General features: G+C 53.6%; 55 protein-coding genes and 2 tRNA genes (2 of these 57 running past the window's edge). 44 read left to right on the plus strand and 13 right to left on the minus strand.

From position 1 onward, the window contains the following. From FHT67_RS08340 to FHT67_RS08380, 9 genes are all read left to right on the plus strand, one after another. Window positions 1-500 carry the 3' portion of a cyclase family protein gene (locus tag FHT67_RS08340; protein WP_132306697.1) on the plus strand. 40 nt of this gene lie to the left of the window's left edge, so 500 of the gene's 540 nt are visible here — the last part of the coding sequence; its start codon lies beyond the left edge, outside the window; the stop codon is at window positions 498-500. 592 nt (window positions 501-1,092) lie between these two features. Beyond that, window positions 1,093-2,025 carry a carbohydrate ABC transporter permease gene (locus tag FHT67_RS08345; protein WP_132306695.1) on the plus strand — a complete coding sequence of 311 codons (933 nt, stop codon included), beginning with the start codon at window positions 1,093-1,095 and terminating at the stop codon, window positions 2,023-2,025. Window positions 2,026-2,043: 18 nt separating this feature from the next. Then, a complete protein-coding gene (locus FHT67_RS08350; protein WP_167197357.1) occupies window positions 2,044-2,886 on the plus strand; it encodes a carbohydrate ABC transporter permease in 843 nt (280 codons plus the stop codon). A 140-nt stretch (window positions 2,887-3,026) separates the two neighbouring features. Further along, window positions 3,027-4,448 carry an ABC transporter substrate-binding protein gene (locus FHT67_RS08355; RefSeq protein WP_167197360.1) on the plus strand — a complete coding sequence of 474 codons (1,422 nt, stop codon included), beginning with the start codon at window positions 3,027-3,029 and terminating at the stop codon, window positions 4,446-4,448. A gap of 72 nt (window positions 4,449-4,520) precedes the next feature. Continuing rightward, window positions 4,521-6,338 (plus strand): sensor histidine kinase, encoded by a 1,818-nt coding sequence (locus FHT67_RS08360; protein WP_132306689.1) that lies wholly within the window; start codon window positions 4,521-4,523, stop codon window positions 6,336-6,338. Further along, window positions 6,331-7,932, plus strand: a complete 1,602-nt coding sequence (locus tag FHT67_RS08365) for a response regulator transcription factor (protein WP_132306687.1) — start codon at window positions 6,331-6,333, stop codon at window positions 7,930-7,932. Before FHT67_RS08360 ends, FHT67_RS08365 begins: the two co-directional genes overlap by 8 nt. Before the next feature lie 12 nt (window positions 7,933-7,944). Beyond that, a complete protein-coding gene (locus tag FHT67_RS08370; protein ID WP_132306685.1) occupies window positions 7,945-9,786 on the plus strand; it encodes a hypothetical protein in 1,842 nt (613 codons plus the stop codon). After that, window positions 9,787-10,947, plus strand: coding sequence for a glycoside hydrolase family 88 protein (locus tag FHT67_RS08375; RefSeq protein WP_167197365.1), 1,161 nt, complete (start codon window positions 9,787-9,789; stop codon window positions 10,945-10,947). It abuts the gene before it with no gap. Beyond that, entirely contained in the window at window positions 10,938-12,785 is a 1,848-nt protein-coding gene (locus FHT67_RS08380) for a DUF2264 domain-containing protein (RefSeq protein WP_167197368.1), read from the plus strand. Before FHT67_RS08375 ends, FHT67_RS08380 begins: the two co-directional genes overlap by 10 nt. Window positions 12,786-13,009: 224 nt before the next feature. Here the strand turns inward: FHT67_RS08380 and FHT67_RS08385 are convergent, their stop codons facing one another. Continuing rightward, window positions 13,010-13,216 carry a DUF1657 domain-containing protein gene (locus FHT67_RS08385; RefSeq protein WP_127497128.1) on the minus strand — a complete coding sequence of 69 codons (207 nt, stop codon included), beginning with the start codon at window positions 13,214-13,216 and terminating at the stop codon, window positions 13,010-13,012. A gap of 187 nt (window positions 13,217-13,403) precedes the next feature. On the opposite strand from FHT67_RS08385, the gene FHT67_RS08390 reads away from it, so the two are divergent. From FHT67_RS08390 to spoVAE (FHT67_RS08420), 7 genes are all read left to right on the plus strand, one after another. Next, window positions 13,404-14,264, plus strand: a complete 861-nt coding sequence (locus tag FHT67_RS08390; RefSeq protein WP_132306679.1) for a DUF421 domain-containing protein — start codon at window positions 13,404-13,406, stop codon at window positions 14,262-14,264. 24 nt (window positions 14,265-14,288) lie between these two features. Next, on the plus strand, window positions 14,289-14,774 hold the full coding sequence (gene spoVAC, locus FHT67_RS08395; protein ID WP_132306677.1) for a stage V sporulation protein AC: 486 nt from the start codon (window positions 14,289-14,291) through the stop codon (window positions 14,772-14,774). A gap of 2 nt (window positions 14,775-14,776) precedes the next feature. After that, a complete protein-coding gene (spoVAD, locus tag FHT67_RS08400) occupies window positions 14,777-15,796 on the plus strand; it encodes a stage V sporulation protein AD (RefSeq protein WP_132306675.1) in 1,020 nt (339 codons plus the stop codon). Further along, window positions 15,793-16,143, plus strand: coding sequence for a stage V sporulation protein AE (gene spoVAE, locus FHT67_RS08405; protein ID WP_132306673.1), 351 nt, complete (start codon window positions 15,793-15,795; stop codon window positions 16,141-16,143). Before spoVAD (FHT67_RS08400) ends, spoVAE (FHT67_RS08405) begins: the two co-directional genes overlap by 4 nt. A gap of 147 nt (window positions 16,144-16,290) precedes the next feature. Beyond that, window positions 16,291-16,785 (plus strand): stage V sporulation protein AC, encoded by a 495-nt coding sequence (gene spoVAC, locus FHT67_RS08410; protein WP_132306671.1) that lies wholly within the window; start codon window positions 16,291-16,293, stop codon window positions 16,783-16,785. A 1-nt stretch (window position 16,786) separates the two neighbouring features. Next, complete coding sequence (gene spoVAD, locus FHT67_RS08415) at window positions 16,787-17,800, plus strand: stage V sporulation protein AD (RefSeq protein WP_132306669.1); 1,014 nt, start codon at window positions 16,787-16,789, stop codon at window positions 17,798-17,800. Between the two features lie 6 nt (window positions 17,801-17,806). Then, window positions 17,807-18,157 carry a stage V sporulation protein AE gene (gene spoVAE, locus FHT67_RS08420; RefSeq protein ID WP_015845598.1) on the plus strand — a complete coding sequence of 117 codons (351 nt, stop codon included), beginning with the start codon at window positions 17,807-17,809 and terminating at the stop codon, window positions 18,155-18,157. A gap of 58 nt (window positions 18,158-18,215) precedes the next feature. On the opposite strand, the gene mprF is transcribed toward spoVAE (FHT67_RS08420), so the two are convergent. After that, the gene (gene mprF, locus FHT67_RS08425) at window positions 18,216-20,855 is read right to left on the minus strand and encodes a bifunctional lysylphosphatidylglycerol flippase/synthetase MprF (protein WP_165930650.1); all 2,640 of its coding nucleotides are present in this window, start codon (window positions 20,853-20,855) and stop codon (window positions 18,216-18,218) included. Between the two features lie 266 nt (window positions 20,856-21,121). Between mprF and FHT67_RS08430 the strand changes: the two genes are divergently transcribed. The 12 genes from FHT67_RS08430 (at window position 21,122) to FHT67_RS08485 (ending at window position 31,875) form a co-directional block, all read left to right on the plus strand. Next, window positions 21,122-22,078, plus strand: a complete 957-nt coding sequence (locus FHT67_RS08430; RefSeq protein ID WP_132306665.1) for an AAA family ATPase — start codon at window positions 21,122-21,124, stop codon at window positions 22,076-22,078. Window positions 22,079-22,082: 4 nt separating this feature from the next. Next, entirely contained in the window at window positions 22,083-23,327 is a 1,245-nt protein-coding gene (locus tag FHT67_RS08435; protein WP_167197371.1) for a DUF58 domain-containing protein, read from the plus strand. After that, window positions 23,324-25,585 (plus strand): transglutaminase TgpA family protein, encoded by a 2,262-nt coding sequence (locus FHT67_RS08440; RefSeq protein ID WP_167197374.1) that lies wholly within the window; start codon window positions 23,324-23,326, stop codon window positions 25,583-25,585. Before FHT67_RS08435 ends, FHT67_RS08440 begins: the two co-directional genes overlap by 4 nt. 138 nt (window positions 25,586-25,723) lie before the next feature. After that, a complete protein-coding gene (locus tag FHT67_RS08445) occupies window positions 25,724-26,248 on the plus strand; it encodes a YqeG family HAD IIIA-type phosphatase (RefSeq protein WP_015845593.1) in 525 nt (174 codons plus the stop codon). After that, entirely contained in the window at window positions 26,245-27,369 is a 1,125-nt protein-coding gene (gene yqeH, locus FHT67_RS08450) for a ribosome biogenesis GTPase YqeH (protein ID WP_132306659.1), read from the plus strand. Before FHT67_RS08445 ends, yqeH begins: the two co-directional genes overlap by 4 nt. A gap of 20 nt (window positions 27,370-27,389) precedes the next feature. Beyond that, entirely contained in the window at window positions 27,390-28,271 is an 882-nt protein-coding gene (gene aroE / locus FHT67_RS08455; RefSeq protein WP_132306657.1) for a shikimate dehydrogenase, read from the plus strand. Between the two features lie 49 nt (window positions 28,272-28,320). Further along, window positions 28,321-28,632 carry a ribosome assembly RNA-binding protein YhbY gene (gene yhbY, locus FHT67_RS08460; protein WP_132306655.1) on the plus strand — a complete coding sequence of 104 codons (312 nt, stop codon included), beginning with the start codon at window positions 28,321-28,323 and terminating at the stop codon, window positions 28,630-28,632. Window positions 28,633-28,664: 32 nt separating this feature from the next. Then, window positions 28,665-29,255 (plus strand): nicotinate-nucleotide adenylyltransferase, encoded by a 591-nt coding sequence (gene nadD, locus FHT67_RS08465; RefSeq protein ID WP_132306653.1) that lies wholly within the window; start codon window positions 28,665-28,667, stop codon window positions 29,253-29,255. Further along, window positions 29,245-29,817, plus strand: coding sequence for a bis(5'-nucleosyl)-tetraphosphatase (symmetrical) YqeK (gene yqeK, locus FHT67_RS08470; RefSeq protein WP_132306651.1), 573 nt, complete (start codon window positions 29,245-29,247; stop codon window positions 29,815-29,817). The genes nadD and yqeK overlap by 11 nt, the downstream gene beginning before the upstream one ends. Before the next feature lie 3 nt (window positions 29,818-29,820). Then, window positions 29,821-30,168, plus strand: a complete 348-nt coding sequence (gene rsfS, locus FHT67_RS08475; RefSeq protein WP_127497094.1) for a ribosome silencing factor — start codon at window positions 29,821-29,823, stop codon at window positions 30,166-30,168. Then, window positions 30,165-31,109, plus strand: a complete 945-nt coding sequence (locus FHT67_RS08480) for a CvfB family protein (protein WP_167197377.1) — start codon at window positions 30,165-30,167, stop codon at window positions 31,107-31,109. Before rsfS ends, FHT67_RS08480 begins: the two co-directional genes overlap by 4 nt. Before the next feature lie 4 nt (window positions 31,110-31,113). Next, a complete protein-coding gene (locus tag FHT67_RS08485; RefSeq protein WP_167197380.1) occupies window positions 31,114-31,875 on the plus strand; it encodes a class I SAM-dependent DNA methyltransferase in 762 nt (253 codons plus the stop codon). A gap of 108 nt (window positions 31,876-31,983) precedes the next feature. On the opposite strand, the gene FHT67_RS08490 is transcribed toward FHT67_RS08485, so the two are convergent. Both FHT67_RS08490 and FHT67_RS08495 read right to left on the minus strand, forming a co-directional pair. After that, window positions 31,984-32,622: a thymidine kinase gene (locus FHT67_RS08490; RefSeq protein WP_167197383.1), complete on the minus strand. Its 639-nt coding sequence runs from the start codon at window positions 32,620-32,622 to the stop codon at window positions 31,984-31,986. Window positions 32,623-32,772: 150 nt separating this feature from the next. Beyond that, window positions 32,773-32,994, minus strand: a complete 222-nt coding sequence (locus tag FHT67_RS08495) for a hypothetical protein (protein WP_167197386.1) — start codon at window positions 32,992-32,994, stop codon at window positions 32,773-32,775. Between the two features lie 318 nt (window positions 32,995-33,312). On the opposite strand from FHT67_RS08495, the gene nrdI reads away from it, so the two are divergent. From nrdI to FHT67_RS08530, 7 genes are all read left to right on the plus strand, one after another. Continuing rightward, on the plus strand, window positions 33,313-33,726 hold the full coding sequence (gene nrdI / locus FHT67_RS08500) for a class Ib ribonucleoside-diphosphate reductase assembly flavoprotein NrdI (RefSeq protein ID WP_015845582.1): 414 nt from the start codon (window positions 33,313-33,315) through the stop codon (window positions 33,724-33,726). Beyond that, on the plus strand, window positions 33,659-35,743 hold the full coding sequence (gene nrdE, locus FHT67_RS08505; RefSeq protein ID WP_132306640.1) for a class 1b ribonucleoside-diphosphate reductase subunit alpha: 2,085 nt from the start codon (window positions 33,659-33,661) through the stop codon (window positions 35,741-35,743). The genes nrdI and nrdE overlap by 68 nt, the downstream gene beginning before the upstream one ends. Before the next feature lie 70 nt (window positions 35,744-35,813). Further along, window positions 35,814-36,770 (plus strand): class 1b ribonucleoside-diphosphate reductase subunit beta, encoded by a 957-nt coding sequence (gene nrdF, locus FHT67_RS08510; protein WP_132306638.1) that lies wholly within the window; start codon window positions 35,814-35,816, stop codon window positions 36,768-36,770. Window positions 36,771-37,009: 239 nt separating this feature from the next. Beyond that, a complete protein-coding gene (locus tag FHT67_RS08515; protein WP_132306636.1) occupies window positions 37,010-37,465 on the plus strand; it encodes a GyrI-like domain-containing protein in 456 nt (151 codons plus the stop codon). Between the two features lie 120 nt (window positions 37,466-37,585). After that, the gene (locus FHT67_RS08520; RefSeq protein WP_167197389.1) at window positions 37,586-38,383 is read left to right on the plus strand and encodes a PhzF family phenazine biosynthesis protein; all 798 of its coding nucleotides are present in this window, start codon (window positions 37,586-37,588) and stop codon (window positions 38,381-38,383) included. 31 nt (window positions 38,384-38,414) lie between these two features. Beyond that, window positions 38,415-39,098 carry a YjjG family noncanonical pyrimidine nucleotidase gene (locus FHT67_RS08525; RefSeq protein WP_167197392.1) on the plus strand — a complete coding sequence of 228 codons (684 nt, stop codon included), beginning with the start codon at window positions 38,415-38,417 and terminating at the stop codon, window positions 39,096-39,098. Continuing rightward, the gene (locus FHT67_RS08530) at window positions 39,095-39,760 is read left to right on the plus strand and encodes an HAD family hydrolase (RefSeq protein ID WP_167197395.1); all 666 of its coding nucleotides are present in this window, start codon (window positions 39,095-39,097) and stop codon (window positions 39,758-39,760) included. Before FHT67_RS08525 ends, FHT67_RS08530 begins: the two co-directional genes overlap by 4 nt. 236 nt (window positions 39,761-39,996) lie before the next feature. Here FHT67_RS08530 and FHT67_RS08535 read toward each other — a convergent pair whose 3' ends face one another. Then, the gene (locus FHT67_RS08535; protein ID WP_132306628.1) at window positions 39,997-41,172 is read right to left on the minus strand and encodes a GGDEF domain-containing protein; all 1,176 of its coding nucleotides are present in this window, start codon (window positions 41,170-41,172) and stop codon (window positions 39,997-39,999) included. A 312-nt stretch (window positions 41,173-41,484) separates the two neighbouring features. Here FHT67_RS08535 and FHT67_RS08540 point away from each other — a divergent pair, with 312 nt between their 5' ends. The 3 genes from FHT67_RS08540 to FHT67_RS08550 are packed head-to-tail and all read left to right on the plus strand — an operon-like array spanning window position 41,485 to window position 47,089. Then, the gene (locus FHT67_RS08540; protein ID WP_132306626.1) at window positions 41,485-42,615 is read left to right on the plus strand and encodes a glycosyltransferase family 4 protein; all 1,131 of its coding nucleotides are present in this window, start codon (window positions 41,485-41,487) and stop codon (window positions 42,613-42,615) included. Window positions 42,616-42,617: 2 nt separating this feature from the next. Continuing rightward, window positions 42,618-43,886 carry a metallophosphoesterase gene (locus FHT67_RS08545; RefSeq protein WP_167197398.1) on the plus strand — a complete coding sequence of 423 codons (1,269 nt, stop codon included), beginning with the start codon at window positions 42,618-42,620 and terminating at the stop codon, window positions 43,884-43,886. After that, window positions 43,883-47,089, plus strand: coding sequence for an ATP-binding protein (locus FHT67_RS08550; RefSeq protein WP_167197400.1), 3,207 nt, complete (start codon window positions 43,883-43,885; stop codon window positions 47,087-47,089). The genes FHT67_RS08545 and FHT67_RS08550 overlap by 4 nt, the downstream gene beginning before the upstream one ends. Here the strand turns inward: FHT67_RS08550 and FHT67_RS08555 are convergent. Beyond that, window positions 47,064-48,101 (minus strand): YkvI family membrane protein, encoded by a 1,038-nt coding sequence (locus tag FHT67_RS08555; RefSeq protein ID WP_167197403.1) that lies wholly within the window; start codon window positions 48,099-48,101, stop codon window positions 47,064-47,066. The two genes, FHT67_RS08550 and FHT67_RS08555, sit on opposite strands and share 26 nt — an antisense overlap. A gap of 88 nt (window positions 48,102-48,189) precedes the next feature. Next, window positions 48,190-48,894, minus strand: a complete 705-nt coding sequence (locus tag FHT67_RS08560) for a hypothetical protein (RefSeq protein ID WP_167197406.1) — start codon at window positions 48,892-48,894, stop codon at window positions 48,190-48,192. A 209-nt stretch (window positions 48,895-49,103) separates the two neighbouring features. On the opposite strand from FHT67_RS08560, the gene FHT67_RS08565 reads away from it, so the two are divergent. From FHT67_RS08565 to FHT67_RS08575, 3 genes are read left to right on the plus strand one after another with little or no spacing between them, the layout of a single operon-like run. Continuing rightward, window positions 49,104-49,673 carry a xanthine phosphoribosyltransferase gene (locus FHT67_RS08565; protein ID WP_167197408.1) on the plus strand — a complete coding sequence of 190 codons (570 nt, stop codon included), beginning with the start codon at window positions 49,104-49,106 and terminating at the stop codon, window positions 49,671-49,673. Between the two features lie 40 nt (window positions 49,674-49,713). Next, window positions 49,714-50,028, plus strand: coding sequence for a hypothetical protein (locus FHT67_RS08570; protein WP_127497648.1), 315 nt, complete (start codon window positions 49,714-49,716; stop codon window positions 50,026-50,028). A 20-nt stretch (window positions 50,029-50,048) separates the two neighbouring features. Beyond that, window positions 50,049-50,261, plus strand: a complete 213-nt coding sequence (locus FHT67_RS08575; RefSeq protein ID WP_132306614.1) for a hypothetical protein — start codon at window positions 50,049-50,051, stop codon at window positions 50,259-50,261. Between the two features lie 116 nt (window positions 50,262-50,377). Here FHT67_RS08575 and FHT67_RS08580 read toward each other — a convergent pair. Next, window positions 50,378-50,464 (minus strand) — tRNA-Leu (locus tag FHT67_RS08580). Window positions 50,465-50,586: 122 nt separating this feature from the next. Further along, a tRNA-Leu gene (locus FHT67_RS08585) sits at window positions 50,587-50,673 on the minus strand. A 125-nt stretch (window positions 50,674-50,798) separates the two neighbouring features. On the opposite strand from FHT67_RS08585, the gene FHT67_RS08590 reads away from it, so the two are divergent. Beyond that, a complete protein-coding gene (locus FHT67_RS08590) occupies window positions 50,799-51,626 on the plus strand; it encodes a divergent polysaccharide deacetylase family protein (RefSeq protein ID WP_167197411.1) in 828 nt (275 codons plus the stop codon). Here the strand turns inward: FHT67_RS08590 and FHT67_RS08595 are convergent. Beyond that, window positions 51,591-52,283 carry an N-acetylmuramoyl-L-alanine amidase family protein gene (locus FHT67_RS08595; RefSeq protein ID WP_481856698.1) on the minus strand — a complete coding sequence of 231 codons (693 nt, stop codon included), beginning with the start codon at window positions 52,281-52,283 and terminating at the stop codon, window positions 51,591-51,593. The genes FHT67_RS08590 and FHT67_RS08595 overlap by 36 nt on opposite strands. Window positions 52,284-52,446: 163 nt before the next feature. Between FHT67_RS08595 and FHT67_RS08600 the strand changes: the two genes are divergently transcribed. After that, the gene (locus FHT67_RS08600) at window positions 52,447-52,635 is read left to right on the plus strand and encodes a YqzE family protein (RefSeq protein WP_132306608.1); all 189 of its coding nucleotides are present in this window, start codon (window positions 52,447-52,449) and stop codon (window positions 52,633-52,635) included. On the opposite strand, the gene FHT67_RS08605 is transcribed toward FHT67_RS08600, so the two are convergent. The 3 genes from FHT67_RS08605 to FHT67_RS08615 all read right to left on the minus strand — a co-directional run bounded on the left by FHT67_RS08605 (window position 52,632) and on the right by FHT67_RS08615 (window position 56,424). Further along, complete coding sequence (locus FHT67_RS08605) at window positions 52,632-53,522, minus strand: hypothetical protein (protein WP_132306606.1); 891 nt, start codon at window positions 53,520-53,522, stop codon at window positions 52,632-52,634. The two genes, FHT67_RS08600 and FHT67_RS08605, sit on opposite strands and share 4 nt — an antisense overlap. A gap of 152 nt (window positions 53,523-53,674) precedes the next feature. Continuing rightward, window positions 53,675-54,613 carry a YqhG family protein gene (locus FHT67_RS08610; RefSeq protein WP_167197417.1) on the minus strand — a complete coding sequence of 313 codons (939 nt, stop codon included), beginning with the start codon at window positions 54,611-54,613 and terminating at the stop codon, window positions 53,675-53,677. Beyond that, entirely contained in the window at window positions 54,610-56,424 is a 1,815-nt protein-coding gene (locus FHT67_RS08615) for a DEAD/DEAH box helicase (protein WP_132307169.1), read from the minus strand. The genes FHT67_RS08610 and FHT67_RS08615 overlap by 4 nt, the downstream gene beginning before the upstream one ends. Window positions 56,425-56,710: 286 nt before the next feature. Here FHT67_RS08615 and FHT67_RS08620 point away from each other — a divergent pair, with 286 nt between their 5' ends. Then, window positions 56,711-57,671: the 5' portion of an adenosylcobalamin-dependent ribonucleoside-diphosphate reductase gene (locus FHT67_RS08620; protein ID WP_167197420.1), read on the plus strand. Its footprint extends 1,634 nt past the window's final position; the window shows 961 of its 2,595 coding nt (coding positions 1-961); the start codon lies at window positions 56,711-56,713; its stop codon lies off the right edge, out of view.

Raw genomic sequence — 57,671 nt, forward strand, 5'->3', positions numbered from 1 at the left:
TGGCCGTATATCCCGGCGATCCGGAGGTTAAGGTCAAGGTAGCGCATACATACGAAAGTCATACCTGGGAGCTGCGGAAGCTTGCCATGGGCAGCCATACCGGAACGCATGTGGATGCTCCATCTCATATGCATGCCGGTGCGGCAACCTTGGATGAGCTGCCGGCGGAACGATTTTTTGGACCTTCGCGTATAGTTCGCATTGGAGAATCGGCATGGCCGGAAGGGCGAGGACTATTTTTCATCGAGTCGGCCGGGCTGGAATGCTATGAACGACTTGCCGCTTTACGGCCATCGTTTGTAGGCGGAGAATTGACGGAAGAATTGGAGCGTGCCTTGCTCGGAATCAATATCCTAACGTATACGGGGCTGCAGGGCTTGGATCGCCTTCCCACCAATAGGGATTTTATATTTTACGGATTTCCGCTGCGGATTGCTGGTGGTGACGGTTCACCGGTCCGGGCAGTTGCTGTAATAGAAACGGAAGAGGAAGAGGAGTGAAATATCGGCTACGCAGACCAAATTGGCAATCCGTTTGTCATCCTGATTCAAATCGTTGTCCCGCTGGCGTTGATCTTTCTGTTAACCGTTTGCGGTTATAAAGGCAGAATGCCCATTGTAACGGACTGCTGCTAGATTATTTAGCGAGATATTAATCGTTCTCATCTATAAAAACGACTCGAGGCTGCCCCATCATGGGGCAGTCTCTTTTTCTAACGAAACTACGTACCGCCATTCGCCCAAAATGGGAGACTTTCTATTTCCAACGAAACTACGCATCGTTATTCCAGGCTTTTGCCCCGTTTTTAGCCACGAAATACACCGATAGCGATACGTAGTTTCGTTAGATTTAAAAAACCGCTGTTTTCCGCCAAATAACCACGTTTCGTTAGATCGATTCCCGATCCCTCGATCCCCGATCCCTCGATCCCCGATCCCCCCATAACGCACCTTTCAACGAGCCCCCAGCCAAGAAGTCAATTCTAACGAGAAAAAAGTAAAAATAACGGCATAGGTCGCGCTTTCCCATTCTCTATAATAAAAACAACTTCACTACTTCCTACTATATTCTAAGAAATTCGAGGTGCTTAAGATGGAGACTTCACCGCAAGTAATAGGCAAGCTGGAGAAGCCGAAAAAAGTACGCTCGCTGCAAAGCGGAGAGACGCTGGCCGGTTGGCTGTTCGTGAGCCCGATGCTCATTGGCGTATGTATTCTCGTTCTTCTTCCGATTGTCGCGACAATCGTGCTCAGCTTCGCCGACTGGAACTTTGTTCAGGGCTGGAAAGGGATTGATTGGGTGGGCTTCGGCAACTTCAAGAAGCTGTTCCATGACGATCAGTTCATCCGCTCGGTGCGCAACAACTTTGTATTCCTGCTCGCCGTACCAATCTATATGATTATTTCCATGGTGCTCGCCGTCATCATCGACCGCCATGTTTACTTGAAAAGCTACTTCAAGGTTGCTTACTTTATGCCTTACATCTCCAATATCGTTGCCGTAGCGATCGTGTGGCAGGTCTTATTCCAGCCGTCTTTCGGCCCGATCAACCAGATTCTGCACACGCTTGGCGTAAGCAATCCGCCGAAGTGGATCGCGGATCCGCATTTCGCGCTTGCCTCCATTATGATGATCGTCGTATGGACATCGATTGGCTTCAACATGATTATTTACATTGCCGGATTGCAGTCGATCCCGAAGGATCTGTACGAAGCGGCCGATATCGACGGGGCGAACGGCTGGATCAAATTTGCCCGCATAACGTTCCCGCTGCTGTCGCCAACTTCCTTCTTCCTGCTTGTAACCGGCATTATCTCAACCTTTAAGGTGTTTGATATCATCGCGGTTATGACGCAAGGCGGGCCAATCGGCTCCACGTCGCTGATGGTATGGTACCTGTACGATACGGCTTTCGTGAACTTGAAGGTCGGTTACGCATCGTCGATCGCGGCCATGCTGTTTATTTTCGTCCTTCTCATTACCTTCGGACAATGGCTTGCGCAGAAAAAATGGGTTAACTACTAACGGAAGGAGACCAACCTTATGGAGACATCTAACACAGCTTTCAACTGGCGCAAAGGCGTTCTAACCGTCCTCATGTTTGCCGTCAGCATCTTGTTCCTGCTTCCGTTCATCTGGATGCTGGTCACTTCGTTCAAGATCGAGAAGGACGTCTTTGTCTACCCGATCGAATGGATTCCCCGCCACTGGCACGCTATCGAGAACTACAAGGAAGTATGGGTAGGGGACTATCCCTTCTGGAAATATTATTTGAATTCCATCAAAATCGCAGTCATTACGACCTGTATCTCTGCGCTGTTCTCGTCCCTTGCCGCATACGGCTTCTCGAAGATCAAGTTCAAGGGCAGCAATTTCGTGTTCCTGATCGTGCTTGCGACTTACATGGTGCCAAGCCAGGCGATTCTGATTCCTCAATTTATCCTGTACCGTCAAATCGGCTTGTTCGACAGCCACTGGGGCTTGATTATCCTTAGCAGCTTCAGCGTATTGGGAACTTTTATGCTGCGGCAGTTCTTTATGGGGATTCACCAGGAGTTTATCGAATCTGCTAAAATAGACGGGGCCAACCATTTCCGGATCTACTGGAGCATCGCCTTCCCGCTGGTGAAACCGGCAGTCGCGACCTACGCGATTCTGCGTTTTATCTGGACCTGGAACGATTACCAGAATCCGCTGATCTTCCTTCGCACGGACTCGCTGTTCACGATTCCGCTGGCCATGCAGAAGTTCACGTCGCTCAGCGGTGAGTTCTACTCGCTTATTATGGCAGCTGCCGTATCGGCGATCCTGCCGCTCTTTATCATCTTTATCATTGGTCAAAAAAGCGTTATCGAGGGTATTGCATTAGGCGGCGTAAAAGGGTAACGAACATGAAAGCGTTAGCAAGAAAGTCGAATTTGTTGCAATTTAGGTAAAGATAGTTTCATCCTTACCCGATTGCCGCTCACTATAATGAAAACTATCAACATCCTATAACCTTGCATTTCAGAGAGGGGCATTTAGAAATGAAAAAGAGATGGGCATCGGGACTCGCGATTAGTTTACTGCTTACCGGAGTATTGGCAGGCTGCGGAAACTCCAACAACAACAGTGATTCGGGCAACAAGAACGCAAGCGCGGCTCCTTCCACGGAGGCAAGCTCGAACGCAGGAGGCAGCAGCGCGGCAAGCGGAGATCCGGTAAAACTCCGCCTCTACACGTACGGAACGGAGCAAGCTTACAACTGGAAAGCAACGCTGGACGCTTACCACGAGAAAAACCCGAACGTAACCGTTGAGCTTGTGCAGCTCAGCGAAAAAGGCGACACGCAGGAATCGATGAAAAAGCTCGATCTTGCCGTAGCCTCCGGCGAACAAATCGACGTGATGATGTTCAGCGACGCGGCAGGTTACGCACAACGCGTAGCGCTTGGCATGGCTGCTCCTCTTGACGATTTCCTTGCGAAGGACGGCTACAAGGTAGAAGAGGATTACAAGGTTGATACGCATCTGAACGGCAAAGTGTACGCGCTGCCAGGCAAATTCAATCCTTGGTACGTGCTTCTGAACAAGGACAATCTGGACGAAGCCGGACTTGCGGTTCCGACGGACTGGACTTGGGATGAATACGCGGACTACGCGAAAAAGCTCACCAAAGGCGAAGGCGCGACAAAACGTTACGGCACCTACTTCCACGGTCCGCAAAACGGCGGCTGGATGGAATATCTGAAGCTGATGATGGAGAACCAGCCAACCGGTTCCGAATTCCTGAAGGCGGACGGCACGTCCAATCTGGATGATCCGAACTTCAAGAAGACGCTTGAGCTTCGCGTGAAAATGGAAAAAGAGGATAAGTCCTCCGTTCCTTACTCGGATATGATCTCGCAAAAGCTGGCTTACCGTAACCAATTCTTTAACCAATCGGCAAGCATGCTGACAATCGGCTCCTGGATGAACACGGAAATCGGCGGTACGGATACGTTGCCTCTGACGTTCCATGTAGCGGTTGCGCCATTCCCGAAAAACAATGCCAGCGACCAATCCGGCATCACCCCGGTTACGACGGACTATGTGGCGGTATCGGAAAGCTCCAAGAACAAGGAAGAAGCTTATAAATTCGTTCGCTGGTACACAACGGAAGGCCAAGTCGTGCAAGGCAAGAACATTCCGGCTTGGAACGGCGTAAGCAACGATCAGGTAGCAGGCATTATCGATACGATTCTTGCGGGCACGAAGAACCCTGAGCTTGTTGACAAAGAAAGCCTCGTAAATACGCTCGTGAATTCGAAAGCAACCGAAATTATCGCTCCTGCTTCTTATCAAGCCGAAGTATACAAAGCGATCAACGAAGAGTACGAGAAGCTGATTCTTGGCAACCAAGACATCGATACGACCGTTGCAAATTCCAAGAAACGCGTGGACGAAATTATTGCGGCGAACAAAAAATAATAAGGTATAATAAATAGCCAAAGGGGACGGGAGTTACTGTCCCCCTTTTCTATCTAAGGGGGACTTCGCGCGATGTACCGCATCAGGTCTTATTTTCATTCCATCCGAGGCAAGCTTTCTCTTGTAGCGGTTATTTGCATTCTTATACCGGCCGTCTTAACGATGCTGATCTATAACTCGCTTACCCGTGAAGCCGTAGAACGGCAGGCGAAGGAGAATGCGACCGATTCCATGCAGCTCGTTAACGGCTCGATCAATAATCTTTTTCAAGGCATGCTGAACACGGCGAATTATTTGCAGGCCAACGCGGATATGAAAGCAAGCTTTATCAAGATGCTGAATGCGGATCTGGATCCTTACGAGAAGTTTACGGCAACGAGCCGGATTATGCAGCAGCTTGAGACGCTCACTTATATAGGGGAGAAGAGCTACATCACGATTATACTCACCAACGGAGAGACCTTTACGAACTACTCCAAGGATGAGATGGATCCGCTTACTTTCCAGAAGGAGCCCTGGTTCAACAACCTGAAACAGCTGACGGGCCTGCAGTCTTATTGGGTGAGCACTTCGCCGACGATTTTTCCTTATGACCGCATAAGCAGTCCTTATCAAATCTCGGTCGCAAGAACGCTTCGGTTCGACAGCACCCGGATTTACGGATACGTCATCGTGACGATGATGGAAAACAAATTCAGTAAGATTCTGGGCAGCTTGACGGGCAGCCAGGAAGTTGTGCTGGTAGACGGCGGCGGCAAGATCCTGTCATCGCCACAGCTTAAGCAAGTGAACGGGCAGTTCGAATACAGCAAGCAGATGGCGGAGAGGGATCCTCGCGTCGCTTCTTCCATTATTAAGGATGAAGACAAGAAGCTGCTGCTCACAACGGCTGATCTTTCCTTTAATGACTGGCATCTGGTGGCAACGGAGCCTTATCAGGATGCGATCGTAAACATCAGCTCGATTTTTAACCGGGTCTTTTTATTCCAGATCGCATCGTTTATCGCCTTTCTCGTGGTGCTTCTCCTCTTGATGAGACAGCTGACAAAGCCGCTGATCAAGCTTGGGAAGGTAGCTTCAAGCGTCCAGCGGGGCAATCTGGAGGTGCGGTCCAGTATCCGCGGCGCCGACGAGATCGGAAGATTGGGTTTTCTGTTCGACCAAATGCTCGACCGCATTAAAGAGATGATTACCGAGGTATCGCTCACGCAAGCGCGTAAACGCAAAGCGGAGCTGGCGATGCTGCAGGCCCAGATTAATCCGCATTTTCTGTTTAACGTGCTGAATTCGATCCGGATGAAGGTCATGCGGAGCGGCGACCAGGATAGCGCCAAGATGATTGCCTCTTTGTCCAAGCTGCTGCGAATGACGATCAGCCGGGATGAAGACGCCATTATGCTGCATGAAGAAATCGAACTGCTGACGCATTATGTCGAGCTGATGAATCTGCGGCAGAAGGAAGAAGCAAGGCTGGTGGTGGACGTAGATGTAACCTCCTTTGATATTCGTGTTCCCCGGTTTATTTTGCAGCCGCTGGTGGAGAACGCTTTGATCCATGGCTTTAACCAAAGTGCCGGCACGATCCGGATAACGGCAGCTAGAAACGAGCACTTCCTCGAGCTGTCGGTGGCAGATGACGGAATCGGCATGGACGCGGAGCAATTGGAACGGTTGAGAGCGCGTCTTACGGCCGCGGGAACAGGGGCGGAAGAGATTCAAGAAACCGGGCGTTCCAAAGGCCCCGGAATGTCCGGAATTGGCGTGGCGAATGTCGCGGAGCGCATGCGGATTATGTTTGGCGATGCCTTTCATATTACCGTCGACATCGATCAAGGAACACGCATTATGATGCATATCCCTATTCGAGAGGAGGGGCGTCCTCATGTATAAAGTGATGCTCGTGGACGATGATTATCCGGTAATCGAGCTGTTATCGGAAGTAGTGGATTGGGAGAAGCTTGGTCTTGTTTTGTCCGGCAAGCATGAGAACGGACTCGCGGCATGGGAGCATGTGCAGGAGGAAATACCGGATATTCTCGTGACCGATATCGGGATGCCGAAGATGGACGGTCTGGAGCTGGCTCAAAGGGTCAAAAAATTAAATCCTTCGGTAAGGATTGTCATCCTCTCTTGCCATAGCGAATTCCAATACGCCCAACAGGCGATGCGGCTGGATGTTCAGGATTATTTGCTTAAGGATCAGCTGGATCCGGAGGAATTGATCGGACTGCTGCAGAAATTTAAGGAAGGCTTTGACGGCGAACGCCAGATGTTATCCGAGCAAAACAAGATGAAGCGGATGGTCAGCGAAACCCAGGATTTGCGCAAGGAGAAGCTGTTCCGCGAATTTGTCCAGCAGCCGCTGATTTCCGCGGAGCAATGGCAGCGCGATTTCGGCTCTTACGGGTTGTTCCAGCCCGGTGAGCTATGTCTTCCCGCAGCCGGCTTTATCGAAAACTATAACCTGATCAAAAATCGGTTCGATTCGGATCAGACGCTGCATTTCGCGATCAGCAACGTGATGGAGGAATTGCTGGCCGAGCTGCCGTTGCGCGTGGTGCATATCGGTTACAGCAGCAGGCAGTCCTTGCTGCTCTTCGCTTTTAAACCGGGCCTTAAGCAAAATGTTTATGATCAGGTGCAGTCCAGCCTTCAAACCGTGCAGCGGACGCTTGGTCAAGTGCTGAAGATTCAGATGGCTTTTCTCATTGGGACGGGCTGCGACAATCCGCAGCTGCTGAAGCAGGCATTGTGCAATCTGCTCAAAGCCGACGAACAGCGGTTCTATTTGTCCAAAGGGGAAACCGCCAAGTGGCAGAAAGGCGCCCAGTCCGGCTCCGGGCTTCTTGCCCTGTACGACCAGGCTGCCGCGGAAATTCGCGAAGCGATTATGGCGAAGGACGGCGATAAGGTCAGAACGCTGGCCGGCAAATGGGAAACGCATATCCGCAAGGAGCGATACGCTTCCGAGGAAGTGAGGGATTGGGTGCTGAAGCTGCTTATCGATATGCGGCTCAAGCTTCATGCCATGCTGTTTGCCTCCCAGACCTTAACGGCCGAGAAGCTGCATAAGGAAATCGTTTATTTCGATTCGTTATGGGGGCTGTTCGAATGGTTCCACACGCAGCTTCAGTCTTACATCGCAGCCAGAGAAGAGGCCTTGCCGGTGAGCAAACGCCGCGAGGTATCGGAAGCCTGCAAGTATGTGTCGATGAATCTGGGCAAACGGATTTCGCTCGAGGAAGTTGCCGCTCATCTGCATATGAATCCAAGCTATTTCAGCCGATTTTTCAAGAAGGAGACCGGCCTGACCTTTATTGAGTATGTCACCGACCAGAAGATCGAGCGGGCCAAGGAATTGCTCGATCAGACGAATTATTACGTAAGCGAGATTTGCGAGATGCTCGGCTACGACAACCAGAGCTATTTCATCAAGACATTCAAGGCGCAGACGGGCTTAACGCCAACCGAATATCGCGGTTAGGAGGAGAGAAACTTGCGGACGAATTATGATTGGCCGAAGGAATCGCTGGTAGAGTGGCTCACGGAGCAGCCGGCGGCGCTTAGCGATGTATATACGTACTCCGGGAACAAAGCGGACTGGAGTGGGATAGCGGAATCCCCGGCCTACTCCGACATGATCGGGGAGATCCGGGCAGAGGGAGAACGCCTGCTTAAGCGTCCGATTCCCGTTTTGACCCGGGAGATTTACGATCTGTTCGAGAAGAGCGGGAACCGCCTCATTTACGAAGGGCTGTATTTCGAACGCAGGAGCCGGCTTACTTCTTTTGCGCTGCTGCATTGCCTTTTCCCGGATTTGCCGGCATATCGTCAGGCGCTTACGGATACGATTGAGGCGATTCTGGAAGAGATGACCTGGTGCTTGCCGGCTCATATGAGAGGGAACCCGGTTGATCGCCATATTGATCTATTTGCCTCCGAAACGGGATTTGCGTTGGCCGAGATTCTGACGATTACGGAACAATCGCTTCCTTCGGCGCTTCGGGAAGAAATTCGAGCACAGATCGAGCGAAGAATAGTTACCCCATATCTGGATAATCAATATCCTCCTTATCATTGGGAAACCGCCGATCATAACTGGGCGGCGGTTTGTGCCGGTTCGATTGGAGCAACCGCCATTTTGCTAGGTATTGAGAAGGAACGAGCAGCAGCCGTCCTCTACCGGGCCATCGGAACGATGAACCATTATTTATCCGGCTTTGGGGAAGACGGAGCTTGCGCGGAGGGGCCGGGCTACTGGAATTACGGCTTTGGTTATTTCGTTTACTTCGCAGATCTGCTGAAGCGCGCCACCGGCGGCCATGCGGATTTGCTTGATTCCCATCACGTACGGTCTATCGCCGGATTCCAGCAAAAAGCGTATCTCGCCGGCAACAGACCCGCCAACTTCTCGGATGCCTCTTCCCATGTAAGCGTAAACATCGGCTTGTCCGATTATCTCGCTTCTCGCGTGGAAGGCGTTGACTACGCACCATTGGGGATAAGGGCAGGCTTTACGGACGATCATTGCAGCCGGTTTGCCCATGCTTTGCGCAATTTGCTCTGGTTCAGGCCGGAGGCTCCAAGACAATCGGATTGGCCAAGCGGAAGCTGGTATTTGGCGGATGTCCAGTGGCTGATCTCCCGGGTGAGCAATGCTTCCGGCAGCTTTGGCTTTGCAGCCAAAGGCGGGCATAACGATGAACCGCACAATCATAATGACGTAGGCCATTTTATTCTCATTGCCGATGATGATCCGGCGTTTGCCGCGGATCTCGGAAGCGGGGAATATACGGCCCAATACTTTGGCGAAGGCCGGTACGAATACGACTGTACGGGAGCGCAAGGACATTCATTGCCGATTGTGAACGGTCAGCTTCAGGCCGTTGGCGCGGGGAGCAAGGCTTCCGTTGACTGGGCGGAACGGGGAGAGCTTGCGGACCGGCTTAAGCTGGAGCTTGCAGCCTGTTACCCGGGCAGCGGACTTGCAGCGCTTGAGCGCGAATTTGTCTGGCGTAAAACCGGTCTTCCGGAGCTTGAGTTGACGGACACTTTCCGATTCGGCAAGGAAGGCGGGGCCGTCACGGAGGTTATCGTCAGTAAATGCCCGCCGTTTGTGCGATCGGAAGGCCAGATTATGCTGAAGGGAAGCCGGCATTCGGTTTTATTATGCTATGAACCGCAAAGCCTGGACGTCTCCATCGCAGAATGCGTTTATTCCAATCATTCGGGCCAGGAAGAAGGCTATTATCGCATTTCTCTTATTTCGAAAGACGAAGCATCCCTTGAAAAGACGTTTAAACTCAACTTCAAATTTCAGGAACAGGTGGAATCGTAAATGACAAATACAACTGCTGCCAGCCAGACCGACACCGCATCGTGGGTCAATGAAGCATGGGAACAAACGGTGCGCAAGGTGCTCCGGACAAGCGCCCGTATCGGCGCGGAATTCCCGCATGCAAGCCAAGGCGGCCAATATGTTCTGGAAGCTCCGCATTGGTGGACGGCGGGCTTCTGGCCGGGTTTGTTGTGGTTATTGCATGAAGGTGAAGAGAACGACGGCCTTCCTTTCCGGCAGATTGCGGAAGAATGCGAGCGGAAGCTGGACGAGGTGCTGGACGGTTATGACCGGCTCGATCACGATATCGGCTTTATGTGGATTTTGACCAGCGTAATCAATTATAAACTGAATGGCGGGGAACAGTCCCGCCGCAGAGCGCTTAAGGCAGCCAATTATTTGATGGGTCGCTTTAACCTGAAGGGCAGCTTCATCCGCGCTTGGAACCCTTGGAGCGAAGGAGAGGACAACAGCGGCTGGGCGATAATCGACTGCGCAATGAACGTTCCGCTCCTGCAATGGGCATCCCGCGAGACAGGCGACCCTAGATACAGCCATGTGGCGGAAGCCCATATGGGCACCGTATTGAACCACTTTATCCGTACCGACGGCTCGGTCCGCCATATTGTCCGGTTTGACTCGCGGACCGGCGAGGTTGCCGAGTTTATCGGCGGCCAGGGCTATGGACCGGAGTCCGCCTGGTCCCGCGGCACAGCTTGGGCGGTCTATGGACTGACTTTGGCCGCAAAGCATACGGGCCGTAAGGACCTTCTGGACGCCGCCAAGCAGGTATCGCATTTCTTCCTGTCGCAGCTGCCCGAGGACAGCGTGCCGGTATGGGATTTCCGTGCGCCGGAGGAGACGAAGGGGCTTCGCGATTCTTCCGCAGGTGCCTGCGCGGCCTGCGGCTTGCTGCTGCTGGCTGAGCTGGTGCCTTCGGCGGAGGCATCCAGCTATCGCAGCGCCGGAGAGCGTATTCTGAAGTCCTTGTACGAAAACTACGGTTCGTTTGGCGAGGAAGAGGAAGAAGGGCTTATCCTGCATGGAACCAGCCACTATCCGGAACGCAAAAATATGGATGTGCCGCTTATTTACGGCGATTATTTCTTTGTGGAGGGTCTCGCGCGTCTTAAAGGAGGCGTTACGATTCCATGGGAGTAAGCGCACCGACCGCTTCGAATCCGCTCCGCGGCAAAGAAGATCTTGCGCTGGCGTTCAGCCAGCTGACCAAGCCGCTCCTGCCGTATTATTCAGCCGGAGGAGCTCGTCTATCTCTAAACGGATCCGGAGCCGGCCAGTCGCCGGACGTTGCCGGTATGGAAGGCTTTTCCCGTATTGTGTGGGGACTTGCGCCGCTAGCGGCAGGCTCTGCCGAGGTTAACGAAGAACTGCTGCAGCTTGTGCTGAAGGGAATAACAAACGGTACGAATCCCGCGCATGAGGAGTTTTGGGGCGAAGTTGCCGATTACGATCAGCGCCTGGTGGAGATGGCTTCGCTAGGCCTAGCTTTAGCCATTGCCCCGCACCGCCTGTGGGAGCCGCTTAGCGCCGAAGCGAAGCAGCATTTATATGATTGGCTGAATCAGATTAACCGCCGCCGGGCTCACGATTGCAACTGGCTTTTCTTTCATGTGTTAGTTAATGTAGGCTTCTATAAGCTTGGTCTGCCGTACGCGAAGGATCAGCTTGAAGCGAACCTGAACCGGCTGGAGCAGTTTTATATGGAGGATGGCTGGTACGAAGACGGCGTTAACGGGCATAGCGATTATTACGTGCCGCTGGCCTTTCATTACTGCGGGCTTATCTATGCGGCGCTGATGAAGGAAGAGGATCCGCAGCGGGCAGCACGCTTCGAAGAACGCAGTGTCTTATTCGCCGGGCAGTTCGTGAACTGGTTCGCCGGGGATGGAAGGGGCCTTCCGTACGGACGCAGCTTGACCTACCGTTTCGCGCAGGGGGCTTTGTGGGGAGCGTATGCTTTTGCCAACGTGCAGCCGCTTGAGCTCGGGGTCGTCAAGGGCTTGTATTTGCGCCATCTGCGATGGTGGCTACGCCAGCCGATATTCACGTCCGACGGCATATTAACGGTGGGCTACAGCTATCCCAATCTGATTATGGCCGAAAATTATAATGCGCCGGGCTCCGTTTATTGGGCATTTAAAGCTTTTTTGCCGCTGGCTTTGCCGGACGATCATCCGTTCTGGCAGGCAGAGGAGCTTCCGCTGCCGGAGCTGCCGGCCATCTCGGTGCAGCAGGCTCCTCATCTTGTCGTTTGCAGGCAAAGCGAGCGAGATCATGTTGCAGCCTTTAACGCGGGCCATCTCGGAACCAACGAGCATACTCATACCTCGGCGAAATACGAGAAGTTTGTTTATTCCGCTTCCTTCGGCTTTAGCGTGCCGCGTGCGGAATGGGGGTTGTCCCAAGGCGCTTACGACTCCATGCTGGCCTTGAGCGAAGGAGATAACCTGTATCGCGTCCGCCGGGCAAACGCAGAGACCAATATCGATGGCGATATCCTCACGTCCGTCTGGAAGCCGTGGCGGGATGTAACGGTGACGACTTATTTGATTGCCGGACTGCCATGGCATCTCAGGATTCACCGGATCGAGACGGCAAGAGAGCTGGATGCGGCCGAAGGCGGCTTTGCTCTCCCGCTTGACGCAACGCTTGCCGTCAGCCGGCAAGCCTGCGGCGTATTCGGCCGTACCGGCTTTGGCGGAAGCGGAATTTCCGGCATTCGGGGATATGAGCGGGCAGAGCTTATTCAAGCCCAGTCCAATACCAACCTGATGCATCCAAGGACGTCGATTCCCGCGCTTCTGGCGAAGCTTCAGCCAGGCAAGCATATTTTGATCGCCGCGGTTTACGGAGAGCCTGGCGCTCCCGAAGAAATGCGGCCTGAGCAATGGCGTCAGTGTATCGGGCTGTCCATACAGGATGATCATCATATCCGCGCGGTTAGTCCTTCCGGCAAAGAAATCATGATTAGCCTGTAAGGAGATGAACCAGCGGCGCCCAAGCTGCATACGATAATGGCAGAAGCCTACTGGGGGAATGCCAATGAAAAGCGTTGCAGCACCGGCATCAAGCGGCCGCCGGCCGTCGATAACGACCTTTGTTCTTGTCCTTTACGTGCTTCTCGTCATTTTATTGTTCTTTTGCTTCTAACTTAAATATCGAAAAATGGCCGTGCGTTCTTATCGCACGGCCATTTATTTTTCTAGAAGCCTACATACTGAGGCTCTTCGTTTTCCAGCTCTTTTACCCGGCTGGCCACTTGATCGACGATGGTTTGCGTTTGTTGCGCCGCCTGCTCGAACATCTGCTTTGCCGCTTTGTTTTCAGTGGAAAGGGCGAATTGCTCCAGGCTTGCCTGCGCGCTCTTCAAAGAGGCAACGCAAGTTTTTACATCGGATGCTACGGTCATGTCCAACACCTCCTTAAGAACTTCACAACAAAACTAATATGTCAGCCTTTCACTTCTGGCATTCATGGAAATTAACGCCATGCCCGCCTGAACCTTTTTCCTGCTGTGGAAAATGGTTTTTCGAGTTGCCATCTGCATTTTGACAAATAATCTAAACGTAGAAACAAGCGACAGGGGGAAAAGAATTGTGCAGCAATGGTTAGAGGTTACTCTACGCACCTTTCTGGCGATATTTGTCCTGTTCCTGCTGACGAAATTAGTGGGCAAGCGGCAAATATCCCAGCTTTCTTTCTTTGAATACATTACCGGAATTTCGATCGGGAACCTTGCGGCTTACGTATCGCTTGATCTTGAGGCAAACTGGTATTTGGGTCTAATCTCGCTTGGTGTATGGGTGCTTGTTTCAATCGGAATAGAGTTCCTGCAGCTTAAGAGCAAGAAAGGACGCGACCTAATTGACAGTAAGGCAACTGTTCTGATTAAAGGCGGCAAAGTGCTTGAGGACAATTTGAAGAAGGAACGGCTGACATCCGACGAGCTGCTGGAGCAGCTTCGCAAGAAGGATGTATTCCGGGTAGCGGATGTCGAGTTTGCGATTATGGAGCCAAGCGGTGATATCAGCGTGCTTCTTACGAGGGAGAACCAGCCGCTTACCGCTGCGCATCTCGGTATTAAGGTTGCCCCCGAGCATGAGCCCCAAACGGTTATTATGGACGGCAAAATCATGGATGAGCCGCTCTCTACCGTTGGCCTAAACCGAAGATGGCTTACAACCGAACTCGAGAAAATCGGCGTATCGCTCGACAATGTCTTTATCGGACAGGTTGATGCGTATCGTCAGCTGTATGTGGACCTGTACGATGACCATATTAAGGTCCCCCAGCCCCAGCTTAAGGCCGAGCTGTATGCCTTATTGAAGAAGATCGAAGCCGATTTGGAGCTGTTCGGACTCTCGACCAAAAATAAGGAAGCGAAGCACATGTATGAACGTTGCGCGCAAGAAATGCGGCAGGTCATAACCAGGATGAAACCATTACTGCATCATTGACTTGAATAGCCAGGAGGTTAGGAGATGTCGAGCAATAAAAAGAAGTTCACCCCGGTACAGCAGGAGTATCAGGAGCTTGCGAAAAAGCATGAGCCTAAACGCCCCATTTTCATTAACTGTCTCAAGGCTTTTCTGGTGGGCGGTTTGATTTGCATTATCGGCCAAGCCGTCCAGGAAATGTTTGTCCATTGGGCCGGCTTCGACGAGAAGAAGGCCAGCAATCCCACGGTAGCGGTGATGATCTTCCTGTCCGTCGTGCTAACCAGCTTGGGAATCTACGATAAAATCGCGCAATGGGCAGGAGCCGGCTCCGCCGTTCCCGTTACCGGGTTCGCCAATACGATGTCTTCGGCGGCTATCGAGCACCGGAGTGAAGGACTTGTGCTTGGCGTAGGCGGGAAAATGTTCAAAATCTCCGGTCCGGTTATCGTTTTTGGCGTAGTTGCGGCTTTCGTCGTAGGCATTGTTCACCTGATCTTTAATCCTCATGCCGTTGGAGGAGGACATTAATCATGCTGAAAGGCCATCAAAGCTGGCTCTTTGAGAATCATCCCGTCATTGCAGGGACGGCTGCTATTGTTGGTCCGTTCGAAGGGCAAGGCCCGTTAGCCCATGACTTCGATATTGTCCACGGCGATCTCCGGCTTGGTCAGGACAGCTGGGAAAAAGCCGAACGGACCTTATTGGAGGAAGCCGCGAATCTGGCCATCGAGAAGGCCAAGATAACGAAGGAGTCCATCAACTTTCTGGTGGGAGGGGACCTGATGAACCAGATCATCAGCTCCACCTTTGCGGCAAGAACGCTGCAAATTCCGTATATCGGCGTTTTTGGAGCCTGCTCCACCTCCATGGAAAGTCTGGCAATCGCGGCTAATTTGGTTAACTCGCGCTCGGCCAAATATGTCATGTCGAGCGCTTGCAGCCATAACGCTACCGCGGAGAAGCAGTTCCGTTATCCGACCGAATACGGCTCCCAGAAGCCGCCAACCGCTCAGTTTTCCGTAACGGGAGCGGGAGTCAGCGTTTTATCGCAGCAGGGCGACGGCCCTTATGTCACCTCGGCTACGCTGGGACGCGTCGTGGACATGGGCATCAGCGACCCGTTTAATATGGGGGCGGCAATGGCGCCGGCGGCGGTTGATACGATACAAGCTCATTTTCGCGATTTTCGCATAGAGCCCGGTTATTATGATCTGATTGTAACGGGAGATTTATCCAAGGTTGGCTATGCAATCGCGAACGAATTGTTCGAAAAAAATAAATTTCCTATTCATCAGACCGTGTACAAGGACTGCGGCATGATGATGTATAACTATGAGAAGCAGCAGGTGCAGGCAGGCGCCAGCGGCGCGGGCTGTTCGGCAACCGTTACGTACGGGCATTTGCTGCGGCGGATGCGCGAGAAGGAGCTGAACCGCATTCTTGTCGTTGCGACGGGCGCGCTCTTATCGCCAATCTCCTTCCAACAGGGGGAGACGATTCCATGCATTGCGCATGCGGTTTCCATCGAGAATGAGGTGAGGGAGCTATGATTTTCTTATGGGCTTTTCTGGTTGGCGGAGCGATTTGCGTCATCGGCCAAATCTGTTTTGACGTCTTTAAGCTGACGCCTGCCCACACGATGACCTTGCTTGTCGTGCTTGGCGCGATCGGAGACGGTGTCGGCATTTACGACCCGTTGATCAAATTTGCCGGCGCTGGCGCATCCATTCCGATTACCAGCTTCGGCAACGCGCTTGTTCACGGGGCGCTGGACGAGATGAAGAAGACCGGCTGGATCGGCATCATCACGGGTATTTTCAAGGTGACGAGCGCCGGCGTGTCCGCCGCGATTATTTTCTCCTTCATCGCCGCTTTGTTCGTCAAGCCTAAAGGCTGAACGAATCATCTAACCCTATGAACCTTCGCAGTCAGCTGCGGAGGTTTTTTTATGGTCGCTGGAGCTTTTCACCCTCCCATACATATCCTTTCTTCCGTTGACAAATAATGTACTTACCATGTGTACATAAAAAAGGAGTGTAACGTTATGGCAGTAAAAAGCGCCGGAGGCGGAAAATACCGCAAAATGTCCATGTCGCCAAAGGAATACCAAGCCTTTGCGAAAACTCGCGAGCCTTCGCGTTCGATATTTGGCAATTGTATTCGCGCGTTTATTATAGGCGGCGCCATCTGCGTCCTGGGGCAGGCGATTCAGCAGCTCTTTATCCATCTGGCCCACATGAAGGCCGAGGATGCAAGCAATCCAACCGTTGCCGTGCTGATTATTATTTCCGTCATCCTGACGAGCATCGGCGTTTACGACAAAATCGCCCAGTTTGCCGGCGCCGGCTCTGCGGTGCCGGTAACCGGGTTTGCCAACTCCATGTGCTCCGCCGCTCTCGAGCACCGCAGCGAGGGGCTGGTGCTTGGCGTGGGAGGAAATATGTTCAAGCTGGCCGGCTCCGTTATCGTGTACGGTACCGTTGCGGCGTTTTTCGTCGGCATCGCCCATCTGATTTTTGGGACGGGTGGTGCACATTAAGATGCTGCAAGGAAAACAAACATGGAAGTTTGAGAACCGCCCGGTCATTATCGGGGCGGCTGCCGTTGTCGGTCCCGACGAAGGCGACGGACCGCTCGCAGCTGATTTCGACCTCGTGCATCCGGAGCTCGACATGCAGCAGAAAAGCTGGGAGAAAGCGGAACGGCTGCTGCTGGAGCAGGCATCGGAATTTGCGCTCAACAATGCGAAGATCGCCAAGGATCAGCTGCAGTTCTATGTCGGCGGCGATCTAATGAATCAGATTATCAGCAACAGCTTTGCGGCCAGAACGCTAGGCGTGCCCAATCTCGGCGTATTTGGCGCTTGCTCGACCTCGATGGAGTCGCTGGCGATTGCCTCTTTAATGGTAGATTCGGGTGCGGGGCAATACGTGCTGGCCGGGACCTGCAGCCACAACTGCACGGCGGAGAAGCAGTTCCGCTATCCGACGGAATACGGCTCGCAGAAGCCGCCGACCGCGCAGTATACCGTAACCGGTGCCGGCGCCGTTGTCGTTGCCGCGGCGGGCGAGGGTCCCGTGGTTGAATATGCCACAATCGGCAAGGTTGTGGATTTGGGCATCAAGGATCCGTTTAATATGGGAGCAGCAATGGCGCCTGCAGCGGTGGATACCATTCAAGCACATTTTAACGATACGGGACGGACGCCCAAGGATTACGATCTGATCGTGACCGGAGATCTCGCCAGCGTCGGGCATCCGCTTGCCAAGGAGCTGCTTATCCGTGACGGGGTTCCGATGGATGAGACGACTTTCAAAGATTGCGGACTGATGGTCTATGACGTGGAGCGGCAGAAGGTACAGGCCGGAGGAAGCGGCTGCGGCTGCTCGGCCGTTGTAACCTATGGGCATATTCTCAAAAAAATCGCCAGCGGAGAACTGAAGCGCGTCCTTGTCGTTGCGACAGGCGCTTTATTATCCCCGCTTTCCTTCCAGCAAGGGGAAAGCATCCCTTGCATTGCGCATGCCGTTGCGATAAGCGGCGGAAAGGAGTAGATCATCATGCAATTTCTATGGGCATTTGTTGTAGGAGGGGCGATCTGCGTCGTTGGCCAGCTGCTGTTTGATGTCGTGAAGCTGACCCCGGCTCACACGATGGCCACGCTTGTCGTCGCAGGGGCGATCATCGACGGTCTCGGCTGGTACGAACCGCTCGTCAGCTTTGCGGGGGCTGGCGCAACCGTGCCGATTACCAGCTTTGGCAATGCGCTTGTTCACGGCGCTTTGACCGAGCTGCAAAATTCCGGCTGGATCGGCGTTATCTCCGGCATATTCAAAGTAACCAGCGCCGGTATTTCCGCGGCGATTATATTCTCCTTCCTGGCGGCCCTCGTTGTCCGTCCGAAGGGATAAACGAAAAAGCAGGTTTGCCGCATAGGGGCAAACCTGCTTTTTCTTCGCAAGGCATGATTTATCTGCCGCTTCCGGTCCCGCGGGAGATCAATCTCGTTACCTGAATGATAAGCCTCGGGAAGAGGCTGTTCTGAGGAAACGCCAGATAACGCGGTTCCCATTCCGGGTCGAACTTGTCCTTGAAGCGCCGGATGCCCTGGAAGCCGTAGAAGTGGCCTCCTTTCAAGAACACCCATCTTGCGAGCTTCTCCCCGCGGTAGGCGTAGACCGATTCTCCGACGCTGGAGAGAGGCGCCATCCCCAGATTAAAGACTTCGTAACCTTCCGATTTAGCCCATTGCAGCAATTGAACGAACAGAACATCCATGACGCCGCTAAGGCCGTCCCGGTGGCGCATCAAATCTATGGAGACGGATTTGTTGCGATCGTACACCGGCATAAGGCTGGCGAATGCCGCGACATGGTTGTCGTTATCCCGCAGGATGGCAATCGGAGCCAGCTCCAGGTAAGCTTCGGAGAAGGTTCCGAGCGAGAAGCCCTTTTCTTTATCGTCACCCAGCCATTCATCGGACACCGCCTTAAGCTCGGACAGCAGCATGGTACTGAATGGCGGCTTCACCATTTCAAACGTATAACGGTTGCGCTCGTACCGATTGCAAGCGGCCCGCAAATCCGCTTTGCGCCTGCCGGATAACTGGAACCGATCCAATGGAACAATCGCTTCTTCTCCCAGCTTGAAGAACCGGTAGCCGTACTCGTGATAGAGCGGCAGGTTTTCGGCTTTCACCTGGTAAAAGACGGCCGTCGCCGCGTAATGATCGGCGTAATCGCGGAATTGTCGCACGAGCAGCCGGACGGAAGCCGGGTCGCCGATCGGATCGCCAAGCGCTGCTAAGGTTTTGCCGATGCGGCCGTAAGCGAGTACCGCTTGATTGTCCGGCGACCACATGAAGCTCTTGTCGCCCATATACAGCAGATGAGTCAGAAAATTGCCGGGATGCTTGGCGAGCAGCAGCTCCAGCTTCTCCCAATCCTGTGTCACCGGCTTAGGGGCGGGCGGGAGGCTTGGGACGAATATTCTGCGGACCGTAAGCAGAATCCAGCTGATCGCAAGCGCAATGATCCCCTCGCGCAGCAGCTCTTCATCCTTCAGCGAGTAACGGGCATGCCACTTGGCATGATGGAGCATGCCGGGCGGAAGCTCGTTGGTCGATATTCCGACAGACAGGTACAGCAGCATCACGATAAGCGAGATGACTGCCCAGCCAATCGTTTTGCGCAAGGTGAAGATCGCTTCCTTCCGGTTGAACCGGTCCTTGGACAGCCATAAGAGCAGGCATACAAACAGAAGAAAGATGGCTTCTTCGAATTCGAAGCCCTTCAGAATCAAAGCGAGCGTACCGCCGATCAGCAGGATCATGGCCAGGAAGTACGCTCTTTTGACGCGGAAACGGATTCCCTCGGATACCATCAGCATAAGCAGTCCGATGAGAACGGCCAGCTGGTGGGAGCCCTTCATCGTAAAAGGCGTGACGAACTGCTCGAGCAGCTGCATCCGGTGCCAGCTGCCGGGCGTAGCGGACGAGACCAGCAGCAGGATGCCGCTTATAAAGACAAGAGCCGAAAGCGCCCAAGTGCTTATATCGCTTAGGACAGCCGTTTGGCTAGGCCAATTCCAGACCGTATGCCAACGTTTGATGGCGGGCTTCAGTACCTGCTCCTGCGTTTGAGTCCAGCGTTTCTTATTCGGAATCCATTCGGTTGTCGCAAGCGCAAGTCCGATCGCCCACGGAAGGAAGCAATAAAAAATCCGGTAAAGCACAAGCACGGCCAGACCTTGATCGGGCGATAAGCCGAGATGCTGGAATGCCAGCAGGACAATCGCGTCAAAGGATCCCAGTCCGCTCGGCACAAAGCTCGCAACGCCGGCAACGGCAGCCACGACGTAGATGCTCATGGCTTCCCGGAATCCGATTGGCAGATGCATCAAGTGGATAATCAGCCAGAAGCAGAGGCCGGCCATCAGCCATTCCGCCAAAGAGGCCGTTATCATGCGAAGCGCCGGCGGCTTCGATAAGGAAACGTCATCTTCCTGTTCCTTATCGGTCAGCCCAAGCAGATTGCGAAGCCGGGGCAATCTGCCGAGTAAGGCGAACAGCACCGCATACGCGGCAATCAGAATGACGGCCAGATACAGCCAGAGATGATGCGCAAGAAGGCTGCGGTCATTCCAGACGCCAACAAGCAGCAAGATGGAGAGAATAGACAAGCCGGAAAGGGCGGATAAGGACTGGTACACCAGCGACCGCAGCCATGCCGGGCCTTGAATGCCCCATTTGCGGTACAGCGTAACGCGCAGTCCCGCTCCCGTTAATCCGGCAAAGCCCATGGCATTGTTGAAGGAATTGGCGATCCAGCTTATTTTGAACACGGCAGTCCAGGGCATGCGCGCCTGGTTCCATCTGACTAACGCGAAGTCATAAGCCGACATGACCGCAACCGCCAGGAAACAGACGGCAGCCAGCTGAATATGGTCGCTCCAGTGAAGATGCTTCAGCAGGTGGAGAGCCGCCGCCGGCTTGATCTCCTTGATGAAGCCGCTCGTTTGCGTGTACAGGAAGAGCAGGATGGCAACGGGGAACAGCAGTTTGAATACGTTTTTGAACCGGTTAGTAAAACGCGATAGATGAGTCAGCAAACTGTGGCACCTTCTTAAGGGAATGTTAATGGCGAACAGAACCTTTTCGTTCTTTCGTTCGTCTAAAAGTGAAGATATTGCCAATATATCATATGAGAATACCGATTCCCACTTTTACAGCAACAAGGCGATTCGTTGCAGGCGTTATGTGGAATCCTCCAATTTTTTTCGGCAGTTCGTTCATTTGTTCTACCCGAAGGAACTGCTGTAAAATGGTACTAAATCCCCTTATTTTTTGCATCCACTATTTCGCAGGAGGTATGTCCATGGAAACACGCCTTGCCGATATGCAATTATGCTCCTTAATTCTAAATAGCTTGAATGAATGCATTCTCGGAAAACAGAACGAAATCGAACGTTTAATGATAGCCGTCCTTGCAGGTGGCCACGTATTGCTTGAGGATGTGCCCGGAACGGGAAAAACCCAGCTGGTGAAAGCGCTTGCGAGAACAATCGGCGGCCAATTCCGGCGGATTCAATGCAACCCCGATCTTCTCCCGACCGATATTACCGGCGTGTCGATTTATCACCCGAAGCAGGAGCGGTTTATATTCCGTCCGGGACCGGTCATGACAAACGTCCTGCTCGCCGACGAGATTAACCGCGCCACAACGAAGACGCAATCCGCCCTGCTTGAAGCGATGGAAGAGGGGCATGTCACCGTTGACGGCGATACGTATATGCTCCCGGCTCCCTTTATCCTGCTTGCTACGCAAAACCCGATCGACTTCGAGGGCACTTATTCCCTGCCGGAAGCCCAGCTCGACCGTTTTATGATGAAGCTGACGCTTGGCTACCCGAACGAAGCGGACGAGCAGCGGATGATTCTGGCAAGAGAGTCCGGCCATCCGTCGGACCGCATGGAGCAGATCACTTCCATAGAAGATATCGCAAGAATCCAAGAACAGGTACAAGCCGTTCATATCGATGATGCCGTCGGCAATTATTTGATTCAGCTTGTGCGGGCTACCCGTGCGCATCCGTTTGTCCTGCTGGGCGCTAGCCCGCGTGCCGCGATTGCGTTATCGCGCGCGGCGAAAGCCAGCGCCTTCCTTGCCCAGCGTACGTTTGTCACTCCCGACGATATCAAGCAATTGGCGCCGTATGTACTTTCCCACCGTCTGCTGCTTCAAACGGACGCAAGGATGAACGGTCTGCGGAGCGAGGATATTATTGCCGAGGTTCTGGAGAAGACAAAGGTTCCCGTCAGACTGGAGCGGTGATCCCATGAACGCCGTGAAAGAGACGAAGAACCGTAAACGCTGGAGACTTATCGCAATCCTTTATGGCGCCTCGTTGCTTTATTTATTGTTTCAGGGCGGCAAAACGGCATTAATGCTGTTTATGATTTTGAACGTGCTGCTGCTTTATTTGGCTTTAGGCCGCTGGAGCGGGATCAGCCGCGTGTCCGGCATCCGAAGCTACCGACAGACCGGGGCAGCCGCGGGCGGCGACCATTCGCTCACGGCAGGCAGCACGCTGGATGTCCAATTATCGGTAAAGGTACCTGGCGTCTATCCGATTCCTTATGTACTGGTCAGAGACCGGCTGCAGCGCCATAATGGCCAGCAGCTGCATTTCGAAGCCTCTTTCGTCCCTAACTTCAAGCGATCCGGCGATGTGCTGTATCAAACGCCGCCGCTTCAGCGAGGGGAGTACCGCTTTATCACAACCGAATGCATTGCCCATGACATATTCGGCTTGTTTGAGCATTCCGGCCGATTCGGCTCCGAGACAGCCTTCAGCGTATTGCCGCAGATTGTTCCTCTGCGCCAATGGCATAGCATTCAGAGCGGCTTCCGGGGACCTTACTCCCACGCAGCCGCCCCTCGGGCAGCCAAGGAAACGACGCAAATCAACGGCGTGCGGGAATATTTGTACGGCGATCGTTTGTCGAGGATTCACTGGAACGCAACGGCCAAGACGGGAGATTGGAAGTCGAAGGCGTTCGAGAGGGAATCGCTGCCGCGCACGCTCCTTATTCTTGACCGATATGCCGCGGATTACCCCATTCCGGGGGCGGAAAGCTTCGAGCTGGCGGTCTCTACCGCGGCTTCGCTTATAGACAGCGGTCTGAAGGGCGATACGGCAATCGGTCTAATGTCATCCGGCAAGAAGCTGACGATTCTCCCGCCGAAGTCCGGCGTGGAACAGCGCAACGCGCTAATGAAGCATTTAACCTTTGTGGACGCCGACGCCGAGCAAGGGCTGTTCAAGTCTCTAGCGGCAGCAGACTCTCGTCTGGAGCCCGGATCCTTTGCAATCGTGATTAGCGGAACCTCCGGCAGGGAAGCCGTTCGCTCGATGGAATGGCTTTCCCGCAAAGGATTGACGCCATGCCTGATGCATATCGGCGGCGACAGGCGGCTGGAGGAACAATGGCGCCTGATGATCCGCAGCAAGGGCTGGGCGTTATTCGAATTGAAGCAGCTGCAGGAGCTTCCTGCCGTGCTGGAAGGAGGCCGGGCATGAGCCTCTTGCTTACTTTATGCCGTACGGCGATTATCAAGGTTACGCCGAACTGGTATACGAAGCTCTCGCAATTGTTTATTGCTCTTATGCTTATTCATACGATCCGGATCTTTGAGGGCTTCTGGTGGAGCGAGACCTTCTACGCGGTCAGCTTCACGCTGCTCTTCGCCGTCGCTGCCGATTGGCTGCTGCCGCGCAGCATGCAGGCACTTCGGATTGGAGTTCAATTGTTGCTTGCCTTAGGCGCGACGGCTTATTTTGCCGATTTGAAAAAGGTCATCCTGACCGTTCCCGATCAAGAGAACCGGCTTGGCGATTTGTTCCGTACGCTGTGGGGGTATGCCGAGCAGCTGCAACCCTTCATATGGATCAGCGGTGCCCTGCTCGTTGTGTATATCCTGTTTGACAGGTGGATTACAACAAGGACGCGGTTATTCGGCTTTATTAGCGTCAATATTCTCGTTCTGACCATTGCGGATTCTTTTACTCCGATCTGGTTGTGGGATGAGGTGGCATGGATTGTCTTTTTGGGCTTGCTCTGGCTGGTAGCCAACCATCTGCACAAGCTGGCAAGCCATCATCCGAACAGCTGGAAGGAGCTTACGGAATATCCGCTGCAGCTGCTGATGCCAATCGTCATCGTGTTGTCCGTGCTGATGACAGCCGGTATTCTGATGCCGACCGTTTCGCCGATCATTCAGGATCCTTATACGATGTGGAAGGAATCCAAGGGCGAGACGGTTAACGTGTTCCTCGGAGACAAAGGCATCGCGGCTCCCGTTGACGTGAGCAGCAGCAATACCAAGTCCGGCTATGGACGCGATGATTCCGAGCTTGGCGGCGGGTTTGATTTCGACTACTCGCCGGTTATGACGATTACGACCAACCATCGGAGCTACTGGAGAGGCGAGACAAAGACCGAATACACCGGAGCAGGCTGGACGGTGAACGACGAGTCGGAGCGGAATCGGTTAGCCTCGGTGGGTAAAGACTGGGAGCTCCCGTTAATCGAAGGGCGCGAGAAGGCGGAGACGATGAAGGTGGACCAGCAGGTCCGGATGGCGAACAATAATATTTATCCGGTCTTGTTTGGCGCTTCTCCCATAACGGCTGTTCATTGGGTAGACGATCCGGATGCTTCCGTCTTGCCGAAAAGCCTGAAATGGGCGGTTAACGAGCAGGAGCTGATCTGGTCCGACAAGCCGCTGCGCAGATATCCGCAGAGCTATGCGGTAACCTCCGAGGTAACCGTATTAGATGAAGAAGGACTTCGCAACGCGGAGGCGGAATTGCCGGATCCGGCAGAGACCAAGCAATATTTGCAGCTTCCGTCCTCCTTGCCCGGCCGCGTAAGGTCGCTTGCCGTATCGTTAACGGCTTCGGCAGTGAACGATTACGATAAGGCCAAGCTGATAGAAACTTATCTCCGCCAGAACTTCATTTATACGAATGAACCGGACAAATCAAGGCTGACCGGAGACAGCAAGGATTTTGTCGACCAGTTTCTCTTTGAACTGAAGGAAGGCTATTGCGATTATTTCTCGACGGCTATGGCGGTCATGTCCCGTTCGATCGGATTGCCTGCCCGCTGGGTAAAAGGCTTTGCCCCGGGCGTGCTTCCTGCTTCGGAATACGTGCCGTCCGCCGGAGGCATTCCGAGCGAAGCGGAACTAAATCCGGACGGGGCAGGCACGTATACCGTCCGCAACTCGGATGCGCATTCCTGGGTAGAGATCTACTTCGACGGTTATGGCTGGATTCCGTTCGAGCCTACGGCAGGCTTCACCTTCCCTTACTCGGTGACGGAGGTGCAGCAGGAAGCATTGCCGACGCCTACCGCAGCCCCCGATACCGATCCGGTGCAGGAGGAAGTAACCGAAAGCACGGGAGGCAGTCATCCGGCTCTCCTCTGGGGCACGGTATCCGCATCCGTCCTTGCGTTGATCGTGCTCGTTCTGATCCTGCTGCGTACGCCATGGTTCCGTTCCAAATACCGCGCGTATTCCGGCAATGACCGGATTGTATGGGAAACGGAAAAGCTGCTGCGTCTTTGCCGGCGCAAAGGCTATGAACGAGAGGAGCATGAGACGCTGCGCGAAGCGATCCAGAGATGGTCGCCAAGCCACCACCGGCTGAACAAGCTGCTTCGCGAGGTGCTTGACGAGTTCGAGCGCGCGAAGTACAGCTCCGTCCAGGCGTCAAGCTTCGAGACGGACGGGTTTATTCTAAAGATCAAAGCGATTAAAGAGGAATTATAAAAATTGGCGTATATTATATAGAAGGAAAGTTTGCCGCTCGCTTTGCCGGGCGGTATTTCTTTTGCAACAAAATCCGAATATATGGTATAGTTTCGTAAGATAGCAGGAGATGAGCGAAGTTCGAGGGGGCAAGGCAGCATGTTCGAAAGATTATTGCCGCATTTACGGGTAAATTCGGTGTACGATATCCAGCTGGACGAGCTATACAAAAAAGGTGTCCGCGGAATCATCACCGACCTTGATAATACGCTCGTTGGAGCGCGTGAGCCGCTTGCAACGCCGCAGCTCACGACATGGCTGGAACAGGTTCGGGATTATGGCTTTAAAGTTGTCATTGTGTCGAATAATAACAGGACGAGAGTGTCCAAATTCGCCGATCCGCTGGGCATTCCGTTTATTCATGCCGCGCGCAAGCCGGCGAATAAAGCGTTCCACAAAGCATTAAGCGTGCTGGGGCTGCCCGTAGAGCAGACCGTAGTGCTGGGCGACCAGATGCTTACCGACGTGCTTGGCGGGAAACGCATGGGCTTGTATACGATTCTGGTCACGCCGATTGCTCCTGCTGACGAAGGAATAATGACCCGCGTGAACAGGAGAATCGAGCGGTTTGTTCTTTCCCGTTTGCGCAAAAAAGGGACATGGTATGAGGGGGAGACGAAGTGAGAGAAGAGCAGCAAAGTCAGTCGCATGCATGCGCAGGCTGCGGAGTAAAGCTCCAGACGGAGCATCCGGAACAGTCGGGCTACCTGCCCGAAGCGGCGTTAAACCGTGAGCCGGTTATTTGCCAAAGATGCTTCCGTATTCGCAATTATAATGAAGCTTCATCGATAACGGTCGATCAGGATGATTTCTTGCGCCTGCTCGGCAGCATCGGGTCGACGGACAGCCTGGTTGTCCATATTGTCGACTTATTTGATTTTGAGGGCAGCCTGATTTCAGGCCTGCAGCGTTTCGTAGGCAATAATCCGGTTGTGCTGGTAGTCAATAAAGTCGATCTGCTGCCACGTTCGGTTAATTTGAACCGTCTTCGGAACTGGGTTCAGAAGCAGGCGAAGGCAGAAGGACTCCGGACGGTGGATATCGTGCTCTGCAGCGCGAAACGGAACATCGGCTTCGAGCATGTCATTGAAGCGATCGAGCATCACCGGAAGGGCAGGGATGTCTACGTCGTTGGCGCAACCAATGTCGGCAAATCAACCTTGATTAACCGTCTTATCCATGATTACAGCGATATGGAACGCGAGCTGACGACCTCCCGTTACCCGGGAACGACGCTTGACGCGGTTCATATTCCACTCGATGACGGCAAATCGATTATCGATACGCCGGGGATCGTGTATCCTACCCGGATGACGGAAATCGTTCCGCGCGGCTTCCTTCAGGCTTTGCTGCCGGATAAGCCGATCAAGCCGCTGGTGTACCAGCTAAACGATAAACAGTCGTTGTTCATCAACAGCTTGGTCCGGTTCGACTTCGTTGAAGGGGAACGTCAATCGTTTACCTTCTATATCTCCAATGCCCTCAGCGTGCACCGCACAAAGCTGGAGCGGGCGGAACAGCTGTACGTTGACCACCGCGGAGAGCTGCTGGGCGGCCCGTCGCGCGAAGAATTGGATGAGATGCCGGCTTGGACCCGCCATTCGATTCGTATTCCGCGGGGAGCGAAGAAGGATATTTTCGTATCCGGCATGGGCTGGATACAGGCGAACGGTACTTCCGGCGCGGTCGTGGACGTTTATGCGCCTAAGGGCATTAAGGTGCTGCTTCGCGATTCGCTTGTATAGAAGAGAGGAGAACGGGAACATTGACGGTATCCGCGCTTGACAATGGGATTACGGGAAACCGGATTGACAGCCAAACGGTGCTGTATGGCGTAATCGGAGATCCGATTCGCCATTCGAAATCCCCGATTATGATGAATCGCGCTTTTCGCGAGACGGGAATCAACGGAGCATACATGGCCTTTCATATTACGCAGGGCAAGCTTGGCGAATTTGTTGCCGGCATTCGGGCGATGGGCATTCGGGGAGTCAACGTGACGATTCCCCACAAGCTGGATATTATGAAATATATGGATGAGATTGACGCGGGTGCGCAGGCAATCGGAGCAGTCAACACGATTGTGAACGATAACGGCCGGTTAACCGGTTATAATACGGACGGAATCGGTTATGTCCGGTCCTTGAAGGAAGAAGCGGAGCCTGAGCTTGCGGGCAAGCGGATTCTCGTTGTTGGAGCAGGAGGCGCATCCCGCGGCATTGTCTACGCGCTTGCCGGGGAACAGCCTTCCGGCATTACGATCGCCAACCGTTCGGTGGAGAGGGCCGAGGAGCTTGCGCAATCGTTCCGGTCACTGGCGGATATCCGTGCCATTGCTAACGACGAGCTGCAGGCTGCCTGCAGGGAAGCGGATATCGTCATTAACACGACCTCGGTTGGCATGCATCCCCATACCGATGCTACCCCGATCGATGCATCATGGCTGAAGCCAGGGGCAGTCGCGAGCGATCTGATCTACAACCCGCTCCGCACGAAGTTCCTGTTGGACGCCGAGCAGCATGGCTGCCGCGTGCATGGCGGACTCGGCATGTTTATTTACCAAGGGGCTTACGCCTTCGAATATTGGACAGGGCAGCCGGCTCCTGCAGCAGCGATGCGCGAGACCGTATTGCAATCCCTTGTCTAGCTTAACGCGACAATAAAGATAACCTATAGAGATGAAAGAAGGAACTACCATGTTAACAGGCAAACAAAAGCGTCACCTCAGATCGCTGGCTCATCATCTTCAGCCGATCTTCCAGGTAGGCAAAGGCGGCACCAACGATCAGCTTGTCCGCCACATTGAAGAAGCGATTGAAGTGCGGGAGCTGATCAAGATTTCGGTATTGAACAACTGTCTGGACGATCCAAGAGAAATCGGCGCGGAAGTGGCGGAAGCTGCCGGTGCAGAGCTGGTTCAGGTTATCGGAAAAACGATCGTTCTGTACAAGCAGGCGACCGAAGAAAAGTACCGCAAGATCGAGCTGCCTAAGGCTGCGGCGAAATAACGCCGTTGCCGCAAAAGGATGGGTAGCGCTTAATGAGCAGAATCGGCATTATGGGCGGCACGTTTGATCCGGTTCATACCGGTCATCTGATTGCGGCTGAAGCGGCCCGCGACGGCTGCGGGCTGGACGAGGTATGGTTTATTCCGACTTATCAGCCGCCTCTAAAGGATAATCGGCCGGGTGCAAGCAGCAAGCTGAGACTTCAAATGGTTCAGGAAGCGCTGGGAGGCAACCCGGCCTTCAAAGCGCTTGACATCGAGCTGGAACGCGGCGGAATGAGTTATTCCATCGACACGGTGCTGGAACTGAAGAGGCGGTACCCGGACAACGCCTTTTCCTATATTATCGGGTCGGACCGGATTAACGATCTGCCTAAATGGCATCGTATAGAAGAGCTGGCGGAGCTGATTACCTTCATTGGGCTGGAACGGGAAGGGACGTCGGTAAAGCTGGATGAACTGCCGGACTTTCTCCGCCGGCGCGTGACGATGGCGGACATGCCGCCGATCGGCATATCGTCCACGGATATTCGAAGCAGAGTACATGCGGGGCGTTCGATTGCTTATCTGGTTCCGGACACCGTTCATCAGTTTATAAAGGGGAGAGGGCTTTATGAATCGTGAACAAATGATCGAATCGGTCAAATCGCAAATGCCGGAGAAGCGCTGGAAGCATGTGGAAGGGGTTATGGAAACTTCCGTTATCCTTGCCGGGCGGTTTGGGGAAGATCCGGTGAAAGCAGAGCTTGCGGCTATCCTCCATGACGTGGCCAAATATTGGCCGATCGCGAAGATGGAACAGATTATCCGGGAGAAGCGGCTTGACCAAGGGCTGCTGAACCATGACAAGGCGTTATGGCATGCCGAGGTCGGCTACTGGGTAGCCGAGCATGAATACGGCGTGAAGGATCGGGAAGTGCTGGATGCCATCCGGTATCATACTTCCGGGCGGGTAGGAATGACCAAGCTGGACAAAGTGGTTTGTCTGGCCGATTATATGGAACCGGGTCGGGACTTCCCCGGAGTCGACCGCATACGCGAGCTGAGCGAGACAAGTCTGGAACAGGCGCTAATCGCCGGCTTTGATTCAACGATCTCTTTCCTGCTGGAGAAAGGGAACCGGATATATCCCCTTACGGTGGAATCCCGCAATGATCTAATTGAACAGCAAAAACAAGGAGGCTGAGCTATGACCGTACATTCGGATGAACTGCTGCAAATTACGGTGGCGGCTGCGGAAGACAAGAAAGCGCATCGCATCGTAGCATTAAACTTGAAAGAAATCTCGCTGGTGGCTGACTATTTCGTTATCTGCCACGGCAATTCGGACACGCAGGTACAGGCGATTACAACGGAAATCCGCAAGCAGGCGGAAATGCGCGGCGTACGCGTAAAAGGCATTGAAGGCATGGATTCCGCTCGCTGGGTACTGATTGACCTTGGCGATGTCATTGTCCATGTGTTCCACCGCGATGAACGCGATTATTATAATATCGAACGCCTGTGGTCCGATGCGAAGGTAGTGGAGTTCGCATGAGTCTGACAGCCGGTACGATGGTAACTTTAAGGGTGGCACGCGAAGTGTCGCCCTACGGCTATTTCCTGACCGATGATGAGTCGGAAGTGCTTCTGCACTATACCGAGCTGGTCGGCAAGAAGCCGAAAATGAACGATGAAGTAGAGGTTTTCATTTTCTACGATTCCGAGGACCGGATTGCGGCAACGATGAAGCGTCCAAAGCTCCTGCTTGGAGAGATGGCGCGGCTGAAGGTCGCGGACGTGCATCCGCGTCTCGGCTGCTTCCTGGAATTTGGATTGGGACGTCAGCTGCTGCTTCCGATTTCGGAGCTCCCGGAGAAGGTGGAATTCCGTCCGCTGCCGGGCGATGAGGTCCATGTCGTGCTTGGTCACGACAAGGCCGGACGATTGCTCGCGAGAACGGCTGGCGAGGAGGAGCTTGGACCGCTCGTATTCCAGGCTCCGCAATCGTGGCGCAACCAGTGGGTGGAAGGCTGGGTCACCAAGTCGCTCCAGATGGGCTCATTCGTGCTAGTCGACGGCGGCGTGGTTGGCTTTGGCGTATACGGACTGATTCCGGCACCCGAGCGCGTCCGCCCGCTTCGCCTTGGCGAGCGGGTATCCGCGCGCGTGACGTTCATCCGCGAAGACGGACGCGTAAATCTGTCGATGGCGAAGCTGAAGCAGGAAGGCCGGCTTGAGGATGCGGATCGCATTCTGGCCTTCCTGAAGGAGCGTCCGGGCGGCGGCATGCCTTACTCCGACGAAACGCCTGCGGAAACGGTCAAGCAGCGCTTCGGCATCAGCAAATCGGCCTTCAAGCGCGCTTTAGGAAAGCTGATGAGGGACGGTCTCATCACGCAAAAAGGAAGCTGGACTTATCTGGCGGATCCGGCTAAAGCGGAGGATGCCGGTTCAGATTCTTCAGCGTCAGCTTCCGCTCAGTCAACGGAGGAATAGCGGCATGGATGCATACGGTCAATTCGCATCGGTCTACGACCGGCTGATGCAGGACATGCCATACGAGGACTGGCTGCAATTCGCCCATGACAGCTGGGAACGTTACGGCATGCCGAGGACGGTTGCCGATCTCGGCTGCGGAACGGGCAGCATTGCGATTCCTCTGGCCTTATCCGGGCTGGAGGTATACGGCATCGACCTTTCTGCCGATATGCTGACCGTTGCGCGCAGCAAATGGGATGAAGCTTCCTCGCAAATGGCCCGCGCACGGGGGAACGTAACCTGGCTGGAGCAGGATATGCGGGAGTGGACGCTTGCAGAGCCCGTCGATACCGTGATTTCGTTCTGCGATTGCGTGAACTATCTGACCGAGGAGAAAGACGTGGAGACGGCCTTTAAGGCGGCTTACGATAATTTGCGCGAGGGCGGACTGTTCCTGTTCGACGTCCATGATCCAAAGGTGTTCCTTCGTTACGCGGAGGAGCAGCCTTTTGTGCTGGACGAGGACGAGGTGGCCTACATATGGACTTGCGAGCTCGACGAGTCCCGTCTTCAGATCGAGCATCATCTGACCATATTCGCCCAGGAGAAAAGCGGCCGGTTCGAGCGCTTCGAAGAAATGCATGAACAGCGGGCGTATGGCCGCGGCTGGATGGAAGCCGCCTTGAAGCGGGCGGGCTTCCGTTCGGTCGACTGTTATGCGGACTTTGAACTTGAACCTGCGGGAGACGGTTCGGAGCGGCTGTTCTTTGCGGCCGTGAAATGATGCGGCAGAAAATTTGAAAGCAAACAGGGTTGTCTTCCGTCACTTCAAGTGACAGTTGACAACCCTGTTATTTTTCATCCTCAGCTTCTTCCAAGGATAGCTTGCCGTTTATGCTTGAGAAGCTGTAATCGTGTCTGTGAGCTCTTCGGCTGCATCGCCCGTCACTTTGTGCGGCGGGACGAAGCAGGAGCGGCAGCGGGGCTCGTAGCTCTCCGTATCGCCGATCAGGAAGACCGGTCCAAGCTTGGCCGGTTTGCCATTGACGATACGCTGCGTAAAGGTCGCATTGGCATCGCCGCAAACGGCGCAGAACGACGTCAGCTTCACAATTTCGTCGGCAATCGCCAGCAGGCCGCCGATGTAGCCGAATTCTTTGCCCCGGTAATCCATATTAAGACCGTCTACGATAATATGCTTCCCTTGATAAGCCAGCTCCTCTACGAGAGCGATGATAGGCTTCCCAAAGAAGGACGCCTCATCGAACGCCACCACGTCGGCATCTTTCGACTCGAGCAGAATTTGTTCCACCGAGGATGCCGGGAGAGCGCGCGGTACGCTTGTCGCGGGAAGGCGGTAGCCGATCCGGCTGACGATCTCCTCATTGCCGAACCTGTCATCCTCGGCCGGCTTATAAGCCCGTACCTGCTTTCGGCCGTATTTCATCAGCTTCTGGCAGCGGCGGATGAGCTCTCCCGATTTTTCCGAAAACATCGGACCTATGATGACCGTAACGAATCCTCTATCCATGACTTATCCCTTACCTTCGCTTCAATGGTTGTATTATTTTATCAGAATAAGTCGCCGATGCAACAGGGGTATTCGACATAATTTTTAAACGGTGAACACTAGATATAGTTTTTGCTATAAATCTTTGCCGTCCAAATTCCGATCTATTAATTACTCCCTTAACGCGTCCTTCAATCTGCTGTTCATAGAATCCGAGGAGGCCGATCCGCGGGCGGCTGCCAGTCTCAAACGTTTCAATTCCTGCTTCAGACGATCGTTCTCCTGGCTCAAACCATCTATGTAAGGCAGCAGTCCGGGTACGGTATATCCGGCATCCCGGAACAGCTGGAGCACGGCCTCGCGCAGCTGCTCCGGCGTTATTTGCTTGTCCATTTGTACCTCCGTATTAGCAATAAAATGTCACTATCCCATCATATCTGCATCTGTTAAAATAGTCGAGTGTCGAAAAAGCCCAAATAAATAATTTCTCCATAATTTGCATTGACGAGACCTATATCTTGATGTAGAATCAAATTCATCAACTACATATTGAGTTGTAAGGTCATATTTCAACGATTTTGTCAACTAGCGCATTTGACATCTTTGCTGTCAGAAGCGCTTTTATATTGCTGAAATTTCAGTGATAGACGTTGCTAGATCGAAGTTTACGAAGCAAGAATTGCTTTGCAATTCTTTTAAGGAGAGAGAAGCATGTTGGTAGTCTACGATTCAAGAACAGGCAATGTGAAACGCTTTATCAACAAATTGAATATGAGAGCGGTGCCCATTGGGGAGCTTGACATAGTGGACGAGCCTTACGTGCTGGTTACCTACACGACAGGATTCGGTCAGGTGCCGGAGCGCGTCATGAATTTCTTGAACCGCAACAGCAATAATCTGCAAGGGGTATCCGCAAGCGGCAATCGGAACTGGGGAGACGGCTTCGCGAAAAGCGCGGATACGATCTCCAGCCTGTTCAACGTGCCGGTCCTATCGAAGTTTGAATTATCCGGTACGAATCAAGATATGGAATACTTTGTCGAAAGGGTGCGAAATATTGAAACACATCGAGCTGAACAACGAATTGATGCAACGAGGAGCGGACGGCTTCTATCAATTGGATAAAGATAAAGAGGCGGTAGCCGCATTTATGGAGGAAGTGGACGCGAAAAGCGTGAAATTCGGTTCCCTCCGCGAGAAGCTGGACTACCTCATCGAGAACGACTTTTACGAGAATGTATACGAGAAATATACATATGAGGAGATCGAAGCGGTGTTCACGCTGACCGAGAGCAGCGGCTTCCAATTCGAATCGTATATGGCAATCTCGAAATTCTACAAAGACTACGCCATGAAGACTAACGATAAATCGAAGTACCTGGAGCAGTATCCGGACCGCGTAGCAATCGTTGCCCTGAACCTTGGCGAAGGCGATGGGGCGAAAGCGCTCCGCATTGCGGAAGCGATGATCGAGCAGCGTCTGCAGCCGGCTACTCCAACGTTCCTGAACGCCGGCAAAAGCCGCCGCGGCGAAATGGTATCCTGCTTCCTGCTGGAGATGGACGATTCCCTGAACTCGATCAACTATGTGCTTGGCACATGCATGCAGCTGTCGAAGATCGGCGGCGGCGTAGCGGTTAACCTGTCCAAGCTGCGCGGACGCGGCGAGGCCATCAAAGGCGTGGAAGGCGCCGCAAAAGGCGTCATGCCGGTACTGAAGCTGATGGAGGACGCTTTCTCCTACGCGGACCAAATGGGTCAGCGCAAAGGCTCCGGCGCGGGCTACTACAACATTTTCGGCTGGGATATTATCGAGTTCCTCGACTGCAAGAAAATTAACGCCGACGAGAAAACACGGATCAAAACGTTGTCGATCGGCTTGATCATACCTAATAAATTCTATGAGCTGGCCGCAAAGAACGAAACGCTGTACGTATTTGGCCCTCATTCCGTTCATAAAGCATACGACAAGCACCTCGACGACATGGACATGGACGTGATGTACGAAGAGCTGCTTGCTAACGATAAAGTCGTGAAAAAAGCGGTCATGAACGCCCGCGACATGATGACGAAGATCGCTTCGATCCAGCTGGAATCCGGCTACCCTTACATCATGAACAAATCGAACGCCAACCGAGTTCACGCCCTGAAGGATATCGGTCAAATCAAGATGTCCAATCTTTGCACCGAAATTTTCCAAGTGCAAGAGACTTCGACGATCAACGATTACGGAATGGACGATGTCATCCGCCGCGATATCAGCTGCAACCTGGCATCGCTCAACATCGTGAACGTCATGGAACGCAAGAAAATCAAAGAATCCGTCCATGTCGGCATCGAAGCTCTGACGACGGTCAGCGACGTATCCGAGATCGACAACGCGCCGGGCGTACGCAAAGCAAACGAAGAGCTTCACTCCGTTGGCCTTGGCGCAATGAACCTGAACGGTTTCTTCGCGAAGAACAAGATTGCTTACGAGAGCGACGAGGCGAAAGAATTCGCGAGCGCATTCTTTATGATGATGAACTATTACTCGATCGAGAAGAGCATGGAAATCGCCAAGGAACGCGGCGCAACCTTCAAGGATTTCGAACGTTCCGAATACGCAAAGGGCACTTATTTCACCCGCTATATCGAAACGGACTTCCGTCCAGCATCGGATAAAGTCAAAGAACTGTTCGAAGGCATGGAAATCCCGTCTCCTCAGGACTGGGCTGAATTGAAGGAGAACGTGCAAAAATACGGCCTGTACCATGCTTACCGTCTGGCGATTGCGCCAACGCAAAGCATCTCGTACATCCAAAACTCGACTTCGAGCGTTATGCCGATCGTAGAGCATATCGAGACCCGTACTTACGCGAACTCGACGACGTACTATCCGATGCCTTACCTGGCTCAAGATAACTACTTCTACTACAAATCGGCTTACAATATCGATCAATTCAAGCTGATTGACCTGATTTGGGAAATTCAGCAGCACGTGGACCAAGGGATCTCGACCGTCCTTCACGTGAACAGCAACGTAACGACCCGCGAGCTGGCGCGCTTCTACATCTATGCCGCTCAGAAGGGGCTCAAATCGCTCTACTATACGAGAACGAAGCGTCTTTCCGTTGAGGAATGCACAAGCTGCGCCGTATAATTCGAACTAACGACAAGGCTGCCGGAAGAGGAGAATCGGAAAGCAGCCTTTAACCAAAGGAGCAGGATTGATGAAAGCAGTAAACTGGAACCGTCCGGACGACGATTTTACGCTTACCTTCTGGCAGCAGAACGTGATGCAATTCTGGACAGACGAAGAAATTCCACTTTCCGACGATAAAATGGACTGGATGGAAATGAGCGACACCGAACGCTCTGTATATAAAAACGTGCTTGGCGGTCTGACGCTTCTCGATACGATTCAAGGCGGCATCGGCATGCCGAAAATTCTCGAGCATGTAGACGGTCTGCAGCGCAAAGCGGTACTCGCGTTTATGTCGATGATGGAGCAAATCCATGCGAAGTCGTATTCCAGTATCTTTACGACGCTGGCGTCGACGGAAGAGATCGACGCGATCTTTGGGTGGGTAGAGACAAACGAGCAGCTTCAGAAGAAAGCGACTCTGATCTCTTCCTGGTATCAAGGCATCGAAACCAAGCAGCAGCTGTACAAAGCGATGGCCGCTTCGGTATTCCTCGAAAGCTATCTGTTCTACAGCGGCTTCTTCTATCCGCTCTACCTGGCTGGTCAAGGCAAAATGACAAGCAGCGGCGAGATTATCGACTTGATCCTCCGCGACGAAAGCATCCATGGCCTGTATGTTGGCGTTCTGGCTCAAGAGCTGTTCAACGAATTTACGCCGGAAGAGCAAGCTCAGCTGAAAGAAGAAGTATTCGCCCTTCTGAATACGCTGTATGAGAACGAAGTGGTTTACACGGATAACCTGTACAGCCCGATCGGGCTTCAGGAAGAAGTGAAAGCTTACGTCCGTTACAATGCGAACAAAGCACTGATGAACCTGGGCTTTGATCCGTACTTCCCGGAAGAGCCGGTCAATCCGATCGTCTTCAACGGCATCAGCACGCACACCAAGCAGCATGATTTCTTCTCGAAAAAAGGCAACGGTTATGTGCGTACCGTTCACATCGAGCAGCTGCGCGACGAGGACTTCGTTTTTAATATGTAAGGTCATTCACAGCCGGCTTCCGAAGCCGGCTTTTTTTGTTTGCGGTCAGCCGGAAAAAACAATTAAAATACTATCCTGAAAATGGTAATTCATGATACACTAATGGCGGAATAAATGCTCATCCCAGCGCAGACGTACCGACGGGATTAAGCAATGGCTTGCTTGCGAAGTAAGTTTTGCATCAATAAAAGGACGGCGAAGCCGTTTTACCTTGGCAAAACTTTTTAGGAGGAATTCGCTTGGACAACTGCTCCATCATTACGAAGCCCGCTATCCATTTGGCCGGAATTAGCTATTGCGGTCCGTATTCCACATTCCCGGATGAAGCGATCCGGCTGCAGAGCGAGTTTTTAGCCCGCAAGCATGAATTAAATACCGTATCCAAATCACCTGTTCTGTACAGCCCGTATTTCGGCAATGAAGTATTTGCTTCCTATTGGGCTTGTTATGAGGTGTATCATATGGAGGAGCTTCCAAGGGGCATGGTACAGTTCACGATTCCGGAACACCGCTATGCCATGGTGGCTACCTCGAACAAACGAATCGGCGAAGCTTACGAGCAGCTGTTTGCCTGGATGAACGAGCGGAAGCTGAACAAGCACGACAGCGCGCTTGCGATCGAAGTATTTTACATTAACGAACGCCATTGGGAAGAGGAAGAAGTCGAGCTTCTAATTCCGTTGCGGGACGAATAAAAGGATGCAGGGAGCCCTAGCCGGTGTCCCTGCTTTTTACTGTTTACCGCCACTTTTCTCAAGGTAGATGGAGACGTTTGCGTTTGTCGATTATAATGAAGAGAACGAGGAGGTCGGAAAATGAAACCGATTTATGTGGCCGATGCTTTTACAAGCGAGCCGTTCCGCGGTAATCCGGCAGCGGTGTGCCTATGCGGGAAGCCGGAGGACGAACGGTGGATGCAGCAGGTGGCTGCGGAAATAAACCTGCCCGAGACGGCCTTTCTGGTCCCGATTGAGGATGGCTACGACCTGCGTTGGTTCACTCCCGAGTCGGAGGTTGACCTTGGCGGGCATGCCACGCTAGCGGCCGCTTATACGCTGTGGCATACGGGGAGGCTTCGTTCCGACCAGACGGCGCGATTTGTTACGAAGAGCGGGGTACTGACCGTTGACTATAATGCCGTAGACGGCTGGATGACAATGGACTATCCGGAAGAGGTGCCCTTGCCGGCGAATGCGCCGGAAGCTCTAATCCAAGGCCTTGGGCTAATTCCCCGATATACCGGCAAGTACCGCCAGGATTATATGGTTGAGGTGGACAGCGAGCAAACGGTGCGCAGTTTAAAGCCCGATCGGCAGCAGCTTGCCGCGGCAGGAGGTAGAGGAATCATTGTAACGGCAAAGGCAGCTGCGGAAGCTCCCTATGATTTTGTATCGCGCGCCTTTTACCCGAAGGCGGGTATATTCGAGGCTGCGGTTTCGGGCGTGGCCCATTGCGCGCTTGCGCCGTATTGGACTAGGAGGCTCCGCAAACCGGAGCTGACCGGTTATCAAGCTTCGAAGCGCGGCGGAATCGTGAAGGTAGCCGTGAACGGCAGCCGCGTTCTTTTGTCCGGCCAAGCAAAGATGATGTTGCAAGGAACACTCGAGGTCTAACACTATTGAAGAGCAAGGGGATTTGACTGCAATGAACTACGACGTGATATTATTCGATGCTGACGATACGCTATTCGACTACAAGAAAGCAGAGGACTTCGCTCTGACGAGCGTGTTCGGGGAGTTTGGGGTTCAATCGCCGGATACCGACTTTGCAGCCCTCTACCGGACGATTAATCAGGAGCTGTGGAACGATTTCGAAAAAGGGGCGATCTCGCTTGCGGAGCTTCGTGTAGAACGTTTCAGCCGGCTATTCAACGGAACGGGCCTTGCGATTGGAGCCGAGGAGTTCAGCAACCGTTATCTCGGTTACTTGGGGGCGGGAGCCTATCTGATCGACGGAGCGGTGGAGCTTGTGGAAGAACTCCGTTCCAAGGTAAGACTCGCGATTATTACGAACGGGATCCGGGAAGTGCAGCTATCGCGGTTTTCCAAGGCAGGCGTGGACCGTTACTTCGAGCATATTATCGTGTCGGAGGATACAGGATTTCAGAAGCCGCATATCGGAATCTTCGATTACGCGTTTAAGAAGCTTGGCATTACCGATCCGTCCAGAGTGCTTATCGTAGGGGATTCGCTCACCTCCGATATTCAAGGCGGGCTGAACAGCGGTATGGATACCTGCTGGTATAATCCGCATAACAAGACGAATGCGACGCCCGTTAAGCCCAAATTCGAAATCAAACAATTATCCGAGGTGCTGACTCTGCTATGACAAAGACGTATTCATCGATTTTATTCGACCTGGACGGGACGTTAACCGATCCCAAGCTGGGCATTACAAGCGCCATTCGATATTCACTAAGCAAATTCGGCATTCAAATCGATAACCTGGATGTGCTCGATCCCTTTATCGGACCGCCGCTAGCCGGCTCGTTCAAAGAGTTTTACGGCTTTACGGACGCGATGTGCACGGAAGCGATCAAATACTACCGGGAGTATTTCGCCGAAAGAGGCATGTACGAGAACAAGCGGTACGAAGGGATCAAAGAAGTGCTTGCCGGCTTGAAGGAGCAGGGTGCTTCCTTGTATGTCGCTACGTCGAAGCCCACCTTTTTCGCGGAGAAAATCATTTCTTATTTCGAGCTAAGCGAATATTTCGAGTTTATAGGCGGCAGCAACCTGGACAATACCCGCGTCGACAAGGGGGAGGTTATCGAGCATGTGCTGCTCTCCTGCGGTCTGTCCGCGGAGGATGCCGTGATGATTGGCGACCGCAAGCATGATGTTATCGGGGCCAAGCGCCATGGCCTGGACTCGATTGGCGTGGGTTACGGTTACGGCAGCGAAGAGGAGCTGAAGCTGGCCGAGCCGACCTATCTGGCAGGTACGGTGGCAGAGCTGGGTCAACTGCTTGCAGGACTGGTCAGGAAGTGATTGTAGGTGCCCGCTTTGGGTATTTTCATCGTATGCTTGATGCAGCAGAGCTAGCTTGCCTTGCGGCGCCCGGAGAGGGCAGCAGCAGGTAAAAAGCCTGCTGGCGATGATTGCGCCGAGCTACGCAAGACCCGCGACAATGGCTGCTGTAAGCGGGCGAGGGTATTTTCAATAGAATGAAAAAGGGCCTAGTCCTTGTGATGGCATGCCGCCGCCTGAGACTAGGCCCTGTTTTTTTACGTGGATAATGCTTTTTTCTTGCTGGCTGGCATGGCGTTGAATAAGGTAACCTTGTTCTTGCCGGTTGTTTTAGAATGGTACATGGCTTCGTCCGCCAGCTTAATGAGCTGAGCGACCTCCATGCCGTCCTTGGAGGTGCTGACGCCAACGCTGACCGTAACGATGGTTTCTTTCTCAACGCGGCTGCGGATGGATTCGGCGACACGGTCCGGTTTAACCCGGTCTGTCGAGATGCACGCCAGCAGCTCCTCGCCGCCGTAACGGCCGGCCGCGCCAATGCCCGCAGACTCTTCTTTCATAATCTCCGCGACCTGTTTCAGCACGACATCGGCTTTATGATGGCCTTGCGTATCGTTCAGCTTCTTGAAATTGTCGATATCGCAGAAGATGACGGCAAGACCCTTTTGTCTCCGCAAAATCTGTTCGGCCTTGGAAGTAAAGTGCCGCCGGTTGTACAAGCCAGTCAATCCATCCGTTATTGACGATTGATAAGTCATCATAAGACGCTCAATGACCCACTCGAATAGCAAAAGGAACAGCTGCATGAAGTAGACGATCGGCAGGAAGTAACTGAGCAGCACCAGCCAATTTACCGAACCGTGAAAAACATAGCCGTCGGCAATTCTCGACAGGTCGAGAATAAAATAGGTAATGAGACTGGCCGAGAATTTGCCGTTCATCTCGGTGCCTTTGGTGCCAAGCAGGATCATAAAGGTTACAATTAACGAGTAGAAATCGAGTCCAAGGAGACGGTATTGCCCGCCCGGCAAGATATCATCCGATGGATCCATAAACACGGACTGCACCGCGGCAATCACAAAGGTTAAGGCGATCAGCAGAACGAAAGGCATAACTTTTATTTGCGCGCCGCGATGAGTATATAATTTCATGAAGACAAAGTTTATAATGATGAAAGAGACGATCTGCAAAATCATCGAAACGATATGCAGCCATGGCGGAAGCTTCTGCTCGGGATACGCAAGCATGGCCAAAACGGTATTTTGCACCATAAAAAGCGGGATCGTCAGGGTAAGCAGCCGGTAAATGCGTTTGTTCCGATAGCTGGCATACAACCGGGTCGACATGAAAAGCATCAGTAGAAGGATGATAATGACACAAGCGGAAGAAATAAGTTGGCCGTTAGGCCCCGTTAGCCAGGTTAAGATTGTCATAATTTAGTATCACCATATCCTATGGAGTGTTGCTTTACAGAAACATATGTTCTAATATATCATGATTTACGAGATGGTAAAAGCATGACCCCAGAACGAATTTGCCTAATAAAGCATCCTTTCTAATAATTAAGATATCGGTTCATGACCGTGTAAAATTAAAGATGAACAGCTTCTTCTAAGAAGAAAATCGGATGCTTACGAAGTAAAATCATCGCAAAGGCCCCTTTTCAGGTCGTTTGTGCGACAATTTTTTAAGCAAATGCTTACGAAGTAAGAATTGCTTCACAATTCTTTTTAGGAGGAAGGACATTGAATATACTACAGGCTTTGTTTTTTCCGCCGGAACAACCGGGCGGCGTGTCCTCCATGGTGCCTTATATTCAAGAGCGTTTTTTGAAACTAGGCTGGCAAATGGAATTATTCTCGCTGCCGAAGCGGGTAAGAGGAAAAGGACAAGAGGAAATCGTATTTGAAACCTTCGATGTGACACCGTTTCTCGGCGATCCTATCGTGGATAAATATTTACAGACGATGCGGGACTATATTTGGTGGACGCGCCTGCGTTTGAAGCGTTCTTACGATATCATTCACGCGCATCATCCGATTGCGGCGCTTGTCATGAAGCAGCTGTTCCCGGATACGCCGGTCATGATGACGATTCACTCCTCCTTCGAACGGGAGCTCGTCCTGAACGGCAAAATCGAGGAAAACAGCATCGCGCACCGCTTCCTGACCTCCATCTACGGCGAATTGGAAGCAAAGCTGGACCGTCTGCTGACGGTATCGGATTCTTTCCGGACTTATCTGTCCCCTTATATGAAGGATTCTTCCGCAATCAAGGTTATTCCCAACGGCTTCGACGAGAAGCGTTTCAAGCCGATTGCCCACGAGAATGCCGTTCCGCAGTTTATTACGGTATGCCGCCTGGTACCCGCGAAAGGTCTGGATATTCTGCTGCACGCCTGCGCGGAGCTGAAGCGCCGCGGACATCCCTTTGTCCTGCATATTATCGGGGACGGTCCGATCCGGGAAGAGCTGGAGCAGCTGGCGGTCGAGCTGGATTTATACGATGATATTATTTTTTACGGCTATATGCTTCATCCGGAGGAGTTCATGCCGTTCTTCGACATCTTCGTTCTGCCGTCGCGCGCCGAAGCATTCGGCTCCGTATTTGCCGAAGCGGCCTTGTGCTGGCTTGCGCTGGTCGGAACGAACGTCGGCGGTATCGCCGAGCAGATCGAGGACGGAGTCAACGGCCTGTTGGTACCGCCCGAAGATGCGCCGGCCCTTGCCGATGCGCTGGAGAAGCTGGTAACCGATCCGACTTACCGATACAATCTGGCCCGTACCGGCTGGGACAAGGCGAAGAAGGTCTATTCGCTGCAGCGGGTCATCTCGCAGATGAAGAAAGTTTACTTATCGTTGAAACCGGAGGAATAATCGTGACGGTTCCTTTTCGTTTTATACACGCGGCAGACCTGCATCTGGATAGCCCGTTCCGCGGCTTGAGCAAGGTGCCGGAAACGCTGAAGGAGAAGCTGCAGGCTTCGACCTTCAGCGCCCTGCGCCGGTTAACGGATGCGGCGATTCGGGAGCAGGTTGATTTTATCGTGGTCTCCGGCGACTTGTACGATGAAGCGGACCGTTCGCTTAAAGCGCAGCTGCTTCTATTAAAAGAGTGGGAGCGCCTGCAGCAATACGGGATATCCGTTTTTGTCATACACGGCAATCATGATCCGCTGAACGGCGCGCGGGCGGAGCTGAAGCTGCCGTCCAACGTGACGCAATTTGGCGCGAGTGGCGTGGAATATCGGCCGGCTTACTGCAGAAACGGTGAGCTGGCTGCTTTTGTCTACGGGATGTCTTACGGGAAGCGGCATGTAACGGAAAATTTGGCCGCCCGCTATACGCCTGTTGAAGGAGCGCCTTTTCATATCGCTTTGCTTCATGGCAACGTAAACGGGGATTCCTCCCATGATCCATACGCGCCGTGCTCGCTGGAGGAGCTGACCGGCAAAGGCTTTGATTATTGGGCGCTAGGCCATATCCATTCAAGAAAAATCCTTCACGAATACCCTCATGTCGTGTACGCGGGCAATATACAGGGGCGCAATCCGCGGGAGACCGGACCAAAGGGCTGTTACCTGGCAGAGGTCTCGGCTTCAAGGGCTATTCAGCTGACTTTTCTCCCGTTAGACGACGTTCGCTGGCTGGACGCGGGACTGTCGATTAACGGCTTACATACCGAGCAGGAGCTGCTGCAGCGATTGGAAGAGCAGGCGGATCGGCTTGCTGCAGAAGGCGAGGACCGGCCTGTTATGATTCGTCTGACGCTGGAAGGTCAAGGTCCGCTGCATCTTAAGCTGACGGAGATGTTGACCGTGCGGACCTTGCTGGAACAATTGCAGCAAGGCTCCCCTCACGCATGGGTCTATGGGCTGGAAGTTAACACGCGCGCGGAGCTCCGTTTGTCGGAGCTGGAGGACGAGGAAAGCTTTGCGGGCGAGCTGTTCAGGCTGACCCGGCGGCTAGGGCAGGATACGGAAGCTTGGAGAGAAGAGGCGGCCGCCGCCGTTGCGCCGCTTTCCGGCCATGCCAAGCTGGGAAGGCTGCTCCGAAAGCAATGGGACGAGCTGCCCGAGCATTGGCTGGAGCAGGCCAGGGAGCATGTGCTTGGATTGCTGGCGCCAGAAGGGAGGAAGGACGAATGAAGCTGCTGGAGGCTAGGATTGACGGCTTTGGACAGCTGCAAGGGTTAACCTGCAGGCTGGACGGTCCTTCCGTTGTTTTATACGGCATGAATGAAGCGGGAAAAAGTACGCTGTTCGGATTTATCCGGACGATTTTGTTTGGGTTTGCAAGGCGGAATCAACCGGCGGAACGTCAGGAGCCTGTTCATGGCGGCACTCACGGCGGACAGCTGGTATTCGAGGATGATGAAGGCCAAGCCTACATAGCGGAGCGGTATGCCCATGTGAACGGAGGTCGTTTGAAGCTTAGACGGACCAGCCTCACGGAGCATGATGCTCAGATTCATGAGGAGAGCTGGCCGGCCCAGGAGGAATGGGAGCGTCGGTTTCTCGGCGGTACAACCGAGCAGCTGTTCCGCGAGCTGTACGCGATTACCTTAACGGAGCTGCAGCAGGTCGGAGCGTTATCCCATGAGGAGTTAGGCCGTTATCTGTACCACGCCGGCTGGGAGAACGGGAAAGCTATTGCGGCAGCCGAGAAAAAGCTGCAGCTCGAAATGGAGCAGCTGTTCAAGCCACGCGGAGCTAACCAGCAGATCAACAAGCGGCTGAAGACGCTGGAGAAGACCGAGCAGGAGCTTCGGGAGCAGGAAGATGCGATTCAAGCATACAACGGGCTCCAGCAAGAGCTTGAGCGGATTAGCCGGGAGCTCGAGCAGCTTGAAGCAGAGCAGCCGCATCGGCAGTCTGCGGTCCAGCTGGCCGGGAAGGCCCATGCGATAAGACCGTTATGGCTCAGGCAGCTTGAGCTTGGCCGGGAGCGGGCAGGGATTGCAGACGCCCAGCGGATTACGGCGGAAGCGGAGCATAACTGGCAGGAACTGCGGAAAGAGCAAAGAAGCAGCGCGCAAGAGCAAGAACAGCTTGAGCAAGAGGAGCAGCTGATTAAGCAAAAGCGTCAGGCCATTGAAGTTAATAATGAACTGCTTGCCCGAAAAGAGGAAGCGGAGGCTCTGCTGCTCGAGAGCGAACGGATCCAGCTTCTGAGAGAGGAAAAAATCACGCTGACAGCCGAGCTGCAAGCGGATGGAGAAGCTTTGACCCGGCTGTTAGGCCGCATCGCCCCGAATTGGGGGGAGCGGGAGCTGCTGGACCTGCAGTTAACCGTATCGGACCGCGAGTATGTGCGAGGGCAAAGACAGCTTGAGTCGGAAGCCGGGCGGAGCTCGGAACGATTGCATGCCGATCTGCAGGCCGTCATTCAGCAGGAGCGCGAGGCCGTGCAGCAGCTTGCCGAGGCGGAAGCCGAGCTTGCGCGGGCGGAAGCAGCGGCAGGCGGGCAGAGCGCGTTCGGCAGCGCCGCGTTCCTGCCGCAGACGAGCGACGCGATGCGAGCAGCATGGCATAGCTGCGACGCCGCGCTGCGCGAGTGGGAGCTGGAGCGGCTGCAGGCATCAGCCGCGCGGGGAGAAGCGGGCCAGGGCTCTGCCGGCCCGCTATGGATTGGCGCGGCGCTGGCCGGCGGCGCCGCTGTTGCCCTTGGCGCCGCCTCGCTAGGCGGCGGCGCTTTCCCTGGCGCAGCCGGCGCAGCTGCTGCGCTAGGCGCGCTCGCGCTGGCGCTGGCGGCGCTAGCCGCGGCCCGCGGGCGCCGCGCGGCTGGGCGCCGGCCGCGGAGCACGCGCGGTCCCGCGCCGGCGCCCGCGCGCGAGCAGCGCGTCCGCGCAGCGCTGGCGGCGCTCGTCAGCGCGCCCGCGGAAGCCGCCGCGGCGCTGCTGGCGGAGCCGCCGCACGCGGCCGGCGCGGCCCGCGAGCAGCTGCGCGCCGCTGCCGAGGCGCGCGCCGCCGCGCTGCAGCGCAGCGAGCAGCTCGGCCCCGGCCGCCTCGAGCTGGCTCGCCGGCATGCGCGGCTTCGCGCTGCCGCGGGCGAGCGCCGCGAGGCGGCTGCCGCCGCGGCGGAAGAGCGCGCAGCCGCGGCCCGGCAATGGCGCGGCTGGCTCGAAGCGCTCGCGCTGCCGGATATGTCGCCGGACGCGGCGCTCGAAATATTCGAGCTCGCCGAGCAAGCTTTGCACCGGCTCCAGCAGCGGGACCGCCGCCAAGCGAAGCTCGAGGCGGCCAGCACCCAGATCGCCGCGTTCGAGGCTCGCGCGGCGGAGCTTTGCGCCGCCTTCCCGGACGCGGCGCGGCGTCTTCCTGCGGAGCCCGTGCTAGCCTTGCGGCTCCTGCAGGCTGAGCTGCGCCGGCAGGCTGCGGCGCAGGAAGAAGCCGCCCGGCTGGATGAGCGGCTTCAAGCCCTGCAATACGCCTTAACGGCTGTCCGCAGCAAGCAGCAGCAGCTGGGCGCCTCCATCCGGCAGCTGACGGAAGCTGCCGGCTTCCGCAACGAAGCCGAATTTGCCGCCGTTCTGGTTCACCGGAACCGGCTGGAGGCGATCGATAACGAGCTGAACAAGCTAAAGATCGAAATCGAAGCAGGCATGTCGGAGGAACGGTTAAAAGAGCTGGAGCTGCTATTGACCAGCCATGACGGAGATGAGCTGAAGCAGCTTTGCGAGCGGCTTCGATCGGAAGCCGAGCAGCTGGAGAAGAATAGGGGAGATCTGCTGGATAAACGGGGCAGGCTGCGTCAGCAGCTGGAGCATCTGCTGCAGGAGGAGAGGCGCCGGGAGCTGCTGGCTGTCAAGGAAACGACGCTCTCCCAGATTGTCGGGGATGCCGAGCGTTATGCCGTGCTGGCCGTCAGCGCCTCCCTTATTAGGACAACGAAACGAACGTATGAGGAAGAGCGGCAGCCTGCCTTGCTCAGGCTGGCCGGCGACTATGTCCGACGGCTTACGGAAGGAAGGTATATCCGGGTAACGACGACCCCGGACCAGCCTTCCATCCGGCTCGAGACGCCGGACAACCGTTTGATCGATTCCGCTATGTTAAGCCGCGGCACGGCCGAACTGGTGTACCTGGCTATGCGCCTTGCGCTTGCCGTGGAACGAACAGCAGCAGCGGGCATGCCGCTGCTGCTGGATGATTTGTTTGTGAACTTCGACCGCCAGCGCTTGCACGCCGTTGCCCAATTACTCGGGGAATTGTCGCTATCGCGCCAAGTGATTCTGTTTACCTGCCATGAGCATATACGGGCTGCGCTGCAAGCAAGCATGCCCCATGCCGTTCAAATCGAGCTGCCCGGCGCACGCCCGGCCGTCAGTGGGCCATCTTTCGTCGAATGACCAGATACAGCCAGCCTAAGCTGATCAGTCCGAAAATCGGATAAAGCGTGGAGAGCAGCGGGCCAAAACCGATTTGGCTCGCAACATAGCAGAAGGCGAGAATCCCAAAGGTTATGAAAGGACGCGACCATTTCAGCCGCTCCTGGAGCTGGAGGGTCAGCCCGTAAATATCGGCAATAAGCGTCGTAAAGATCTCCGCGAATATGAGGAAAATATAAATATACTGCACGATATGGCCAAGCTGCTTGGCGATGCCTCCCATCGGGATGGCAAACTGCTGGATGCCGGGCATATGAACGGATAACGCGATATGTCCGGCCAGCAGCATAATGCCAATTCCGATGCCGCCAATCCATGAGCCTAGCACAATCGTTTTCCGGTCTTTAACCTCCGACCCGAGCGGCACAAGAACGGCTTGCGCCATCGACAGGTTAAAGGCGGTATACAGAAACGGGGAGGCCCATGCCGCCCATACCGAATGGTCGGTCGCAATCGTAATGAACCTGTCCGCTTCAGGCGTTTGGAACGTGTCTACCATAATAAGAGCGGTGAAGAGCAGCATCACCGGAACCACAATCGCATTCACCGTCAGGATCGCTTTCATCCCTTTTCGAAGCAGGAAGAAACAAGCGGCAATGGTGACGATTAATCCCGTTTGATAGGAGACATTCCAATTCTCGTAAAAGATGGTCCCCGCGCCGGCAAGCATCACGGCCGTTACGCCCAGCAGCACGACCAGCATGAAATGGCTGATCCATTTTCCGTACTTATCGCCAAACAACGCAATATTCAGATCCTCGTAGGACCTTGCTCCGATTTCGCTCGCAATCAGCATCATTTTGCCGCCCAGCCATATAAAGAGCGCCGTCGCGACAGCGATCGTCAGTGTACCCCAGTAGCCGAAGCGGGTGAAAAACTGCAGGATCTCCTGCCCAGTCGCGAAACCGGCGCCTACAATTGTACCTATATAAGTGGATGCGATTTGCAGAACCTTTCCCGTACGCTTTACCATGGCATGTCCTCCCGAAAATAACCTTCTATATAAGAAGGTATGTCCGAGTAGGGACGGGCATGACAGCAACTTCCGGATGGGAGAGCCGTTACGCGGCGGCTAACAGCTTAATGGATACGATTTTGTTATGATCCGGATCAAGATCGAATTTAAGCAGCGAGTCTTTGCCTTGGTAAGTAATAATGTAGCTGTTCTGGGAAGTTGGTTTTCCAAGCGCTTTAAGCACGGTTTCCGACTTATCCTCGACACGAACGCCGCTAAGCCCGGTTGCAATCGACTTATCGTAAACCTCTATGTACTGGATCGCTTTGTCCTCGTTGATCCCCACGGCAAAACCTTTGTATTCGTGAACCTCTATGGTCTCCGCGTCGTCCTTCAGGCTGTATACGTCGTCTGCTTTGCCATAGCGCTCGGATACTTTGGTATGGGAATCGCCAATCTGAAGCCCCAGCATGACCGGATGGGAGGCGTCCCATTGCGGTTGTTTGCTTGCTGTGCCGGTGCCGGACGGCGATGCGCTTTTGCCGGAAGATTCCGCGCTCGTATCTCCGCCGGATGCATTTGCGCCGCTTGCTTCGGGCTCTTTGCCGTATTTCCGGCTATCCTGCCCTTGAGAGTAGGTTTTCTGCGGACTATCGCCAGTTGGATAGGTACCCGAAGAACGCTCGGTTGGCTGCATACCCAAAGGGGGAGTTGAATTCGATGGGTCGGAACAGCCGGTTGCCGCAATGAGAGTAAAGGCGATCACGGCCGACCATTTTGCCGCCTTGTAGTTTCGCGTTGTTTTGTTCATGCGATTGCGCTCCTTTTGGGTCGCTTTTTGTCCCCTATCTTATCTTAATTAACGTCCATATCTGGAAAAAGTTGCTTTGCTTTATATATCTCTTCTATATAAAATGATTCGTCTCCTGCTTCGACAAAAAAAATGAAAAAGCCGGGTTGCGTTGTTCGCCTATCCTATGGTAAGTTATCGAAAAGAGATTTTGGTGGAGGGAAATGACGATGGATATTTTAAAAGAACGAATTTTAGAGCAAGCGTCGGTGCTTTCAAACGATGTGTTGCGGCTGGATTCCATACTTAACCACCAGGTCGATCCTGCTCTTACGATGGAAATGGGACATGAATTCGCAAAACGGTTTGCTGACGAGAAAATTACGAAAGTCGTTACGATTGAATCCTCCGGTATTCCCGTTGCTTATGCCACGGCGTACGTACTAGGTGTACCGCTTGTATTTGCGCGCCGCAAGAAAACTCTAATCGCGGATCCGGATGCGTATTCGGAGCGTGTTCCGTCCTTTACAAAGGGGATGGTGACCGATATTATGGTGTCGAAGCAGTTTTTGTCGGCTGAGGATAAAGTGCTCTTCATCGACGATATTATCGCAAACGGCGATGCGGCCCGCGGACTGATCAAGATCATTGAGAGATCAGGCGCAGAGCTGGCTGGCATGGGGATTGTCCTCGAGAAATCCTTCCAGGCCGGTTCGAGAACGCTTCGCGAGCAAGGGGTACGGGTAGAATCGCTAGTAAATGTTACTTCTTTGAAAAACGGGCAAATTCAGTTCGACTAAGTTATAATGAGAGTGAAGGAACCGAGGGGAGGCAGCGGCAATGATAACTTCTGAATTTTTGACTGCGAAACTGGGTGACGCGAAAGTTCACTTCGAACGCGCGCTAGATTGCAAGCATACGGAATTTGATGATTTGTATCCTTATATGATTGAGCATCCGCAATTTTTCTGGTACAAGCGTTATGTTGCATGGTCGGAGCTTCTTACGATTGTGAAGCTTTGCGAAGAGCTCGGTGAGGAATGGAAAGGTCAATTCACGGAACGTCAGGCAGAATATATCGCCAAGCGCGTCATGTCTTCGAGAGTGCTCGATGAATGGTATGAAACCAATGATTCCAAGGAGCATGTCGGTTAGTCCGTACGGAGGGATTAGCGGTGATTAGTGAAGAGCAGTTGGATCGGTTTCGCCAGAGCGGCGAAAAAATCCGTGTCGTGCGCGATGAGATGGAAGTGAACGACGTGGTTGGGATCGTTGTTGCATGGGATGATTCAACCGTCGTAATCCGTCGCCATAATAGGAGAGTCGTCAAGCTGAGCCGCAATTACCGTTTTGAGCTTGCCTCAAGCGAACGCGGTTCCGCGGAATAGCAAGTGTGGCAGGAAACTCTGTATATACAGGGTTTCCTGCTTTTTTGTGCTGAGCAAGAAAAAAAGGTTCCGGTAATCTATCGCTAGACTAACCAAAACCTTTGACTGTTTATGTATGGTGCGGTCGAGAGGACTCGAACCTCCACGGCTGTTACACCACTAGAACCTGAATCTAGCGCGTCTGCCAATTCCGCCACGACCGCATATGTTGTTGCCAACGAATGATATCATACCATTAACGGATAAGATGAGTCAAGTCATTTGTTAAGGAAAAGTTAAAACAAAGAAAAGGGCTCCAGCTCATGCGCTGGAACCCCTTTATGTATGGTGCGGTCGAGAGGACTCGAACCTCCACGGCTGTTACACCACTAGAACCTGAATCTAGCGCGTCTGCCAATTCCGCCACGACCGCATGCCTTAATACGTCCCTAATGGTAGCATGTACGGGTTTCGTTCGTCAACCCGTCTTATAAAGTTGCAAAATTCAGCATATTTTTCCTCGGTTGGACAAACAATGAAGGGGATAAAAGGGAAAGGGTGTATGATGTGAACAAATCGAAAAGGGCAGCTGTCATCTGGCTCATTGCACTCGTGTTAATCATTCCTTCCGGAGCGGGGCAAGCGGTGGCCGCAGAGGAAGGACAACCGGAGTCCGGAAGACAGTTTGCGATTGTCATTGATGATTTCGGCAACGGAATGAACGGCACGGAAGAGATGCTGCAGCTGCCCGTGAAATTTACGGTCGCGATTATGCCGTTTATGCCTACCACCAAAAAGGATGCCGAGGAAGCGCATCGCCTTGGGCATGACGTCATTGTGCATATGCCGATGGAGCCCAATAAAGGGCAAAAAAATTGGCTGGGCCCGGGGGCAATCACGGCTGACCTTAGCGACGCCGAGATTAAGAAACGGGTAGAGGACGCCATTGATAACGTTCCTTATGCGGTAGGCATGAACAATCATATGGGCTCCAAAATTACGGCCGATGAACGGATTATGCGGATCGTCCTGTCGGTCTGCAAGGAGCGAGGATTATTTTTCCTCGACAGCCGTACAACCTTTAAAACCGTGGTGCCCAAGGTAACCGAGGAGCTTGGCGTGCCCGCACTCGCAAACAACGTATTCCTTGATGACGTGTATACGGAGCAGCATGTGTCGAAACAAATGACGATTGCGAAGAAGCATCTGGAATCCCATGATACTTGCATCGTTATTGGTCATGTTGGACCTCCGGGCAAAAAAACGGCAGCCGTCCTCAAAGCATCCATTCCGACGATGCAATCGGACGGCCAGGTTGAATTCGTTAAGCTGTCGCAGCTGGTGCCTTCGTTATCGGGTGATCCATTTATACTGCCGAATCCCTGAGGCGATTGCCGACGCTACGCGCAGCTGCTCCCGAGGATCTGTGAGCATCGTACGGTCGCCTTCATGGCTGATAAAGCCCATTTCGACAATGACGGCTGGCTGGTCCACCTTGCGCAGCAAATAGAAAGGCTTGCCCTCCCTCGGGTAAAAGGCGGTCTGCTGTTGTCTGTTCAGCGTATCCTGTATGCAAAATGCAAGAAGCGCGCTTTCCCCGGTAGACTGATGCAGCACAAGCGGACCATGCTTGGATCGGTCCTTGGTCCAGTTCACGTGAAGGCTGACCAGCATGGTGGTCTCGATCTCGTCGGTTAACTGGCGGCGTTGCGACAAATCGCGCTTATGCCGCGATCTGCTCACATGCCATCGGTTGTCTTCGCTTAGCGCATAATCGCCGGTACGATTCAGTACGGCCGGGATCCCCTGACTATTAAGAAGCAGGTAAAGCTTCTGGGCGATGGCCAGATTGATATCCTTTTCCAAGGTATTCCCGGCTGATGCGCCCCCGTCAATTCCTCCGTGTCCGGCATCAATCAACACAATAGCCGAAGGCATCGTCCAACCGTCCTCGGGCGCATGGGCGATTTGCTGTTTGTTTTCCGGAAAGGCAGCTGACAGCTCGGGCGCAAGGCAAAGCAAGCCGATTAACGCAAAAACCATAACACGCACGACAAACAATTTGAATTCCTCCTTCAATAGGCCAAGACTTGCGCGTAAAGCAGCTATCGATAGCGTGGCTTATTGAAGGAAAACTCATGCATGTTTACGATCTGGACATTCCGGGCAAACTTCTAGTAACAAATAAACCGAAGAGGTGATCGAAGTGGCAAATGGACATGATCTGATTAAATATATGACCGTGGAATTTGTGAACTACATCGAGACGCCGAGGGATGAACGCAAAGCGGCGAAGGCGACAGCCAAGGCTGCAAGGGAGCATTGGCTGTCGCGCTGGTTTGGATGGGGCGGCGCCAGCGTATTGTTATGGTGGAGAGGCCGTACGGAACGTTAGCGATAGAAGTGACCGAGCTCGGCAAGAAGCTTGAGGGGAATGTACCTTGTGCTGCTGCCGAGCTCATCTGTTTCCAGGGCGGCATAGACATTGCCGTCGCCCCAGTTGTGATAGCCGGTTACCGACCACACATAAAGCATCTCCTTATTAAAGCGCTCTACCGTAAAGCGGAGAGGCGTTGTGGAGCTTAAAGCTTTGAGCACGATGCCGGTATCCTCGGCGGACGCTGTAATCGGTTTTTCCGTAAGCCACGGCATTTCATTGTACGGATCAAAAGAACGGCTTTTAACGGCTCTCACAATCAAGGTGTTGCCTTGAAGGGCGTAACGCGAGGCAAGTCCTTCTTCCGCTTTGGCGGTTTTTTCCCAAGTATCCTGCTGCAACGGGAGCCATTCGCCGCTCATACCGTCCAAATACGTGTCTTCCGTTGAGCCGCTAACGTCCCAGACGGCGAGCAACGGATGAATATACAAAGCTTGGTTCGAATCCGGCAAGGAGGAGAGAAGCTCCAGCTGGGCAAGGGATTGGCGCAGCGTAGTCTGGTCAAACAAGTATTCCCCCTTACCGTATTCCCCAAGCGCAAACCCGCCATTTTCCTTGGCTTGAATAACCAAGTACCCGGCCGGTTGTCCTTTATCTTTTACAATCGCAATCCAGCTGTGCATGCCGGGTCCAAGAGGCGATACGGCAAATTCGGCATGACTCCACGCTTTGAACTCCGGTAACTTGGCAAGCTCGTCCATCCAGCCGCGTACGGTGGATTGAAGCTCCGTTTCTTGTTGAACCGTCGCGGACGGAATCGATTCCGCCTGAAGGCTTTGAGCCGTGACAAGGAATGTTGACACCACCAATGCGGCAATAACCGTATGTCGAATCCACTTATTCACCCTGGCACATCCTTTCTTTCTTTTGCATCCGTTTCTGACATGATCTCATTATATGGGACAAGCCCGCAGAAGGCTGTTGGAACCTGTCGCGGGCGCAGATCAATCGGTCGTTCTATTTTTGGCGTATTGATGCGAATGCCGTCTGATTGTCTCTATTCAATGCCTTCCAGGTGGAAAATACCGCAGTTAATGGCGGAAGCCGTCACCCGCGGTTCATACTGCCATTTGATCTCGGTCTGGCGCTGGTTGAATTGCTCTTCGATGGCTTCCTTGGCATTTTCTTCGGCATGCTTGATCATCGGATCGTAATAATGCCGGATTCTGTCGAGCTCTTCCTCCAGCCTTGCCGCAGCATCGGCAGCCCAAGCATAGTCGTAATTTCTGAGCTTGCGTTCCAGCGTTGTCTCGATAACGCCCAATGCCTTTGCATAGGACAGGCCGTTGCGGGTCAAATGGATATTCGAGGGCAGCCGCGGCGTGAGCTTCAAATTTTTAAGCCGGTCGTAGAAATTCTCGACCACCAATCCCGTTGCGAGAGAGACGCCGTAGCTGTGAATTTCCTCGCGCTTCCTGTCGCACGCGAATTCGACGCGCATATTAACCCCGAGCCAGGCGGTGTAGGGTGTCGATTGGAACGGAGTGCTGGACCGCCTTTCCGGTTCCTGGAACAGGTTCACGTAGCTGCCCGAGTTTTTGGCTGCGCCAAACAGCTGCTCCAGCTTGCGGGAGCCGAAATAGAGATCTTCCCTTGGCGTACGGATGCCGCCTGCCAAGTTGTTGTTTACGAAGCCGAAGGAGCGGTTTAGCGCCGCATCCACCGCATTCGTAACCGGGCCCGGTGCTGGCGCAGCCGCCGGCGCGGCAAACTCCTCCTCGTATTTCTCCTTGTCGGTGACGAACAGATAAGTCATTGTCTCCGGTTCGGAGCCGGTACGGTCAACAAAGCTCCAGTAGAAGGGGCGGTTCGTCAGTTCACGGTCGGCGGCAGGAGAGAGCTTAACCGTGAAGTGAGCAGGCGACTTCTCCAGTATCGAGCATTGGGTAGCCTCAAGAAAACGCTGTACATATTTATGAACCTGCTTGGAATTCACGGTCTCACCTCGACTTTCTGGCCCAGCGCGGTCATTTGGGAGAGGATGGTTGGCCCTTGGGGCGTCTCCGGCGATTCCGTCTCATCACGAAGCTTGGACAGGGTGGAACCCAGATGACTCAGCCTTTGTTCCAGATGAACGGCGTCTCCCTCGGATTCGAGCAGCATTCGTGCCAGCTGCTGCTCGATGGAGCCGGCATCCGATTCGAACCGTTCCAGAATATGGTCGAGTTCCCCGATGACAAGCTCAAACAGATTGATCTTCTCATGCAGCAGGTTAACGATATGCTCTTCGATGGTCCCGAGCGTGCACAGATTATAGATTTTGACGTCTTCCTTCTGCCCAAGCCGGTGAACGCGGCCGATCCGCTGCTCGACGCGCATGGGATTCCATGGGAGGTCAAAGTTAATCATGTTGTGGCAGAACTGCAGATTGATCCCTTCGCCGCCGGCTTCGGTAGCGATAAGCACTTGGGCGCGGCCGCGGAACAGATCCATCATCCAGTCCTTTTTGCCGCGGTTCATGCCGCCCCGGTACGGCACGGCTAATATATTGTGCGAGCGGAAGAACTGCAGCAGGTATTCCTGCGATGCCCGGTACTCGGTGAAGATGATGACTTTGTCGTTAATCTGCTGAATAAGCTCCATTACTTTTTCGGCTTTTGTATTGGCTTTGATCTGTTTAATAAATTCAACCAATTCCCAGATTTTCGGACGGATCGGGGAATCCTCGGCCGTCTTCTTGAACAGATTAACAAGCGTAATAAACACGGCGTCTCGGCTGCTGCATACCTCGCGTTGCAGCGTAACTAGCGGGAGCATGCTCATCATATCTACGCCGTCTTCCTTGTAACGGTCCCGAACGAATGCCGTAACCGCGTCATAGAGAGCCTTCTCTTCCGAGGACAGCTCCAGCGGAATATTTTTCACGACGCGCTTGGTGAACGATATGCCGCCGTCTCCGCGCCGGTTGCGGATCATGACGGTGGACAGCGCATCCTGCAGCTGATCTTCATTTTTCGGCAGGCGTTTGTCGACCACGAAGTTCGCTGCAAACTCGCTTTGACCGCCTAGCTGGCCTGGCTTCAAAAGCGTGATAAGATTATATAACTCATCCAGATCGTTCTGAATCGGAGTTGCCGTCAGAAGAAGGCAATATTTTTTTCGGAGCTGGAGGGCAAATTGGTAGTTTGTCGTCTTTTTGTTCTTGAGCTTATGCGCTTCGTCGATAATGATCATGTCGTAATCCTGGCCCAGAATAATCTCGCGGTGCGGATCACGCTTGGCCGTGTCTATGGAGGCGACGACAACATCGTATTGCCAGGTATGCTCCTTCTTTTGCGCGACGGCGGAGATGCCAAACTTCGAATTCAGCTCTCTCACCCACTGCAGGACGAGGGAAGCGGGAACAAGAATAAGAGCCTTCCGGACGAGACCGCGCACCATGTATTCCTTGATGACCAGTCCGGCCTCGATCGTTTTGCCAAGTCCGACTTCATCGGCGAGAATAGCGCGGCCGCCCATCTCGTGAACCACCTTGCGCGCCGTATCCACCTGATGCGGCATCGGCTCGAACGATGGGAGCGTGCGCAAGCATTGCAGCTGCTCAAAGCTGTCGACCCGCTTGGCTTGCTCGGCTTCCATGGTCAGCTGATAGAGCGTCCAATCATCCCATGGACCGTTCTTGGCGACCCGGTTCTGAAGCTCGTCGAACCAGGTGCGGTCACATTGCAGGTCGACAAGCGGATGAAGCTTGCGCCGGACCGTATTAGCTTCCGTAGAGGCGGGATTCACATTCGCCTGATCATTCATAGTAAAGGTCACGATAGGCAGCTCCTTTTGCGAATAGAGATAGTTGTCAATAGTATGACCTTTTTCATCAAATCTTAGTAAATAAGCAGTAAAATTAGCGATAAGACAAGCAATAGAAAGAGAATAGCCAATGTAAGCGGAGAAAAGCGGCGAAATAGGTAAAAACAGCTGTGGATACCGATATGTAGTATAGTATAATAAGCAGTACACACAATATATGGTGCCCGACACATGCGATAAGAGGTGTGTATGCGAGATGAGGGACATGGGAGGAAGGACCAATCGGATGGCAATGACGCAGAAATTGGAAGGCCTTAGCGAAAAAATATTTTTGGACCGTTATGCATGGAAAAACGCGGACACAAAGAATACGGCAGTAGGGGATGTCGTACTGGTCCTGACGAAGGATGATCCAAAATTCCCGGCCAAGGAGGTTGGGGAAGTCATCGGACGCAGCGGCGATGAGGTGACCGTTAAGCTAAGAAGCGGAGATACCGTGACATCCAGCGTGGAGAAGCTCACGCTTACTATAGAGAAGACTCCGGAAGAAATGTGGGACCGTCTGGCGGGTGCGATGGCTGGCGCCGAGAAAGGCGAAGAAAAGCAGCGCGCCTGGACGGAAAGGTTCCGTTATATTCTCGATGACTGGAAGCTCGTTCCGGGCGGCCGTATTGCTGCCGGTGCCGGCGCCAGCGAAGAATTGACGTTGTTCAACTGCTACGTTATTCCTTCGCCGAAGGACAGCCGCGGCGGAATTATGACAACTCTGTCCGAAATGACCGAAATCATGGCGCGCGGCGGCGGCGTGGGAATCAATCTGTCTTCGCTGCGTCCTCGACGGGCGATTGTTGCGGGCGTTAACGGCTCCTCCAGCGGTGCCGTATCCTGGGGCGGTTTGTTCAGCTATACAACCGGTCTGATTGAGCAGGGCGGAAGCCGCCGAGGCGCGCTTATGCTGATGATTAACGACTGGCATCCGGATGTGCTTGATTTCATTACCGTCAAGCAGACGATGGGGCAAGTGACGAATGCGAATCTGTCGGTATGCGTGAGCAACGCTTTTATGAAAGCCGTGAAGGAAGACCTGGATTGGGAGCTTGTCTTCCCGGATACCAAGGAAACCGATTACGACGAGCTGTGGAACGGCGATCTGGATGCCTGGAGAAAGCTGGGCAAGAAGGTTGTCCATTATAAAACGGTTCGCGCGCGCGACGTCTGGCATACGATTATCGAATCGGCATGGAAAT

This window comes from Paenibacillus sp. BK720, assembly GCF_011761545.1.
GTDB lineage: Bacteria > Bacillota > Bacilli > Paenibacillales > Paenibacillaceae > Pristimantibacillus.

What these genes read in the sequence shown, in the direction of transcription:
- FHT67_RS08430 (WP_132306665.1), top strand. Translation starts at nt 21,122, where the DNA reads ATGGAAACACGCCTTGCCGATATGCAATTATGCTCCTTAATTCTAAAT.
- rsfS (WP_127497094.1), top strand. Translation starts at nt 29,821, where the DNA reads ATGACCGTACATTCGGATGAACTGCTGCAAATTACGGTGGCGGCTGCG.
- FHT67_RS08570 (WP_127497648.1), top strand. Translation starts at nt 49,714, where the DNA reads ATGATAACTTCTGAATTTTTGACTGCGAAACTGGGTGACGCGAAAGTT.
- FHT67_RS08490 (WP_167197383.1), bottom strand. Translation starts at nt 32,622, where the DNA reads ATGGATAGAGGATTCGTTACGGTCATCATAGGTCCGATGTTTTCGGAA.
- FHT67_RS08525 (WP_167197392.1), top strand. Translation starts at nt 38,415, where the DNA reads ATGAACTACGACGTGATATTATTCGATGCTGACGATACGCTATTCGAC.
- FHT67_RS08345 (WP_132306695.1), top strand. Translation starts at nt 1,093, where the DNA reads ATGGAGACTTCACCGCAAGTAATAGGCAAGCTGGAGAAGCCGAAAAAA.
- FHT67_RS08560 (WP_167197406.1), bottom strand. Translation starts at nt 48,894, where the DNA reads ATGAACAAAACAACGCGAAACTACAAGGCGGCAAAATGGTCGGCCGTG.
- spoVAC (WP_132306677.1), top strand. Translation starts at nt 14,289, where the DNA reads ATGTCGAGCAATAAAAAGAAGTTCACCCCGGTACAGCAGGAGTATCAG.
- FHT67_RS08565 (WP_167197408.1), top strand. Translation starts at nt 49,104, where the DNA reads ATGGATATTTTAAAAGAACGAATTTTAGAGCAAGCGTCGGTGCTTTCA.
- FHT67_RS08550 (WP_167197400.1), top strand. Translation starts at nt 43,883, where the DNA reads ATGAAGCTGCTGGAGGCTAGGATTGACGGCTTTGGACAGCTGCAAGGG.
- FHT67_RS08440 (WP_167197374.1), top strand. Translation starts at nt 23,324, where the DNA reads ATGAGCCTCTTGCTTACTTTATGCCGTACGGCGATTATCAAGGTTACG.
- FHT67_RS08435 (WP_167197371.1), top strand. Translation starts at nt 22,083, where the DNA reads ATGAACGCCGTGAAAGAGACGAAGAACCGTAAACGCTGGAGACTTATC.
- FHT67_RS08355 (WP_167197360.1), top strand. Translation starts at nt 3,027, where the DNA reads ATGAAAAAGAGATGGGCATCGGGACTCGCGATTAGTTTACTGCTTACC.
- yhbY (WP_132306655.1), top strand. Translation starts at nt 28,321, where the DNA reads ATGTTAACAGGCAAACAAAAGCGTCACCTCAGATCGCTGGCTCATCAT.
- FHT67_RS08595 (WP_481856698.1), bottom strand. Translation starts at nt 52,283, where the DNA reads ATGGTTTTTGCGTTAATCGGCTTGCTTTGCCTTGCGCCCGAGCTGTCA.
- FHT67_RS08615 (WP_132307169.1), bottom strand. Translation starts at nt 56,424, where the DNA reads ATGAATGATCAGGCGAATGTGAATCCCGCCTCTACGGAAGCTAATACG.
- FHT67_RS08385 (WP_127497128.1), bottom strand. Translation starts at nt 13,216, where the DNA reads ATGACCGTAGCATCCGATGTAAAAACTTGCGTTGCCTCTTTGAAGAGC.
- spoVAE (WP_015845598.1), top strand. Translation starts at nt 17,807, where the DNA reads ATGCAATTTCTATGGGCATTTGTTGTAGGAGGGGCGATCTGCGTCGTT.
- FHT67_RS08375 (WP_167197365.1), top strand. Translation starts at nt 9,787, where the DNA reads ATGACAAATACAACTGCTGCCAGCCAGACCGACACCGCATCGTGGGTC.
- nrdF (WP_132306638.1), top strand. Translation starts at nt 35,814, where the DNA reads ATGAAAGCAGTAAACTGGAACCGTCCGGACGACGATTTTACGCTTACC.
- FHT67_RS08360 (WP_132306689.1), top strand. Translation starts at nt 4,521, where the DNA reads ATGTACCGCATCAGGTCTTATTTTCATTCCATCCGAGGCAAGCTTTCT.
- FHT67_RS08485 (WP_167197380.1), top strand. Translation starts at nt 31,114, where the DNA reads ATGGATGCATACGGTCAATTCGCATCGGTCTACGACCGGCTGATGCAG.
- nadD (WP_132306653.1), top strand. Translation starts at nt 28,665, where the DNA reads ATGAGCAGAATCGGCATTATGGGCGGCACGTTTGATCCGGTTCATACC.
- yqeK (WP_132306651.1), top strand. Translation starts at nt 29,245, where the DNA reads ATGAATCGTGAACAAATGATCGAATCGGTCAAATCGCAAATGCCGGAG.
- FHT67_RS08380 (WP_167197368.1), top strand. Translation starts at nt 10,938, where the DNA reads ATGGGAGTAAGCGCACCGACCGCTTCGAATCCGCTCCGCGGCAAAGAA.
- spoVAD (WP_132306675.1), top strand. Translation starts at nt 14,777, where the DNA reads ATGCTGAAAGGCCATCAAAGCTGGCTCTTTGAGAATCATCCCGTCATT.
- FHT67_RS08350 (WP_167197357.1), top strand. Translation starts at nt 2,044, where the DNA reads ATGGAGACATCTAACACAGCTTTCAACTGGCGCAAAGGCGTTCTAACC.
- spoVAD (WP_132306669.1), top strand. Translation starts at nt 16,787, where the DNA reads ATGCTGCAAGGAAAACAAACATGGAAGTTTGAGAACCGCCCGGTCATT.
- FHT67_RS08535 (WP_132306628.1), bottom strand. Translation starts at nt 41,172, where the DNA reads ATGACAATCTTAACCTGGCTAACGGGGCCTAACGGCCAACTTATTTCT.
- FHT67_RS08520 (WP_167197389.1), top strand. Translation starts at nt 37,586, where the DNA reads ATGAAACCGATTTATGTGGCCGATGCTTTTACAAGCGAGCCGTTCCGC.
- spoVAE (WP_132306673.1), top strand. Translation starts at nt 15,793, where the DNA reads ATGATTTTCTTATGGGCTTTTCTGGTTGGCGGAGCGATTTGCGTCATC.
- FHT67_RS08530 (WP_167197395.1), top strand. Translation starts at nt 39,095, where the DNA reads ATGACAAAGACGTATTCATCGATTTTATTCGACCTGGACGGGACGTTA.
- FHT67_RS08480 (WP_167197377.1), top strand. Translation starts at nt 30,165, where the DNA reads ATGAGTCTGACAGCCGGTACGATGGTAACTTTAAGGGTGGCACGCGAA.
- spoVAC (WP_132306671.1), top strand. Translation starts at nt 16,291, where the DNA reads ATGGCAGTAAAAAGCGCCGGAGGCGGAAAATACCGCAAAATGTCCATG.
- nrdI (WP_015845582.1), top strand. Translation starts at nt 33,313, where the DNA reads ATGTTGGTAGTCTACGATTCAAGAACAGGCAATGTGAAACGCTTTATC.
- FHT67_RS08365 (WP_132306687.1), top strand. Translation starts at nt 6,331, where the DNA reads ATGTATAAAGTGATGCTCGTGGACGATGATTATCCGGTAATCGAGCTG.
- FHT67_RS08555 (WP_167197403.1), bottom strand. Translation starts at nt 48,101, where the DNA reads ATGGTAAAGCGTACGGGAAAGGTTCTGCAAATCGCATCCACTTATATA.
- FHT67_RS08445 (WP_015845593.1), top strand. Translation starts at nt 25,724, where the DNA reads ATGTTCGAAAGATTATTGCCGCATTTACGGGTAAATTCGGTGTACGAT.
- FHT67_RS08495 (WP_167197386.1), bottom strand. Translation starts at nt 32,994, where the DNA reads ATGGACAAGCAAATAACGCCGGAGCAGCTGCGCGAGGCCGTGCTCCAG.